This window comes from Holophagales bacterium, from assembly GCA_016719485.1.
Classification (GTDB): domain Bacteria; phylum Acidobacteriota; class Thermoanaerobaculia; order UBA5066; family UBA5066; genus UBA5066.
The window spans coordinates 1-56,593 of sequence record JADJZB010000008.1; the positions used below are offsets into that span (position 1 = coordinate 1).

General features: G+C 70.2%; 52 protein-coding genes (1 of these 52 cut by a window edge). 21 read left to right on the top strand and 31 right to left on the bottom strand.

Translation table 11 applies throughout. The features are described from left to right. The first annotated feature begins 684 nt into the window (after window positions 1-684). The 3 genes from IPN03_06415 to IPN03_06425 all read left to right on the top strand — a co-directional run bounded on the left by IPN03_06415 (window position 685) and on the right by IPN03_06425 (window position 7,001). On the top strand, window positions 685-2,526 hold the full coding sequence (locus IPN03_06415) for a hypothetical protein (protein MBK9373358.1): 1,842 nt from the start codon (window positions 685-687) through the stop codon (window positions 2,524-2,526). Window positions 2,527-2,647: 121 nt separating this feature from the next. Further along, window positions 2,648-6,355 (top strand): RHS repeat-associated core domain-containing protein, encoded by a 3,708-nt coding sequence (locus IPN03_06420; protein MBK9373359.1) that lies wholly within the window; start codon window positions 2,648-2,650, stop codon window positions 6,353-6,355. 268 nt (window positions 6,356-6,623) lie between these two features. Next, window positions 6,624-7,001 (top strand): hypothetical protein, encoded by a 378-nt coding sequence (locus IPN03_06425; protein ID MBK9373360.1) that lies wholly within the window; start codon window positions 6,624-6,626, stop codon window positions 6,999-7,001. A 598-nt stretch (window positions 7,002-7,599) separates the two neighbouring features. On the opposite strand, the gene IPN03_06430 is transcribed toward IPN03_06425, so the two are convergent. The 12 genes from IPN03_06430 to IPN03_06485 form a co-directional block, all read right to left on the bottom strand. Then, complete coding sequence (locus IPN03_06430; protein ID MBK9373361.1) at window positions 7,600-7,950, bottom strand: DUF86 domain-containing protein; 351 nt, start codon at window positions 7,948-7,950, stop codon at window positions 7,600-7,602. Continuing rightward, complete coding sequence (locus tag IPN03_06435; protein ID MBK9373362.1) at window positions 7,947-8,243, bottom strand: nucleotidyltransferase family protein; 297 nt, start codon at window positions 8,241-8,243, stop codon at window positions 7,947-7,949. The genes IPN03_06430 and IPN03_06435 overlap by 4 nt, the downstream gene beginning before the upstream one ends. A gap of 96 nt (window positions 8,244-8,339) precedes the next feature. Beyond that, window positions 8,340-9,227, bottom strand: a complete 888-nt coding sequence (locus IPN03_06440; GenBank protein ID MBK9373363.1) for a hypothetical protein — start codon at window positions 9,225-9,227, stop codon at window positions 8,340-8,342. 10 nt (window positions 9,228-9,237) lie between these two features. Then, entirely contained in the window at window positions 9,238-9,885 is a 648-nt protein-coding gene (locus IPN03_06445; GenBank protein ID MBK9373364.1) for an NADPH-dependent F420 reductase, read from the bottom strand. Between the two features lie 62 nt (window positions 9,886-9,947). Then, entirely contained in the window at window positions 9,948-10,238 is a 291-nt protein-coding gene (locus tag IPN03_06450; GenBank protein ID MBK9373365.1) for a hypothetical protein, read from the bottom strand. A gap of 56 nt (window positions 10,239-10,294) precedes the next feature. Next, window positions 10,295-12,430, bottom strand: coding sequence for a tetratricopeptide repeat protein (locus tag IPN03_06455; GenBank protein MBK9373366.1), 2,136 nt, complete (start codon window positions 12,428-12,430; stop codon window positions 10,295-10,297). A gap of 353 nt (window positions 12,431-12,783) precedes the next feature. Then, a complete protein-coding gene (locus IPN03_06460; protein ID MBK9373367.1) occupies window positions 12,784-13,041 on the bottom strand; it encodes a hypothetical protein in 258 nt (85 codons plus the stop codon). A 24-nt stretch (window positions 13,042-13,065) separates the two neighbouring features. Continuing rightward, window positions 13,066-13,320 carry a MoaD/ThiS family protein gene (locus tag IPN03_06465; protein MBK9373368.1) on the bottom strand — a complete coding sequence of 85 codons (255 nt, stop codon included), beginning with the start codon at window positions 13,318-13,320 and terminating at the stop codon, window positions 13,066-13,068. Then, window positions 13,317-14,570 (bottom strand): NAD(P)/FAD-dependent oxidoreductase, encoded by a 1,254-nt coding sequence (locus tag IPN03_06470; protein MBK9373369.1) that lies wholly within the window; start codon window positions 14,568-14,570, stop codon window positions 13,317-13,319. The genes IPN03_06465 and IPN03_06470 overlap by 4 nt, the downstream gene beginning before the upstream one ends. A gap of 17 nt (window positions 14,571-14,587) precedes the next feature. After that, window positions 14,588-16,438 (bottom strand): aldehyde ferredoxin oxidoreductase family protein, encoded by a 1,851-nt coding sequence (locus tag IPN03_06475; protein ID MBK9373370.1) that lies wholly within the window; start codon window positions 16,436-16,438, stop codon window positions 14,588-14,590. A 12-nt stretch (window positions 16,439-16,450) separates the two neighbouring features. Then, on the bottom strand, window positions 16,451-16,927 hold the full coding sequence (locus IPN03_06480) for a 4Fe-4S dicluster domain-containing protein (GenBank protein MBK9373371.1): 477 nt from the start codon (window positions 16,925-16,927) through the stop codon (window positions 16,451-16,453). Between the two features lie 115 nt (window positions 16,928-17,042). Continuing rightward, on the bottom strand, window positions 17,043-17,882 hold the full coding sequence (locus tag IPN03_06485; protein ID MBK9373372.1) for a hypothetical protein: 840 nt from the start codon (window positions 17,880-17,882) through the stop codon (window positions 17,043-17,045). Between the two features lie 109 nt (window positions 17,883-17,991). On the opposite strand from IPN03_06485, the gene IPN03_06490 reads away from it, so the two are divergent. After that, window positions 17,992-18,837, top strand: coding sequence for a lysophospholipid acyltransferase family protein (locus IPN03_06490; GenBank protein MBK9373373.1), 846 nt, complete (start codon window positions 17,992-17,994; stop codon window positions 18,835-18,837). A gap of 5 nt (window positions 18,838-18,842) precedes the next feature. Then, window positions 18,843-19,460, top strand: a complete 618-nt coding sequence (locus IPN03_06495) for a carbonic anhydrase (GenBank protein MBK9373374.1) — start codon at window positions 18,843-18,845, stop codon at window positions 19,458-19,460. Between the two features lie 5 nt (window positions 19,461-19,465). Here IPN03_06495 and IPN03_06500 read toward each other — a convergent pair whose 3' ends face one another. Both IPN03_06500 and IPN03_06505 read right to left on the bottom strand, forming a co-directional pair. After that, window positions 19,466-19,852, bottom strand: coding sequence for a cupin domain-containing protein (locus IPN03_06500; protein ID MBK9373375.1), 387 nt, complete (start codon window positions 19,850-19,852; stop codon window positions 19,466-19,468). A 92-nt stretch (window positions 19,853-19,944) separates the two neighbouring features. Beyond that, window positions 19,945-21,090: an acyl-CoA/acyl-ACP dehydrogenase gene (locus tag IPN03_06505; GenBank protein MBK9373376.1), complete on the bottom strand. Its 1,146-nt coding sequence runs from the start codon at window positions 21,088-21,090 to the stop codon at window positions 19,945-19,947. A gap of 198 nt (window positions 21,091-21,288) precedes the next feature. Between IPN03_06505 and IPN03_06510 the strand changes: the two genes are divergently transcribed. Beyond that, the gene (locus IPN03_06510) at window positions 21,289-21,894 is read left to right on the top strand and encodes a winged helix-turn-helix transcriptional regulator (protein MBK9373377.1); all 606 of its coding nucleotides are present in this window, start codon (window positions 21,289-21,291) and stop codon (window positions 21,892-21,894) included. Between the two features lie 59 nt (window positions 21,895-21,953). Here the strand turns inward: IPN03_06510 and IPN03_06515 are convergent, their stop codons facing one another. Beyond that, window positions 21,954-25,058 (bottom strand): serine/threonine protein kinase, encoded by a 3,105-nt coding sequence (locus tag IPN03_06515; GenBank protein ID MBK9373378.1) that lies wholly within the window; start codon window positions 25,056-25,058, stop codon window positions 21,954-21,956. Window positions 25,059-25,202: 144 nt separating this feature from the next. Between IPN03_06515 and IPN03_06520 the strand changes: the two genes are divergently transcribed. After that, window positions 25,203-26,582 carry an ankyrin repeat domain-containing protein gene (locus IPN03_06520; protein ID MBK9373379.1) on the top strand — a complete coding sequence of 460 codons (1,380 nt, stop codon included), beginning with the start codon at window positions 25,203-25,205 and terminating at the stop codon, window positions 26,580-26,582. A 50-nt stretch (window positions 26,583-26,632) separates the two neighbouring features. Here the strand turns inward: IPN03_06520 and IPN03_06525 are convergent, their stop codons facing one another. Continuing rightward, window positions 26,633-27,382 carry a TetR/AcrR family transcriptional regulator gene (locus tag IPN03_06525; GenBank protein ID MBK9373380.1) on the bottom strand — a complete coding sequence of 250 codons (750 nt, stop codon included), beginning with the start codon at window positions 27,380-27,382 and terminating at the stop codon, window positions 26,633-26,635. Between the two features lie 57 nt (window positions 27,383-27,439). On the opposite strand from IPN03_06525, the gene IPN03_06530 reads away from it, so the two are divergent. Further along, on the top strand, window positions 27,440-28,042 hold the full coding sequence (locus IPN03_06530; protein ID MBK9373381.1) for a methyltransferase domain-containing protein: 603 nt from the start codon (window positions 27,440-27,442) through the stop codon (window positions 28,040-28,042). Window positions 28,043-28,116: 74 nt separating this feature from the next. Then, window positions 28,117-29,091, top strand: a complete 975-nt coding sequence (locus IPN03_06535) for a DUF1028 domain-containing protein (protein ID MBK9373382.1) — start codon at window positions 28,117-28,119, stop codon at window positions 29,089-29,091. Window positions 29,092-29,100: 9 nt separating this feature from the next. On the opposite strand, the gene IPN03_06540 is transcribed toward IPN03_06535, so the two are convergent. From IPN03_06540 to IPN03_06560, 5 genes are read right to left on the bottom strand one after another with little or no spacing between them, the layout of a single operon-like run. Beyond that, a complete protein-coding gene (locus IPN03_06540) occupies window positions 29,101-31,299 on the bottom strand; it encodes a dienelactone hydrolase family protein (GenBank protein ID MBK9373383.1) in 2,199 nt (732 codons plus the stop codon). Window positions 31,300-31,313: 14 nt separating this feature from the next. Then, window positions 31,314-31,865 (bottom strand): hypothetical protein, encoded by a 552-nt coding sequence (locus tag IPN03_06545; protein MBK9373384.1) that lies wholly within the window; start codon window positions 31,863-31,865, stop codon window positions 31,314-31,316. Beyond that, window positions 31,765-32,478 carry a hypothetical protein gene (locus tag IPN03_06550; GenBank protein MBK9373385.1) on the bottom strand — a complete coding sequence of 238 codons (714 nt, stop codon included), beginning with the start codon at window positions 32,476-32,478 and terminating at the stop codon, window positions 31,765-31,767. Before IPN03_06550 ends, IPN03_06545 begins: the two co-directional genes overlap by 101 nt. 60 nt (window positions 32,479-32,538) lie before the next feature. Beyond that, window positions 32,539-33,681 (bottom strand): PAS domain-containing sensor histidine kinase, encoded by a 1,143-nt coding sequence (locus IPN03_06555; protein MBK9373386.1) that lies wholly within the window; start codon window positions 33,679-33,681, stop codon window positions 32,539-32,541. 55 nt (window positions 33,682-33,736) lie between these two features. Next, on the bottom strand, window positions 33,737-34,489 hold the full coding sequence (locus IPN03_06560; protein MBK9373387.1) for a serine/threonine protein phosphatase: 753 nt from the start codon (window positions 34,487-34,489) through the stop codon (window positions 33,737-33,739). Window positions 34,490-34,610: 121 nt separating this feature from the next. Between IPN03_06560 and IPN03_06565 the strand changes: the two genes are divergently transcribed. The 5 genes from IPN03_06565 to IPN03_06585 all read left to right on the top strand — a co-directional run bounded on the left by IPN03_06565 (window position 34,611) and on the right by IPN03_06585 (window position 38,732). Further along, entirely contained in the window at window positions 34,611-35,642 is a 1,032-nt protein-coding gene (locus tag IPN03_06565) for a S9 family peptidase (GenBank protein MBK9373388.1), read from the top strand. Window positions 35,643-35,706: 64 nt separating this feature from the next. Further along, window positions 35,707-36,102: a hypothetical protein gene (locus tag IPN03_06570; protein MBK9373389.1), complete on the top strand. Its 396-nt coding sequence runs from the start codon at window positions 35,707-35,709 to the stop codon at window positions 36,100-36,102. Between the two features lie 4 nt (window positions 36,103-36,106). Next, window positions 36,107-37,024: an ROK family protein gene (locus tag IPN03_06575; GenBank protein MBK9373390.1), complete on the top strand. Its 918-nt coding sequence runs from the start codon at window positions 36,107-36,109 to the stop codon at window positions 37,022-37,024. Beyond that, window positions 37,021-38,046, top strand: coding sequence for an SIS domain-containing protein (locus tag IPN03_06580; GenBank protein ID MBK9373391.1), 1,026 nt, complete (start codon window positions 37,021-37,023; stop codon window positions 38,044-38,046). Before IPN03_06575 ends, IPN03_06580 begins: the two co-directional genes overlap by 4 nt. Window positions 38,047-38,114: 68 nt before the next feature. Next, a complete protein-coding gene (locus IPN03_06585; protein ID MBK9373392.1) occupies window positions 38,115-38,732 on the top strand; it encodes a hypothetical protein in 618 nt (205 codons plus the stop codon). 770 nt (window positions 38,733-39,502) lie between these two features. Here IPN03_06585 and IPN03_06590 read toward each other — a convergent pair. The 4 genes from IPN03_06590 to pxpB form a co-directional block, all read right to left on the bottom strand. Further along, the gene (locus tag IPN03_06590; GenBank protein MBK9373393.1) at window positions 39,503-40,243 is read right to left on the bottom strand and encodes a LamB/YcsF family protein; all 741 of its coding nucleotides are present in this window, start codon (window positions 40,241-40,243) and stop codon (window positions 39,503-39,505) included. A gap of 5 nt (window positions 40,244-40,248) precedes the next feature. Beyond that, window positions 40,249-41,403, bottom strand: a complete 1,155-nt coding sequence (locus tag IPN03_06595; GenBank protein ID MBK9373394.1) for an MFS transporter — start codon at window positions 41,401-41,403, stop codon at window positions 40,249-40,251. 68 nt (window positions 41,404-41,471) lie between these two features. Continuing rightward, window positions 41,472-42,404, bottom strand: a complete 933-nt coding sequence (locus tag IPN03_06600) for a biotin-dependent carboxyltransferase family protein (protein MBK9373395.1) — start codon at window positions 42,402-42,404, stop codon at window positions 41,472-41,474. Then, complete coding sequence (gene pxpB, locus IPN03_06605; GenBank protein MBK9373396.1) at window positions 42,401-43,201, bottom strand: 5-oxoprolinase subunit PxpB; 801 nt, start codon at window positions 43,199-43,201, stop codon at window positions 42,401-42,403. The genes IPN03_06600 and pxpB overlap by 4 nt, the downstream gene beginning before the upstream one ends. Here pxpB and IPN03_06610 point away from each other — a divergent pair. After that, window positions 43,200-43,763, top strand: coding sequence for a hypothetical protein (locus IPN03_06610; GenBank protein ID MBK9373397.1), 564 nt, complete (start codon window positions 43,200-43,202; stop codon window positions 43,761-43,763). The two genes, pxpB and IPN03_06610, sit on opposite strands and share 2 nt — an antisense overlap. Beyond that, on the top strand, window positions 43,760-45,223 hold the full coding sequence (locus tag IPN03_06615) for an acyl-CoA dehydrogenase family protein (protein MBK9373398.1): 1,464 nt from the start codon (window positions 43,760-43,762) through the stop codon (window positions 45,221-45,223). Before IPN03_06610 ends, IPN03_06615 begins: the two co-directional genes overlap by 4 nt. Window positions 45,224-45,267: 44 nt before the next feature. Here the strand turns inward: IPN03_06615 and IPN03_06620 are convergent, their stop codons facing one another. The 4 genes from IPN03_06620 to IPN03_06635 form a co-directional block, all read right to left on the bottom strand. Then, window positions 45,268-45,759 carry a hypothetical protein gene (locus IPN03_06620; protein ID MBK9373399.1) on the bottom strand — a complete coding sequence of 164 codons (492 nt, stop codon included), beginning with the start codon at window positions 45,757-45,759 and terminating at the stop codon, window positions 45,268-45,270. Then, on the bottom strand, window positions 45,756-45,962 hold the full coding sequence (locus IPN03_06625; GenBank protein MBK9373400.1) for a hypothetical protein: 207 nt from the start codon (window positions 45,960-45,962) through the stop codon (window positions 45,756-45,758). Before IPN03_06625 ends, IPN03_06620 begins: the two co-directional genes overlap by 4 nt. Before the next feature lie 86 nt (window positions 45,963-46,048). Next, window positions 46,049-47,467 (bottom strand): aldehyde dehydrogenase family protein, encoded by a 1,419-nt coding sequence (locus tag IPN03_06630; GenBank protein ID MBK9373401.1) that lies wholly within the window; start codon window positions 47,465-47,467, stop codon window positions 46,049-46,051. Next, window positions 47,464-49,023 carry a mechanosensitive ion channel gene (locus IPN03_06635; GenBank protein MBK9373402.1) on the bottom strand — a complete coding sequence of 520 codons (1,560 nt, stop codon included), beginning with the start codon at window positions 49,021-49,023 and terminating at the stop codon, window positions 47,464-47,466. Before IPN03_06635 ends, IPN03_06630 begins: the two co-directional genes overlap by 4 nt. A gap of 152 nt (window positions 49,024-49,175) precedes the next feature. On the opposite strand from IPN03_06635, the gene rocD reads away from it, so the two are divergent. From rocD to IPN03_06660, 5 genes are read left to right on the top strand one after another with little or no spacing between them, the layout of a single operon-like run. After that, entirely contained in the window at window positions 49,176-50,402 is a 1,227-nt protein-coding gene (gene rocD / locus IPN03_06640) for an ornithine--oxo-acid transaminase (GenBank protein ID MBK9373403.1), read from the top strand. A gap of 37 nt (window positions 50,403-50,439) precedes the next feature. Then, window positions 50,440-52,578 (top strand): carbohydrate binding family 9 domain-containing protein, encoded by a 2,139-nt coding sequence (locus IPN03_06645; GenBank protein ID MBK9373404.1) that lies wholly within the window; start codon window positions 50,440-50,442, stop codon window positions 52,576-52,578. Window positions 52,579-52,621: 43 nt separating this feature from the next. Continuing rightward, the gene (locus IPN03_06650; GenBank protein MBK9373405.1) at window positions 52,622-53,707 is read left to right on the top strand and encodes a calcium/sodium antiporter; all 1,086 of its coding nucleotides are present in this window, start codon (window positions 52,622-52,624) and stop codon (window positions 53,705-53,707) included. Beyond that, on the top strand, window positions 53,704-54,408 hold the full coding sequence (locus tag IPN03_06655; protein MBK9373406.1) for a uracil-DNA glycosylase: 705 nt from the start codon (window positions 53,704-53,706) through the stop codon (window positions 54,406-54,408). The genes IPN03_06650 and IPN03_06655 overlap by 4 nt, the downstream gene beginning before the upstream one ends. 36 nt (window positions 54,409-54,444) lie before the next feature. Further along, a complete protein-coding gene (locus IPN03_06660; protein MBK9373407.1) occupies window positions 54,445-55,341 on the top strand; it encodes a DUF2785 domain-containing protein in 897 nt (298 codons plus the stop codon). A gap of 28 nt (window positions 55,342-55,369) precedes the next feature. Here IPN03_06660 and IPN03_06665 read toward each other — a convergent pair whose 3' ends face one another. Beyond that, complete coding sequence (locus IPN03_06665) at window positions 55,370-56,527, bottom strand: site-2 protease family protein (protein ID MBK9373408.1); 1,158 nt, start codon at window positions 56,525-56,527, stop codon at window positions 55,370-55,372. A gap of 39 nt (window positions 56,528-56,566) precedes the next feature. Beyond that, window positions 56,567-56,593: the 3' portion of a hypothetical protein gene (locus tag IPN03_06670; protein ID MBK9373409.1), read on the bottom strand. 1,281 nt of this gene lie beyond the right edge of the window; only the last 27 of its 1,308 coding nucleotides appear in the window; the start codon falls outside the window, past its right edge; the stop codon is at window positions 56,567-56,569.

The following is a 56,593-nucleotide window of genomic DNA, read 5'->3' on the forward strand; positions in this document are numbered from 1 at the left end:
CCTCGCGGACGTTCGCCGTCAGCCCCCCCTGAGGAGGATGAACGAGATCACGCGGTAGGCGCCGCTCGCGCCGAGCAGCTCGGCGACAGGGGGACCTCCCCGGTCCTCTGTCGAGCGCCACATGCGGCCTTCACCCTCTGCTGCGTTCCCCGGTAGTGCCTTCCGTAAGAAAGTTGCCGGGGGCTGTTGTAAAAGCCCGGGTCTCGCGGAGCTTACCTATGGCGGATGACTGTTGAGTCGCGCCGTCCTTCCCTGTCGGAAGACCTGGGAGGCCGTGAGGAGTGTGTTAACTGCGTTCTCGTTCTTCCCCGGCATCCTGTCTGGTCTCCCTTGCTTCGCGCCTCCGCAAGGGACCATCCTCGGCGGTACAGATTCAGCTCACGACCCGACGTTCGCGGCCTTCGCTCTCCCTTCTCGTCTACGCAAGTCCTGCGATCCACGAGTCGATGCCTCTGCCTCCCGAACGAAGGTTGCGTCGTCGATCTCTGCGGAGCAGAGCCTCGGGCCCCATCTCTCCCTCTCGCCGCCCACCCGGCTGTCTGCTCTTTCCCTCCGGACCCTACTTGCCCTGTTTCTCGACGTCAGATTGGCACTCGTTTCTTCCGAGTTCACGTTGTTCCGTCAGCCGATAGCGACTTCTTCTGGCGTAAAGTGCTTGCTCGCCAATTCATGAAAGGAGCTTTCTTGAAGCACCGTTTTCTCGTCGTCGGTCTGCTCGTCTCGGCCAGCATGGCCCCTTTCGCCTTCAGCCAGGAGGAACACCCCAACCGTGCGACAGGGATTCGAGGGGAGACTCTCTATTCGAGCGCTGGAGCAGATGACATCAATCTCTTCAACGGGAACCTCCACTATCGCATCCCCATCGGTGGGGCCGTCCCTGTTGGCCCCCAGCTCTCAATAGCGCCCGCCCTGGTCTATAACAGTCACTCGGAACGAATGTGGAGAGTCTGCAAAGACAATCTCGAGTTCCCGACGGGCGACCGTGCCATCGGCACTGGCTGGAGATTGCACTTCGGTCGCCTCACGCGCGTCGAGACTACGATCCGCGCTGGCAGCTTCGACTGCGAGCGCCTGGCGGCCCCGGAGGAAGCCACGACTGATTCGCCCGTTGACGGCAAGATCAGGACGGGATGGGCCTACGAGGATCCCGACGGGGGAGTTCACGAGTTCTACGACCGGTTCCAGGAAGGCACCTGCGACGTTGACGATCCTGCTTGCGAGGCCACTCATCCGCCGAAGTGCTTCGACCCGGCAACGCACGGCTCGGGTCACTGCTTCGCTTACAGCCACGATGCGAGCTATCTCCGGCTCGACCCAATTGACCCCGAACATGGTGGCAAGCCGACTGTCTACCTCCCGGACGGCACATTCCGCGTGATGGGCTTTCGCGGCGGCAGATACCCGATCCTCGGCACGTCGCCGCGCACCGATCTGGATTTCGCCGACACGGAACCCTCCCATCACGCCACCGTTGTCGGCGACCTGTTCGGAAACCAGTACACCATTCAGTATTACGGCGACGGATCACCCGGCACCCCGCTCCATCCCCTTGAAGCCTTTGGGGTGCCGACAAATCAGTGGGACGCCATCCCCTATCGCGCCTTCCAGTCTGCTCCGGGTGCGCCCCACTCTCCTCTCTTCGCGTCTGTCGTCTTTCGATTCGAGGTCGAGACGGTTCTGTACCTGCCCGATTCGGGCTCTCCGCCGGTTCGGGCACCACGGCTCGCGCGCATCCTCACTCCCACCGCAGCGTCTGACGGATATGGCGGGTGGCAGGCAGCGACGTGGACCCTGGCACACGAGCATGTGGGACTTCTCGCCCCGCGCTTCACCAGCCTGACGTTGCCTACGCTCCCGACGCAGGAGGGTATGAGCTACGCCTTCTCGTATGGTGCCGGCGGACTCTCCGCCGTTCAAGTGCCTTCCGGAGGGACCGTCCGGTATGAGTACGGACAGATACTCCATTGGACGCGGCAAATGTCGCGTTACTCCTACACGGGCGAGCCGATTGATGACGGCTTCAAGAAGGACTTCAGTTACGGCATCGTCGCTCGTCAATCTGAGCGACAGATTCGAACTGCCGCTGGCGGTGCCCTGACGACCGAGGTCAGTCGCACGTCCTATTCCCGAAGCTACGCGGTTGAAGACGCCTGTTCTGAGTCCTCGAAGCAGAACTGCCGCCTTCGAGTCGACGTCTGGTCACCTTGCGAGAGCGCATGGATGAACTTCAGGGTCAGTCGAACTGTTTTCGCCGAGTCCGATCAGATACGCAACACCGCTCTTTACGCACGACCGCTCTCGACCTCCGACTACTTCGTCCGGGCCGATGGCCCTGATCCCGAGACGCTCGATAATTCGACTCCCTTCCGGACGATCTCCTATTCCTACGAGTTCGATGGCCCCCGCGACTCGTCAGTTCCTCCTATCGGCACCGGAGCCGGCTTTGATCACAATACCCGCGAGGCCACTCGTGTGACGGCCTGGGGCGCCAGGTCCGCAACCGCACTCCGGGTCAGGAAACGTTGAGCTCCGGCGCGAGGAGTCCACCTATCGCAACCTGATCTCCGACAGCGCCACTGGCACGCGCTGGGTGCTTGGCTCCACTCTCACTCAAACAACCTCTCGTACACGGAATACCCAGCTTGACTTGACGATGAACCTCTCGACTACCGAGACCTTCGAGTACGACCCGACGACAGGCTTCCGGACGGCACACCAGATCGTCTCCTCTGACGTCGTAAGCGGCATCACCAAGACCCGAACGCTGCGCCGCGTGATTGAGAAGGGGGTGGATGCCAGCGGCCGGTGCCTCGCGACCGGCAGTCTCTCTACGGCATGTTCGAATCTCGGCTTCGCCAAGACCGTGACAGAGACCCTAACCGGCGCTCTCGACGCGACGCCTCTCACCTCCACCTACAAGCGTTGGTTCTACTACGGGTACGGGACGCTTAAGGCAGCGCGCGACACCACCGGCTTCTACGCTGTCGACAGGGATATAGCCCCCGTCGGGAAGGTCATCGGAGAGAGAGGAACCGACGGGCGCCTCTCGTATGCGGACGTCTCCCCGCAGCTCACGACGACGACGACGTACGACCTCCTGGGAAGGGTCGTCGTGGTTCAGCCGCCCGGAGAGGGACCCGAGACGGTTTCGTTCGGCAGGCAGAACGTTGTCCGGCTCAAGTTCGATACTACGAACACCGAGATGAGCCGTCAGGAGTCGTTCTTCGATGAGCTCGCGCGCCCGACTGCGGAGCGGAAGCTCATGCCGGATGGGGGCTGGTCTTGCCGCGTCTCCGTATGGGACGCGGCGGGACACGCGGTCGGGCAGACGGCGTGGTGGAGAAATGGCGATCCCGGTGTTGGAAACCTGTGTGACGACCCTCTCAACGTTCAGTTCACCATATCCGGCGGTCCCGGCGCGGTCTCTACTCCGCGCGGGAGTTCTATCCTCGGTTTCGACGCTCTTGATCGGGCCACGCTGAGCCGACTCGCCGACGGCTCTGAGGAGACGAACACCTACTGGGGCTGGTGGACTCAGGAATCGACACGGACGCTTGTACCGGAGAACCCGCCGACCGACGCCATCACCACGACTACCGTGATCGAACGGGATTTCATGGGCCGGATAGTCGCTCTGACGGAGCCTGCCGCGACCAAGGCCGATCGCGCGTCAGCCATGAACCCCGCCGAAACGACGACGTATCGCTATGATCATGTGGGACGGTTGGTCGTCATTCGGAAGCCCGGGTCCGATTCAAACGCGACGCCGGGCTCGAGCATCACCCAGGTCCGCACTCGCCTGTATGACGACTTCGGCTGGCTGGTCTCCAGTACCGATCCAGAGCTTCCCTCCACGAGTTTCACCGTCTACGCGCGGGATGCTCGCGGCAACCCGCTGCGCACGAATGAAGGAGGCGTTTCAATCTCGAGGGTCTATGACGTAGCCGGGCGCCATAGAAGTTCCGCCTGGGCGAGCGAACCCTCCTCCTGGCTGTATAACGGCAACCCCACGACTGCGTACGAGATCTTCGAGTACGACGCAAGGTACGGATACGACCTGGGTCGGAGCAACGGTAAGCTCATCTTTGCAATCCGCGCGAATCATCTGCTCACGAACGAAGGGACCGTTGATCTCGGTTGGTACGGCTTCACGGACTTCCTTCACTACGGCGGTCCCGGAGGACGGATTAGCTTCCGCCAACATGGCGACAACTGGCTGGGCTTCTCGTCGACGACAGTCCCGCCGAATGCGATTCAGGCGCTCGATTCCGCGACCAAGAGGAAGACACCGACCCAGATCGCCTTCGAGCGATACTTCGAGAGCCAGGGCAGGAAGGTCGAGGACGGCATGGATACCGTTCGACAGATGGTTGCGTCGGAGAGCGCTGCCGCTACCCGCCTCTTGAGCGATCCGTGGAACCCCTCCGGCATGGCCCGCTGGCAGTACCGTTACGACGGAGCCGGTCGTCTGTCGCAGATCGTCTATCCCCGTCGCGACGAGGGCTTCCCGACCGAGGTCACTTACGGTTACAACCGGGGCTTCCTAACCGGGATTACTGCCGCGATTCGCAACCCTTTGGCACGAACGACTGTCGAGAACGTCACCGGCACACTCAGCTACAACGCGGATGGGTCCGTCGCTTCGACAGTGATCTCCTCGAACGGTGGGGCCGCCCGCGTGTTCTCACTCGCCACCCCGCGGGATGAGTCAGGGATGTCTCGCTTGCAGACGTGGGATCTCCGAGGGCCTGTCGCTACCAACCCGGCAGTGGAGACCCGAAACTACGCCTTTGACCCCGTGGGGAACATCGTCTCAATTAGCTCCGGTCTCGCGACCGACCTTTTTGTCTACGACTCGCGTGGTCGTCTGATCCGGGATGTGATCTCGGCCAGGGCAGGGCAGAACGACACGCAGGATCGCGATTACGACGGGTTCGGCAACCTCACCAGGGTCACGAACACCGGCGACCCGGTAGATCGGCCCGTCAGCCGGAGCACGAACCGGCTCGCTTCGGCGGGAATGATCTCGAACAGCCGCGGGGATCTCATCTTTGATACGTTCGCGGGCCGGAATGTCGCCCGCGACTATTACCCCGACGGACTAACCAAGGCGGAGAATGTGCATCCGCCCGGAGCCTATTCGGGAAACCCGCCCGCTATCTCCGCATGGGCTCCCGATTTCCGCGGCGCGACCTCGCTGACCTTCTACGGCGATGGCCTCTACTGCAATACGGAAGTCTTTCTGGGTCATCTTCGGGACGAGAGCGGTCAGATGCTCACGGACTACAAGGCGGACCCGACTCAGACCTGCGACTGCACTTCGTACGACTGCGAGTGGGCCGATCGCTTCCGCAAGGACTACATTCGCATTGGCCCGTGGGCGATGGTCACGTATGACCGCACAGACTCGCAGGGGACTGCGTTCTGGGCCCTCGACCATCTCGGCTCGACGCGGACCCGCTTCTCCCGTACTGGCCAGGTGCTCTTCCATTCCCGCCTCGATTCGTTCGGCAACGAGATCTCTGGAAGCGGCGGCGAGCGCTATCGGTTCGCGGGGCACGAGCGGCAGCACGTCACCGGAATCGACGGAGCGCAGTTCCCTGTCTCGGACAACATGGGCGCTCGGACGTACGTTCCGATGCTGGGGAGGTTCACGAGACCCGATCCGGCCAACAGCTTCTCGCTGTTCAACCCGCAGAGCCTCAACAGGTACGCCTATGGCTTGAACAACCCGGTCAAGTACATTGACCCCGACGGCAAGACCGCCCTCGTCGCGGCCGGCGTCGGTGCTCGGATCGTGCAGATTTCCAAGTCTGCGCTCCTCGGCGCGGCCGTCGGTGCTGGAGTCCGGGTTATACTCAACGGTCTCATAAGGTTTGACCATCCCAACTACAGCATCTGGACCGGTGTCACCGGCTCCGCTGTGACCGGTGCCATCACCGGTGGCGTGAGCGCTCAAACTACACTTGCCAAATTCGGAGCGAACGTCGTTGGAGTTGCCGCCGGAGCGCTAGTCAACGGGATCAAGGCTGGCCAGTTGGCCGACCAGCTTACGGTAAGTGCGGTCAGCGGCGTCGCGGCGGGAGCGCTCACTGGCGTAGGCGATGTTGCGCTTTCGGCGGGGGCGGAGAAGATGGCAGGCTCATTGCCGGCAGCCATGGGGACCATGGAAGGACTCGAGAAGTTCCTTGGTGTTGCAGTTTCAGGTACAGGATCACTCTTTCAGGAGGTCTTGGTCGAAGGGATGGGCGCATTAGGCCTCATTGCGGACACTCCTCCACCGAACAGCGTCGCCTGCGACGGGCAGGAAGTTGACTGCGGGGCGAATCGGAAGATCAGCGGGGGGGGGAAGTGAGGCGTCTGCTGTTCTGGGCGGAGTCCTTATTGAGCGTAGCGGGCTTATCGGTCTGCGGCTCCCGCCCGGTCTCAAGGGCATGGGGAGCGATGATCCTCTCGCAGTCCGAACCGGGGGGCGACCACGTGGCCATGCCCTTCGCGTATAGACATGTCCCGTTCGGCTTCGGGCTTCTCAATCCGCCCGTCGCGATTGGCACGAGTCGTGTCGTGGCAGGGAGGCTCTCGGCCGACTCCGGACGGCACGAAGGCGGATGAAAGGAGTGGGAATGTTGCGTTTGGGCTCAACGCGGCTACCGTCGACGAATGCATGGCTTGTCTTTAATACATTCATCTTGCTGATATTTGGAGTCTTTTCCTTAGGGATCGGAGTTCTCGCGATCCTCGACAAGAAGCGACTCGGTATTGCATCAGCAGCGATGCTCCTCGCTAGCCTTGCGGGCTGTCTTCATTACTTCGCGTTCCACAAGCGGAAGCTGCGACGCGTTCTTGGTGTCCTGGCGAATTCGCTGTATGCGATGCTATTGAGCTACGTTGCGGTCGATGTCATCCGGGACGGCGACATTGTCGGCGGGCTGGCGATTACAGCCACCGCCATTGGGTTCTTCATTCTTCCTGGGCTGGCGGCGCTTCGTCGATCGGGCTGAAACGCCGCCGCCGCACGGGATGAGGTCTTGAGTCCTTGATCTCGGAACGACGGGGCGCGCTTTCGGGTGCGCCCCGGTGTTCTTCCGGGCGTTCCTCGTCGTCTCCCCACGCGGGAGGATGGCTCTCCATCTCCCCGATAGAAGAGGACGGGCCGAGGACCGGGTCGGGTCCGGGGCTCGCGAAGCGAGCCGCGCAGCGGCCGCCGAACTCTGGTTTAGCCAGGCCCGCAGGTCGCGGCCCGTACTATCGTCTTCGATCAGGCAGCCGGTCGGCCATTCGCCAGGCGAGGTCCGATTATTTCCCCAAGAGGTCGCCCAGGAGCGCAACCAAAAGAATGGAAAGCACTTCAGGACGGAGAACGAATTGAATCTCGGCCTCCGCCTCTGAGAGAACGGTTCATCCAGCCGCTCTGCTGCGTAACCATCGTACTTTCCCCGCTAGCTCGATCCCGGCAAGCGGTTAACGACGAGCGCCGGCAGCCCTGCCGGCGTTTCCCGTTGAGAGGCCACTGTTTGCGGGGTCTTCGCGCTCGGCCGTCCGGTCTCAGCTGTCGTGCGCCTGACCGATCGCGGAGCCATCGACCCTTCCGCAGTCAATTCAGGTCTGCGTCCGCTCCCTCTCGGCTTCGAGGATCGTCTCGACAGCCGAACGGAGAGCTCCGAGGTCGTTCTCGACCACCGCCCAGACAGCGTCCCAGTCGACGTCGAAGTAGCCGTGGACCAGCGTGTTCCTCATTCCGATGATCCCCCGCCAGGGGACGGTGGCGTAACGGGAGCGAAGGTCCTCGGAGAGCCGCGATACGGCCTCCCCGATGATCTCGACGTGCTTCAGGCACCAGATCCGGACGAGCTCATCCCGTTCGAACCGCTCCCGGCCCTCAGCGGTGTGGCGCTCGATAGCCTCAATCGCCTCCAGGATGTCGCGGAGACGGTCGAGGTCCCTTCTCACAGGGCGACGGCGTCCTGGAGCACCCGGTCCCGGAAGCGCGGCCGGAGGCCCCGCGCGCTCACGACATCGACCCGGCATCCAAGGAGATCCTGCACGTCCGCCACGAAGCCACCGAGGTCAAAGAGGCTGCGCCCCTGCTCCAGGTCGACGAGAAAGTCGACGTCGCTGGCCGGGGTGGCGTCGCCTCGCGAGACCGACCCGAAGACACGGATCATCCGGACGCCGTGCTGCCGGCCGATCTCCAGGATCTCGTCGCGCCGTTCCCTCAGGGTCGCCAGCGTCCAACGCGTCATCGCACAGGAATCGTACCAGCCCGATCTCCGACGCTCCGGAAGGAATGCGACCGGTGCGTCGTCGACGATCGACCCGTCGATGACGCTCCCGACCCCTCAGCGCCGGCCCAGCGCGCCTGTTTCGAGATACCTGCGCAGCTGCTCCTCTGCGGCGACGACGTCGTCGTGGGCGAGCGGCGACGCGATGAAGACGAGGCGGTTCTTCCTGAGGAGCTCGGCGGTCACGGCGCTCTCCGGGACCTCTGCGAAGGGAACTCCCCAGGCCCGCAGGTCGTCCATGAAATCGAGCGTCTGTGCTCGCGTCCCGCCCCCGGGGGTGTGGATCACGACCAGCCTTCCCCGTGTGTGGTCGACCCACCACGCGAACTTCTCCACCTGCCCGTACAGGGCGTCGAAGAGGTAGACCTCGCGGACGTTCGCCGTCAGGCCCCCCCTGAGGAGGATGAACGAGATCACGCGGAAGGCGCCGCTGTGCCCCGTCAGGACGATCGAGCCGGGGCGGGGCTTCTCGATCACGCCCCTGTCCTTCAGCGTGGCGAGGACGTCGGCCACGAGGCCCGAAAAGACGCCCTCCTCCTCCAGCCTTCCGCCGAACGAGTCGGGTGCGTCCTTCGGCCCCTCGGCGAGGACGAGGACGGCGTTGACGCCGCTCGCGCCGAGCTGCTCGGCGATCCGGAACGTCGCGAGCGTCCGGTCCACGTTATTCCACCACCCGTGGAAGTAGAAGACGATGTCGGTCGTCTCGCCGGGACGGAAGCCCTTCGGGACGAAGATCACGACGGTCCGATCGCTGTAGTGCCGGTCCGCCGGGTAGGTCTTCCCCTCGTACACGTACCCGTTCGCGCGCTTCGGGTGCGGGAACATCGTGTGATCGGACGTGGTCACGATGGTCGTTCCCAGCGCGGCGGTGCGCTCGGCGAGAGGCTGGCCGGAGAGGAGGGACGGGCTCAGGGCGAGGAGCAGGGCCAGCGTGGCGGGCCGCATGAGGCTCGCGTCAGAGGTCCCGATAGCGTTTCGCCGCCGCGAGGTCCTTCCGCAGCTCCTCGGCGTTGCGCCGCGGTCCGTAGCCGGGCGTGTCCCGCTGGATCCGCCAACCCTCCTTCAGCGGGCCCGCGTCGACCGTGTCGAAGCCGAACGCGTCGAGCATCCGGGTGACGGTGGCCTTCGCGGACGGGTCGTCGCCCGCGATGACCAGGGCGCGGCGGTTCGGCGTGCCCGCCGGCTGCCCGTGCGTCGTGAGCTCCGCGGCATAGATGTGGTTGAAGGCCTTGACCACCTTCGATGTCGGAAGGTGCGCCTGCAGGAGCTCCGACGTCGTCGTCGACTCGTCGTCGAGCGCGGGGATCTGCCCGTCGCGCTCGGGGTAGTAGTTGTTCGTGTCGATGACGACCTTGCCGGCGAGGGGCTCCACGGGCACGCTGCCGATGCTCTTGAGAGGAATCGTCACGACGACGATGTCTCCCTCGCTTGCCGCCTCGACCGTCGTGCCGGCGCGGGCATGGGGGCCGAGCTCCCGCACGAGCGCCGCGAGCGTCTCGGGGCCGCGCGAGTTGCTGATCAGCACGCCGTAGCCGTGCGCCACCGCGAGGCGCGCGACCTGGCTTCCGATGTGTCCCGCTCCGATGAGTCCGATCGTCTTCATGAGCAAGATCGTGTCACAGGTGCACGTCTCCGGTCCCGCTGACCCGGAACCGGATGTGGTCCTCAGGACCCGACGTCGATCGTCCCGTTCTTCGTCCCCTTCGCCTTATCGGGGGTGACGTACGAGTAGGAGTACTCGCCGCTCGCGCCCTTGTTGACGGTGTACTTCTGCGTCGGCTTTCCGCTGTCGATCGGCGCGGGACTCTTCTGCGGGGAGACACAGGTGGGAAGTGTGAAACCGGTGATGGTCTTGCCGGTGTTGTTCGTCCAGACGATCTTGTCGCCCGGCTTGCACCCCGTCAGACGAGCGGGGTTGGGGCCTCCGGGGTCCAGGGAAATGTTCTTCGTCGCCATGTCGTTCTCCTTCCGTTGCCAACCGCTTTGCCGGCTTACGGGAATCGGCGTGCGGCTCAGCTCGGCGTCTTCATGCGCGGGTCTTCGAGAAGCCGTGAAAGCTCGGGGTTGCGCAGGAGCTGCTGCCGCTGGAAGCCGAGATCCAGCGACCTGCGGAGGGCGGCGACCGCCTTCTCCCGCATCCCGAAGAGCTCGTAGACCTCCGCCGCGTCGGCCTGGATCTGTCCAGTGCCGGGGGAGAGGGTGAGCGCGGTGGAGAGCCGCTGGAGCGACAGCCGGCGATCTCCGGTCTTGGCGTAGTAGAGGGCCAGCTGGCTGTGGAGCGATGCGTCCCGCGGGCTCTCCTTCCGCTCGGCCTCGGCGAGCCGGATCGCGCGCTCGAACGCCTCGACCGCCGCCGCGTCCATCCCTTTCATCCAGGAGGAGACGTAGGCGAGGTTGCCCCACGCCAGCCAGTCCTCGCCGTCGAGCTCGAGCGCCTTTCGATAGGCGGCCGCGGCCTCCGGGTAGCGCTCTGCCCGCGAGTAGGCCGTGCCGAGGTTGGAGTAGGCCATGGTGCTCGGCTTCAGCGAGACGGCCCGCTCGTACAGGGTGATCGCCTCGGCGAACCGGCCGGTCTCGCTGAGGGCCGAACCGAGGTTGACGAGCGCGGCCGCGTTGTCGGGGGCGAGGCGGATGACCGCCCGCCACTCGCGCACGGCCTCCTCGAAACGCCCCTGCCGGAAGAGGAAGTTCGCGAACGCGTCGAGGATGGAGAGGTTCTCCGGGTCGAGAGAGAGAGCCTTTCGATAGGAGGCCTCGGCGTCCTCGAGCCGTCCGAGGCGCTCGTACTGGCGGGCGATCGCCTGGTTGGCCTCCGGGTCGTTGGCGTCGATCGCGAGCGCGCGCTCGAACGCGGCGAAGGCGAGGTCGTTGCTGCCCCGCATCCCGTGGATGCGCCCGAGGGCCACCTGCACCGGCGCGAGGCCGGGATTCAGCCGGACGGCCTCGTCGGCGCTCCTGCCCGCCGCGTCGAGCCAGGTCCTGTCGCGCGTCAACGCGTACTTGATCCGCTCGGCGTCGGCGAGACGCGCGAAAGCCAGGGCGAAGGCGGGGTCCTCTGCGGCGGCCTCGCGGAAGAGGCGGATCGCGTCGTCGAGGTTGGTTCCCTTGTCCCAGCGCTTCACCAGCTCGAGGCCCTCGAGGTAGCGGTCGTACGCGTTGCCGGGTGCGGAGGCCGCCGCCGTCCGGACCTCGGGGCTCGAAGGGAGCCGCGCCCTCCAGGCGAGGCCCACGACGACGACGCATCCGATGAGGACGGCGGCGGCGGCGGCGACGGCCCACGCCAGGCCCCGGCGCCCGGTCCGCGAGCGGAGGGGAGCGCCGGTGAGGGCTGCCAGCACCTCGCCTCCGTCCGCGAGGCGCTGCGCGGGGTCTTTTCTCAGCATCGCGTCCAGGACGTCCGTCACGTGGCGGCCCAGGCCGGGCCGCAGGCGGACGGCCGGCTCGGGCACGCGGTGGACGATCTCGTAGAGGACGGCGGCCGCCGAGCTGCCTCCGAACGGAGCCTTCCCCGTGAGCATCTCGTAGAGGACGATGCCGAGCGAGAAGACGTCGGTGCGGGCGTCCACGGGCTTCCCTTCGACCTGCTCCGGCGACATGTATCCCGGGGTCCCCACGACCGTGCCGAACTCGGTGAGGCGCTCCTTCGTGGGGCCGATGGAGTCCACCACTCCGGACTCGACGCAGGCGAGGCCGAAGTCGAGGACTTTCAGCTGCCCTCCCGGCGTGACCATCAGGTTCTGGGGCTTGAGGTCGCGGTGAACGATGCCCGCCGCGTGCGCGACGGCGAGCGCCGCCGCGGCCTGCCTCGCGTAGCCGAGCGCCTCGTCCACCGGCAGGGGCCCGGCGTCGAGGATCTGGCGCAGCGTCCGGCCCTCGACCCTCTCCATGACGATGAAGTCGACGCCCTGCTCGCGGCCGACGTCGTGGACCGTGACGATGCCGGGGTGGTTCAGCGCCGAGGCCGCCTGCGCCTCGCGCAGGAAGCGCTCGCGCCTCACCGGGGAGCCGGCGTCCCGGGTCAGGACCTTCACCGCGACCTCCCGCCCCAGCCGGGAGTCGGTGGCCCGGTAGACCTCTCCCATCCCTCCCGTACCGAGCGGGGCGAGGATCACGTAGGGTCCGAGCTGCGTGCCGGCGGGAAGGCTCATCGGGTGTCGAGCGCGATTATGTCCCGCCGGTGCGCCAGGGTAAGGAAGCCGGAGCGGGAAGGGCTCCTATCCGAGCTTCTTCTTCGGCTGCTTGTCCTTCTTCGCCTTGTCCTGCTGCTGATGCTTGGCGTCGCTCTGTTTCTGGCCTTTTTCCTTGTCCTTCTTGCCGCCCTTGTCTCCCATCGTGTCCCTCCGGTTCGCGCCGTCTCACACCGTTCCACGGTACCGGTGCGGCAGCAGGTTGTGGACCCATCTTCGCACCCTCCCGCCAGCGGAGGACCGCCGGGTGGAGCGGATTCGGTGTCTGAAGGTGCGAGGGGCAAACGGCCCTTCTTGCCGTCGGGATGGGCCCGCTACCCGCCCCCGCGCAGGAACGCGCGAAGGAACCGGGCCATGAAGGTCTCCCCTTCCTCTTCTTCGAACTCCTCGAGGGCGATCTCGACACGGTGACGCGGAACGACGACGCTGCCCAGTCGTCGATCCTCGATCTGAATCAGCCGGATCGTCCCGCCACGGCCCCTCTCGGACCACCGGACCGTGTCGCCGTCCACCTCCCAGGACGGCACCGCCGCCGGCAGGAGCCGGAAGAACTCCTCCCTGAGGAGGCTCATCTCCAGGCTTCTGCGGAAGACCACTCAGCCGCCGGCGACGGGAGGCCAGATGGCGAGGGCCTGGTCTTCCGACAGGACGCGCGCCGCGCGATCCTGCGGGGCGACCCACGCGCCGTCGACGAGGACGAGAAAGCACTGCGCCTCGGGGATCCCCTGACGCCGGATCACGTCGAGGACCGTGGCGCCCTCCTCGACCTCCAGCTCGACGCGGTGGCGGGCGCGCGACTCGGGTGGGAGGCGCTCGGTGAGCGACGCGAAGAGCTTGAGGGCAATCCTCATCCCGCCCCGCAGGCCGGCACGGCCGTCTCCACGTACGCCTGCATGACCTGCGCGGGGTCGTTCATCAGCCTTTTCTTCCAGGCCCCGAGCCGGCGGCGCCCCTCGATGAGCCCCCGAAAGGCGCCGACGTGATCGCCGAAGCCGACGCAGTTGGCGCCGACGAGACGGTCGCCGTCGAGCTGAAGGTTCAGGTAGCGGTACCGGGACTCGTCCAGCACCTCCGCCGACTCCCCGCCCGGCACGCCTTGCCACTCGCCGAAGGAGGACGCGGCGAGGCCGAGCGTCGTGAGGACGTTGAAGACGAAGCTCCCCTTGAAGCGGGTGGAATGCCCGGCCATGTTCAGTGCCGCGGTCCGGCCCTGCTCGGTCGCGTTGGGCTGGATGGCGTTGAGCTGCCGCTTCCCGGTGACGACGTCCGGGGTTTCCGCGACGTCGCCGGCCGCGTAGACGCCGGGGACGCTGCTCTGGAGGTTTGCGTCGACGACGACGCCCTGCCCGATCTCGACGCCGCTGCCCGCGAGGAACTCCCGGTTCGGGTCGACGCCGACGACGCTCAGGTAGATGTCCGCGTCGAGGGTGCGCCCCTCGCCCAGGTCCACCTTCAGGGCGGCTCCGCTCGCGGCGAGGCCCTTCGGCTGGGTCCGGGTCAGGATCTTCACGCCCTTCGACTCGCACCAGCGCCGGATGAGCCCGCTCGCGGTGGGGTTCATCATCCGCCGCACCATGTAGCTGCTGCGGACGAGGATGGTGAGGTCCGCGCCGCGCGCGAGGAGCCCCTCCATGATGATGCAGCCGACGAACCCCGCTCCCATCTGCACGACGCGGGTGCCGGGCCGGATGCCGGCGAGGAGGGCCCGGGCGTCCTCGAGGGTCCAGCAGGTGCGTACGCCCGGGAGGTCGATGCCGGGGATCTTCTCGCGGCTCGGCCTCGAGCCCGTCGCGACGAGGAGGCGGTCCCAGGGAAGGCCGCGCCCGTTGCCGACGTCGACGACCCGGGCGGCCGTGTCCACGGCCCGGGCGCGGGCCGGAACGAGGTCGATCCGCATCCGCCCGTAGTGGTCCCGGTCCTTGCGGATGAAGGTCCCCGCCTCGTCGATGTCCCCCTTCAGGAGGTACGGGATCGCCATCCGCGCGTACGGCGGCTCCCCCTCGCCGCAGAGGAGGGTGATCTCGGCGGAAGGATCGGCCTTGCGCAGGGTCTCCGCCGCGATCACGCCGGCGGGACCGCTTCCGATGATGACGTGCCTCACGCGAGACCCCGTCCCGATCAGACGCCGAGGCGCTTGCGCGTCCCGGGAGTCGGTATGCCCTCCGCCGTCCAGCCCCGGACCTCGTAGTACTCCGGCAGCATCACGTCGAGCTTCGAGACGGCCCCCTTCTGCGGGCCGGTCTTCGCAGCCTCCTTCATCAGGCGCGGCGGGAGGCAGTCGTCCTTCTTCGTGAGCCCCGCCGCGAGGTTGAACTCGCGCTCCATGTTCCAGATCCGCTCGCCGACGAGGAGGAGCCGCTCGGCGGACCAGTCGCCCTCGCAGGCGGCCTGGATCTGCGGCTGGATGTCGGCGAGCCCCCACGCGAAGGTGGTGAAGAGACAGATGCCCGCGGAATCCACCACGGCGGTGAGGTCCTGGAAGGCCTTCAGCATGGCGGCCTTCCCCTCGGTGGCCTGCGGCTCCATCTTCACCGGGATGCCGAGCACCTCGGGCGACACCATGTAGCCGCGCAGGTGGCAGGCCCCCCGGTTGCTGGTGGCGTAGGCGAGGCCCATTCCCTGCAGGCCCCGGCCGTCGTACGCCGGGAACTCCTGCCCCTTGACGGTCATCGAGAGGTCGGGGCGGCCGTACTTGGCGCAGAGGCGCCTGCTCCCCATCCCGATTTCCTTGCCGAAGCCCTCGCCCCGGGCCGTCAGCTCCGCGAGCTTCACCATCGCCTCGGTGGAGCCGAAGGGGAGCTCGAAGCCGACTTCGTCCTTCGTCAGGATGCCGAGGTCGTAGAGCTCCATCGCGGCACCGACCGTCGCCCCGAACGAGATCGGGTCGAAGCCGTGCTCGTTGCAGAGGAAGTTCGCGTACGTGAGGGCCTCGAGGTCGTTCACGCCGTTCGCGGCGCCGAGCGCCCACGCGGCCTCGTACTCCACGCCGCCGGAGGCGCCCTGGTACTGCGGCTTGTCCTTGACGGTGAAGTGGCCGGGGTCCATCCGGGAGATGCGGCCGCAGGCGATGGTGCAGCCGAAGCAGGCGCCGTTCGTCACGAGGTTCGCCTTGCCGTCGGTGGAGCGCTTCCGGTGCATCGCCTCGCCCGAGATGTCATTCGCCCCTTCGAACTGGATGTCGCGGTGGTTGCGGGTCGGGAGCGCCCCCAGCTCGTTGATGACGTTCATCAGGACCTGGGTGCCGTAGGTGGGGAGCCCCTGGCCCGTCACGCCGTTCGCCGCGAGGACCTTCTTCGCCGCCTCCGTGGCCGCGAGGAACGCCTTCGGGTTCGCGAGGGGGTAGGAGTCGGTGCGGGTGCCGCGGACGGCGACGGCCTTGAGGTTCTTCGACCCCATGACCGCGCCGACGCCGGACCGCCCGGCGGCCCGGTGGAGGTCGTTCACGATGCCGGCGTAGAGGACGCCGATCTCGCCCGCCCGGCCGATGGCCGCGACGCGGATCTGCGGGTCCTGGTGGGCCTTCTTGATCCCCTCCTCGGTCTCCCAGACGGTCTTCCCCCAGAAGGGAGCGGCGTCCACGAGCTCGGCCTTCCCGTCGGTGAGGAGGAGGTAGACCGGCTTCGGCGAGGCGCCCTCGAAGATGAGCATGTCCCAGCCCGCGAACTTCAGCTCGGCGCCGAAGTAGCCGCCGGAGTTGGAGCAGGCGATGGCGCCCGTAAGGGGGCCCTTCGTCACGACGGAGTAGCGGCCCCCGGTGGAGGCCATCGTCCCCGTGAGCGGCCCGGTCACGAAGATGAGCTCGTTCTCGGGGGCGAACGGGTCGACCTTCGGGTCGACCTCGCTGACGAAGTACTTCGTGGCGAGGCCCCGCTGGCCGAGGTAGTCGTGGGCCCAGGCCATGTTCAGGGGCTCGGGGGTGCAGGTTCCGGCAGTGAGGTTCACGCGGAGGACGTTTCGGGTCCAGGCCATGTCCGTCTCTCCTTACGCCGTCGCCGCGGTCGTGTCGGTCTTCCCGGCCCAGGCGCGCATCTTCCCGAGGCCGGTCCAGTCCGCGTCCACGTAGGTGATGGCGCCCGTCGGGCAGGCCTTCGCGCAGGCCGGGTCGCCGTCGCAGAGGTCGCACTTCTGCACCTTGCCCGTCGAGGCGACGTAGTTAATCGTCCCGAAAGGGCAGGCGATCGTGCAGACCTTGCAGCCGACGCAGGTGGGCTCCAGAACGATCTTCGCGCCGGTGACGGGGTCGAGCTTGATCGCGTCCACCGGGCAGGCGATCAGGCACCAGGCCTCGTCGCACTGCGTGCAGGTGTACGGGACGAAGCGCCCCTCGTGGTGGAACGTGAAGACCTTGATGCGGGACTTCGCGATGGTGAAGCTCCCGTACTTCTCCCACGCGCAGGCCATCTCGCACTGAAGGCATCCCGTGCACTTGTTGGGGTCGATGTGGAGGGATTTCTGCATCGAGAGCACCTCCGGTCGAGTCCGTGCCGGACCGACGACTGGAAATCATAGTTCCAGCGACGGCGGAAGGGCCCTCTTTTCCTCTCCGAGGGTTCGGCAGACGTCGCGGCCCGCGTCAGCCCGGCTGGCGGCGGAGGGCGCGGGCCTGCAGGAGCAGGAACGACACGGTCGTCACGACGCCCGCGAGCATCACGAAGAGCTCGATCCCGGGCCCCTTGGTGCCGCGGGAAGAGAAGACGAGGGCGACGACGAGGGGCGCGACGAACTGGTTCGCGAAGAGCCCCGCGAAGACGAGCCGGTTCGTCCGGTTCTCGGCGAGGAAGCCCCACAGGAAGAGCCGCGGGTTGGAGACGACGGCGACGACCGCGTAAAGCGCCATGAAGCCCATCTCGAGGGGCGAGATGCCGACCCGCGGGTCGCCGTGGACGCTGAGGTAGGTGGGGTTGGCGAGGAGGTACCCGAGGAGGCTCAGCCCGCCGGGGACGAGCGCGAGGTGGAGCAGCAGGTCGTCCAGCAGGAATGGCGACTGCGGCGTCTCCCTCGTCACGATCACGAGGTCGTAGAGGCAGAAGAGGACCAGGCCGAGAGACGTCATCGCCGACGTCAGGACGACCCCCGAGAAGCTCACCCAGACGTTCGACGGCATGAGCGCGATCATGGCCATCGACGCGACGTTCCCTCCGAGGACGAGGCCCGTCATCGCGAAGTTCAGCGCCACCGGCCAGTCCCTGTCGTGCAGTCGGCCCTGCCGCACGAGGACGAGGACGAGGAGCGAGAACGCGGTGAACGGCGACATCACCGGCGACGACGGGGAGTAGAGGACGGGCCGCCCGAGGATCCAGGCGAGGATGACGACCGTCGTCGCGACGGCGAGGATCGCGTCGACGGCGATCGTGACACGCCTCTCGAGAGGGGCGAGCGAGGTGATGTCCCTTCGATCGTCTGCAAGCGTCATCGGCGGACCTCCTCGTCTGACCCGGTTCGGATTGCGCGGACTATACCCGGGGAGGTCCATCCCTCCGGCGCGCTTCCGCCTGTTTGGGGCCACTTATGATGCGGGCGTCATGTCCTTCGCCGTCTGGCTGATTGCCCGGACACCGCTCCCGCTCGCAGCAGCGCTCTCGTGGCTCTCGTCGTGGCTCTGGTGGACCGCGATTCCGGTGCGCCGGAGCCTCGCGGTGGCGAACTTCCGGGCGGCCCTTCCGGGGCTCGTCCCCGGGCCGCCGCTGCGACAGATGCTGCGCGGGATCATCCTCGGGTACTTCGAGCTCTTCCGCGAGCTCCACCGGCCGGGGACCGTGACCCTGGCGATCGACGGCGTCGAGAAGATCGTGGAACGCTCCCGGAGAGGAAGGCCGACTCTCGTCCTCGCGACGCACCTCGGCTCCTACGACCTGATCGGGGGGCTTCTCGTGAGGCGGACCGGGGTCCCCTCGACGGTCGTCGTCAAGGTTCCGCGCGCCCCTGCCCTCGCGGCGCTCCTCGAGAAGGTGCGCACCGGCTACGGCCTCGAGATCCTGCCGAACAAGCGGGGCTCGATGGCGACGATCTACGAGCTCGCCGCCCGGGGCCAGCTGATCGGCTTCTTCCTCGACCAGCGTCTCACGCGCGGGATCCCCGTCCCGTTCTTCGGAAGGCCGGCACTGACCGCCCCGTCTCTCGCCGTCGCCGCGGCGAAGACCGGTGAGGACGTCACCTTCCTCGAGTACTGGCGGGAAGGGGTTGGGCGGCACGGCTGCCGGTTCCACGACCCTCTCTCCGTGACCGGCAACGTCGAGGAGGACACGGCCGCGTTTACGCGTCTCATCGAGGAGGCGATCCGGCGGCGGCCCCACAGCTGGCTCTGGCTGCACGACCGGTGGAAAGGGGCGCCCGAGGGGCGCGCGGCCGGCGACGAAACTCGAGGGTGAAGGGCATGAGTCACGACACGGGTCCCCGTTACACGGCCGAAGAGGCGCTCGCGCGCCTCGCCGACGGCAACGCGCGCTTCGTCCGCGGAGACGCGCGCTTCCCCACCGTGCAGAAGGAAGTCCTCGCGGCGCTCGCGAAGGGACAGCAACCCTACGCGACGATCCTGGGCTGCAGCGACTCGCGCGTCCCCCCCGAGCTCGTTTTCGACGCCGGCTTCGGCGAACTCTTCATCGTCCGCCTCGCGGGAAACGTCCTCTCGCCCGAGGTGGCCGGCACGATGCAGTACGCCGGGACGCACCTGAAGACGCCGCTCTTCGTCGTCCTCGGCCACGAGGGTTGCGGCGCCGTCCACGCCGCCCTGCAGGTGAAGTTCCACGGCGCGCGCGATCGCAGCCGGATCGAGGAGCTCCTGCAGAACATCCTGCCGGCGCTGGACGGCATCGACCCCGAGGCCCCGCTGGACGAGCGGATGCACGCCGCCGTGGAAGCGAACGTCCGGTGGACCCTGCGCCGGATCCGCGCGACGCCCGAAGCGCAGGCACGGGAGGCCGAAGGGATCATGAAGCTCGTCGGCGCGGTCCTGAGCCTCTCGACCGGCGTGGTCCGGTTTCTCGAGGAGTAGCAGCCTCAGCCGGCCATCTTCTTCAGCATGTGGTCGATGACCTCGCTGTGCTCGCGCTGCGGGCTGAACAGGATGACTTCGGCGTCCGCGCCCACCTTCACGGTGTGTCCGGGCGGCCAGTAGAAGAGGTCGCCGTCCACGGGGGATTCCTGCGTGCCGTCGGCGAAGGTGACGGTGAGCTGGCCCCGCAGGACGTAGCCCCAGTGGGGAGCGTGGCACAGGTCGCCTTCGAGCCCCTGGAGGAGCGGTGCGATGTCCGTGCCGGCGCCGAGCGAGAAGTACTCGCCGCTGATCGCGCCGTACCCCGTGGCGTCGCCGAAGTCCGTCTTCTGCCTGGCGACGGCGCCCGGGACGTCGATGCGCACCGGTATGTCTCGCTTGGCGATTCGCATGGTGTCGTTCTCCTTCTTCGTCGTGATCGGCTCGCCGGGAGCGCCTGCGTTCCCGGCACCGGGGGCGAGCGAGACCCTCGCGGACGGGGCTCTCACTCCACCGGGCTGAGGCCCAGCGCCACCCTCCCGGTGAAGGTGGTCTGTCGCGCGCGCGGGAGCGGGTGGAAGAGGCAGCCGTGGACGTCGCGATAGAGCCGCTCGAGGTCGGAGCTGCGGGTGTAGCCGACGCCGCCCGCGACCTCGATCGCGAGACGCACCGTCTCGATCAGCGCGCCGGTGGCCACCGTCTTGCGGGCGAGCGTGCGGCTCGCGAGATCGTCGGTGCCGGCAAACCTGAGGTCGTCGGCGTCCAGGTACGCCGCCGCGACGACGTCGGCCGCGGTCGTGTGGGCGTTGACCATCTCGCCGAGCAGCTGGAACGTGTGGGGCGCGGGACGCCCCGCGACGGCGTCCCGCGCCAGCTCGACCGCGGCATCGGCGATCCCGAGGTAGGCCGACAGGATGAGGGGCATCGCCGCGCCGATCACGACGTTCCAGACGGGGTGCCACTGGTCGGCAGGGCGAATCAGCGACACCGCGGCATCGGGGACGAAGACCTCGTCGAGCACCACGGTGTGGGAGCCGGTGGCGCGAAGACCGAGCGTGTCCCACGTCCGCTCGATGCGGACGCCCTCGGCGCCGAACGGCACCGCGCAGTGCAGCACCTTCGGACCGTCAGGGGCGTCGCCCCAGCGGATGCTCGTCACGAGGACGTGCCCGGCCTCGCACCCGCTCGCCGGAGACTTCCGGGCGTTCACCCGGTAGCCGCCTTCGACCCGCCGGGCGCTGCCGCTGGAGGCGACCCAGTCCGAGGCTCCCGTGCTGATCAGGACGGCACGGTCGGCGACGACCTTGCGAAACAGCGCGGAGGCGTCCACCCCGTGGCGGTGCCGCCAGACCTGCGCGGCGACGAGGTGGCAGTGCATCGAGAACGCGACGGCCGTCGAGGGGTCGCGCCGTCCGAGCTCGCGCAGGAGCCCGCCGACCTCGGCGTGCGACGCGCCGCCGCCGCCGAACTCGACCGGCACGAGGGCGCTCGTCGCTCCCGTCTTTCGAAGGCTCTCGAACGCCTCGAGTGAGATCTCGCCGCTGCGGTCGCGATCGGCGGCAGAGGGCCCGAACGTGTCTCCGATCTCACGGGCGAGCCGGGCCCAGTCGGTTCCCGTCTTCGTTGCGGTGGGGCTGGCGGTCATCGTCATGGAGCAAAGATTGGGACCGGCAGCCGCGTGAAAACAGTCCAAAAACAGGACCTCGCCGGTCCAGAATGAGGACCAACAGAACCCGCTCCACGAGGTGCCGACGTGACGGAACGAAAGGCCAGCTACGGTCAGTACTGCCCGATCTCGCGGGCGCTCGACCTTCTCGGCGAGCGGTGGACGCTGCTGATCGTGCGCGACATGCTCGTCGGCACGACCCGGTTCAACGAGCTCGCGCGCGGGCTGCCCGGCCTCTCGCGAAGTCTCCTGACGCGGAGGCTCCGACAGCTCGAACGGGCAGGCCTCGTCGAACGCGTCCGGAACGAGTACCTACTGACCGGGTCCGGGCGCGAGCTCGAGCCGATCGTGTTCGGGATCGGCGCGTGGGGCGCGCGCTGGACCTTCGGTGATCCCGAGACCGCCGAGCTCGATGCCGAGCTCCTCGTATGGTGGATGCACACCCGGCTCGACACCTCCGAGCTCCCCGGCAGGCGGCAGGTCTTCAGCGTGCGGTTCACCGACGACAGCAGGCGGTTCTGGATCGTGATCGAGTCGGGCTCTCCCTCGGTGTGCACGACCGATCCCGGCTTCGAGGTCGACGTCACCATCCGCACCGACGTCGGGACGCTCTACCAGGTCTGGCTGGGGCGCGTGCCCCTTCAGGACGCACTCCGTTCGGGACTCGTCGCGTTCGAAGGGGCCGCAGCACTCACCCGCCGGATGCCGGTGATCCTCCGGTTGAGCCCCGTCGCCGCCATCGTGAGCGCGGCCCGGGAAGCCCCGCCCTCCCGGTCGCATACGACCTGAGTTCCAACGCTCGAAGACAGTCCGTCTGCGACGCAGGGCGCCTCCGGGCGCCCCGCTCCCTACTTTCGGCCTCGGCCCGCCGCTGCCGCCTCCCGGGCGGCGGCGAGGTCGGCAATCGCCTGGAGGCACTCCCGCGTCTCCTTGTGTTTCTCGCCGCGGCTCGAGACGAAGAGCGGACGGGCCTCGAGGAGGTCCTTCTCGGCGGCGTCGAAGCGGCCGAGGGACGTGAAGGCCTTGCCCCGTCGCGTCAGGAGCTTGGCGACCCAGCGGGCATTCGCACCTTTGAATGCGTTGCGGGCCGCGGGCTCGACGCCGTCGAGGACCTTCACGGCCTCGGCGTTCCTGCCCTGGGCCTGCAGCACGCCGCCCGTGTTGATCGTCGTGATGAACGTGTTGGGATGCCCTTCGCCGAGGACGCGCCGGCACTTCTCCATCGCGTCCCGGTAGTACGTCTCCGCCTCCGCCAGGCGCCCCATGGCTTCGAGGACGACCCCGTAGTTGTTGATCGACGTGAGGGTGTCGGGGTGATCGACGCCGCGGACGCGGCGTTTCTTCTCGAGGGTCTCGCTGAGGACGGGCTCCGCCTCGGCGAGCCGGTCCACGGCCTGCAAAAATCGGCCGAGGTTCCCGAGGCAGGCGATGGTGTCGGGGTGCTCCTCGCCGAGCACGCGCCGCCGCGCCGCGAGCGTCTCGCGCAGGAGCGCCTCGGCCTCGGCGTACTTGTTCAGGTCCTGCAGCAGGAGGGCGAGGTTGTTCATCGCCGCGAGCGTGTTCGGGTGGTCCGCGCCGACCGCTCTTCGGTTCTTCTCGACCGCCTCGCGCTCGTAAGGCTCCGCCTCCGCCAGCTTCCCCTGGTATTGCAGGACGTAACCCATGTTGTTGATCGCCACGATCGTGTCCGGGTGCTCCTCGCCGAGCACCCGGCGGAACTTCTCCAGCGCCTCGCGCAGGAGCGGCTCGGCTTCGACGAAGCGCCCCTGGACAAGCAGCAGGAAACCGAGGTTGTTGACGGCGGTGACGGTCTCGGGAGCCTCCTCGCCGAGCGCGCGGCGGTGCCGCCCGAGGGAGTCGCGATGGACCGCCTCGGCCTCCTCCAGCCGGCCGAGCGACTGCAGGACGAGGGCCAGGTTGCCCTGCGTCGCCAGCGCCTCCCGGTGGTCTTCGCCCAGGACACGGCGCATCTTCTCGAGCGCTTCGCGGCAGAGCGGCTCGGCCTCGGCATGCCGGCCCTGCAGATGGAGCGCGTAGCCGAGGTTGTTCATCGACACGAGGGTGAACGGGTGCTCGACGCCCAGGACGCGACGGCTCCGCTCCATCGCGTCGCGCAGGAACGGCTCGGCCTCGGCCAGCTTTCCCTGCGCGCGGAGGAGGTCGCCCTTGGCGCCGAGCGAACGGAGAGTCTCCTCGCGCCCCTCGCCCAGGACGCGCCTCCGGGTCTCGAGCGCCCGGTCCTGGAGCGGCTGCGCGGCCTCGTAGAGTCCGAGGGTCTTGTAGAGGTCGGCCAGCACCTGGCGGAGCTGCGCGTCGACGGCCGGCTGGTCCGCGAACCGCGTGTCGATCGCCCTGACCGCCGGCTTCAGGATCGTGAGGTCGATGAGGTTGCGGGCCGCGTCGGTAGCGTTGACGCGGCTCCACTGCCCGGAAAAGCCCGCCACCTGCGCCGCGCGGGCCCGTTCGGGCACGCCGGCCTGCGCGAGCGCCCTCTCGAACCCGGCCGTGACCTCCTTCGTGAGCATCCGCCCCGCCGTCGCCGGGTCGACCTGGGCGAGCATCGCCGCCTGGAAGTCGGAGACCTTCCGGAGCTCCCCGGCCCTCATCTGAGCCTGGGCTTCCGCGGCCACGGCGCGGTCGCGCTGGCCGCGCGCGACCTTTGCCTGCCAGGCGAAGGCGACGACGCCGACGACGAGAGCTACGGCCACGGCGGATGCCGCCAGGACGCCGCCCCGATGGCGTCTCACGAACTTGCCCACGCGATACGCCGCGCCCGGTGGCGCCGCGACCACCGGCTCGCCGCCCAGGTAGCGCTGCACGTCCATCCCCAGGGCGTTGGCCGTCGGGTAGCGCCTCTGCCGGTCCTTCTCGAGCGCCCTCATGACGATCCAGTCGAGCTCACCACGGACGATTGCCGACAGGCGTTTCGGGGCCGTCTGCCGCTTCGCGGCGGCGGTCGCCAGCGTGTCGGCGGAGTGGCCGAGGCGCGTGGAGGGCTTCGGCGGGTCGACCTCGCGGATGATCCGCCGCACCTCGGCCAGCCCGGCGGCCTGCAGCTCGCGCGTGCTGAACGGCGTGGACCCGGTCAGCAGCTCGTAGAGGAGGACGCCGAGGGAATAGACGTCGGTGCGCGTGTCGATGTCGAGCGAGCCCTCGGCCTGCTCCGGGCTCATGTACTCGGGCGTGCCGATCATCGCCCCGTCCACGGTGAAGAGCGTCTCTCCGGCAGGCCTGTCCGCCATCGCCTTGGCGATGCCGAAGTCGATGACCTTGGCGTGGGGCTTTCCGTCGTGGGTCGAGACGAGGACGTTCGACGGCTTGATGTCGCGGTGGATGATCCCCTTCGTGTGGGCGTGCTGGACGGCGTTGCAGACCTGGGCGAAGAGCTCGAGCCGCGCCTCGACCGACAGCCCGTTGCGGTCGCAGTACTCCGAGATCGGAGCGCCGACGACGAGATCCATGACGAAGAAGGGGCGCCCCATCGGCGTCGCCCCCGCGTCGATGACGCGCGCGATGTTGGGGTGATCCATCATCGCGAGGGCCTGGCGCTCCAGCTCGAAGCGCGTCACGACCTTCTGCGTGTCCATCCCGGGCTTGAGGATCTTCACCGCGACGCGCCGGACGATCGGCTCCTCCTGCTCCGCGAGGAAGACCGTGCCGAAGCCGCCTTCCCCGAGCCTCTCCAGGAGCCGGTAGGGCCCGAGCTGCGTGCCCGGCCCCTCGAGGTGAGGCACGGCTCGCGCGCCGCCGGTCGCCGCGAGCGTCTCGGCGGACGAGATCGGGCCCGGTGCCCAGGTGTGGTCGACGGTCGGTTCGTCCGCCTGGAGGCTCGCTTCGACGCGGGCTCTCAGCGCCTCGTCGCCCCCGCAGGCCTCGTCGAGATAGTCCTTGCGGGCTGCCGGGTCGGCCAGCGCTCGCACGGCCCGCACGATGGAATCGATCTTCTGCGACACCGTTCCCCCCGTCGTTCGGCCGGGAGGATACCGTCGCACCGGCCTGGTGCAGAGGTCGGGCTGTTTCGCTGGACGGGAACGGTTCGGCGACCTGAATTGCCTGCCTCCGAACCGCCCGACACTTCCGGCCTAGAATTGATCGCCGTGCGCCGCATCGCCCTCTCCGCGGCAGCGCTCTTCTGTCTCGCCGTGGCGGCGTGCGGGTGGGTCGAGGAGAGCCGCGAGGCGGCGAAGCACGACGCGACGGGGATGGAGGCCCTTCTGGCCGCGGAGCGCGGGGACCTCGAAACGCTGAGGGCGGTTCTCGCGAAGGATCCGAAGGCCGCGAACGGGAAGCGCTGGACCTCGGGGACGCGAAAAGGCTCGATGCGCGCGCTGACCGACACCGCCCTGACCGCCGCCGTGAGGGCCCGGAACCTCGAGGCGGTCGACCTCCTCCTCGGGGCCGGGGCCGACGCGAACTTCCTCCTCGATTCGGGAGAGGCCCCGCTCGACGTCCTCGCCGCGGCCCAGCCGCGCGACGCCACGGCGCTTTCCCTCGCGAAGGCGCTCGTCGCCCGGGGCGCGCGGCTCGCGCCGAGGACCTGGGAGCGGACCGGCGAGACGACGTCGCCCCTCCACACCCTCGTCGCCGCGGGGGCGGTGAGGGACGGGGAGGACGGGCTCCTGCGCCTCTTCGCCTCCGAGCGTTCCGCCCTCTCCGCCACGAACGGCCGCGGCCTCACGCCCCTCCACATCGCGGCGATGGGCTGCCAGGACAGGACCGTCGAGGTGCTCCTCGAGGCCGGAGCGGACCCGATCGCCCGCACCGTCTCCTCCCGCGACGCCTGGCCTTCGCAGCGCACGGGCGATACGCCCCTTCACTCCGCCGCGGACTGCGGCCGGATCGACGTCGTCTTCGCGCTCTGCGCCGGCGGCGCGAACCCGCGCCTGACGAACGGGGCCGGAGAGACGCCCCTGGCGGCCTACCGGCGGGTTGCGGGCGCCGACCCGGGCCGTTCCGCGACCGCCGCGGACCCCCGGAAGTACGAGAGCGTCGTCGCAGCTCTCGCGCCCGGCGGTCCGTGCGACGCCTGGTACGGGAGGTTCCTGCGCGAGGGCCGGCCGGCCCGCTGGGAGGCGGTCCGCGTCGCGCGGTACGAGCTCGGGTGCTCGTTCGACTCGCGCTCCGACTGCGGCGACGCCGGTTGGGCCTTCGAGAAGGGAGAGGGGGTCGCCGTCGACCTCGGCAAGGCGATGGCCGCCTACCGGAAGGGGTGCGAGCTGAAGGGAGCCTGGGCCTGCGGGATGGTCGGGACCCTCCACGAGAACGGAGCGGGCGTTCCCGAAGACCCGGCCGACGCGGCCCGGTGGTACGCGACGGGCTGCGACGGCGACGATGGCCAGAGCTGCTATCGGCTCGGCGCGCTCGCCCGCGACGGCCGGGGCGTGACGCAGGATCGGGCACGAGCCCTCGCCCTTTTCGACAAGGCCTGCGAGCGGAAGTACGAGAAGGGGTGCGCGGGGGCCAGCGCCCTGCGTTGACCGGGGCGCGACCGTCGCCCCGGAGGACGGCCGGCTCCCTCTCTACACGCTCATCTCGCCCGCCGCTCGACGTAGCGGCTGAGCGCCTCGACGGCCTCGTCGAGCATCTCGTCCCGGCCGAAGCGGTCCGGCGCCGCGTGAACGAGGACGACGCTGACGGTTTCGGTGACCGCGGCGAGGAGAAAGGCCATCAGCGCGCGATTGCCCGGGCGGACGTCGGGCCGGGCCGACAGGATCTCCGCCAGCGTGGCGACGTGGCTCTGCTTGTAGCCGGCCAGCCCCTCGGGGACCACCGGCATCTGGCCGACCTGCTGCTCGATGGCGCGAGAGAGGCGGGGATCGGCCTCGTGCACTTCGCGCAGCCGCTCGAGGAGGAGCCGGATCCCGTGCCGGAGGGGAACGGCGGGATCCCGGAGCAGGGGAATGCAGGCGCGGATCGCCGATTCCACCGCGGCGAGGTGGCGCGCCAGGAGCGCCGTCAGGACCGCGTCCTTGTTCGGGAAATACTGGTAGAGCGACCCGACCGACACGCCCGCCCGCCGGGCGATGTGGTTCGTGCTCGTCCGCGCGTACCCCCGCGAGGAGAAGAGATCGATCGCCGCCTCGAGGATCGCCCCCACCGTCTCGCGGGCCCGGTCCTGGGTCGGGCTCTTGCGCGGGGCGAGCCTCCGGGGAAGCCGGACGCGGGGCGCATCCTCCACGCGAATGCGAGCACCCGTGGAGGCGGTCCGTCGGCGGGCGGCGCCGGAGGGCTTCCGGCCCGCGCGAGATCCCGGCCGGGGCGGGGTCGGGTCGGTCACGAGGGCTCCTCTCGAAAGCGAGTCGACGAAGCGAGCGATCGCTCGTATCTTGAAGACATGATACCGAACGAAAGCTCACATACGCAGCCCGCCCCCTCGGGCGGAGTCCACGTCTGCCCCGCCTGGGCCGGGCCGCTCCTCTGCTGCCCCCTGCGTCGTCTCTTCGAACGGCCGGAGACGCTCCTCGGCGATCACGTGAAGCCCGGGATGACCGTCCTCGAGCCGGGCTGCGGGATGGGCTACTTCACGCTGCCGATCGCGCGGATGACGGGTCCGGCGGGCCGGGTGGTCGCCGTCGATCTCCAGTCGAAGATGATCGAAGGCCTGACCCGGCGCGCCCGTCGCGCGGGGCTCCTGGACCGGATCGAGGCCGTCGCCTGCGCCGACGGGGACCTCGGTCTGGCGGCCCGGCCGGGAGTCGTCGACCTCGCCGTCGCAATTCACGTCCTCCACGAGGTCCGCGACCGCCAGCGGTTTCTCGGACAGCTTTACGCCGCCCTCCGTCCGGGAGGCCGGCTGCTCCTCCTCGAGCCGAAGGGGCACGTCTCCCGCGAGGCGCTCGATGCGGAGCTGGCCCTCTCGGAGCGGGCGGGCTTTCGCCCGGCCGGAGAGCCTCTCCACCGGCGCAGCCACGGAGCCCTGCTCGAGAAGCCCCGATAGGGCGCGGCGACAGCGGCGAGGGCGGAGGGGAGGAACGCGAGCCCGACGGCTAGACTCGCCGCGCGAGGTTCCCGATGAGCTCAGCACGACGTGCGTCCGCGATCCTTCTCTCGCTTGCCGCCCTCACGAGCCGGACGCTTCCCGCCGCGCCGCCCGATCCGGCCACCTTCTCGATCGCCGCAGCCGATCCGGCGACCGGCGAGGTCGGGGTTGCGGTGGCGAGCCGCTTCTTCGCCGTCGGGACGGTCGTCCCGTGGGCGAAGGCGGGGGTCGGCGCCGTGGCGACGCAGGCTTCGGCGAACACCTCGTTCGGGCCGAACGGCCTCGACCTGATGGCCCGCGGCGTCACGGCGGAGGAGGCGTTGAAGGTCCTGCTTCGCGCGGATGACGGGCGCGACCGCCGACAGGTGGGCCTCGTGACCTCCTCGGGCGACTCGGCGACCTATTCCGGCTCGGGGTGCAATTCGTGGGCGGGAGGCCGGCGCGGACCGAACTACGCGGTGCAGGGGAACATCCTGACGGGCGAGGCCGTCGTCGTCGCGATGGAGAAGTCCTTCCTCGGAAGCGCCGGAAGACCGCTCGCAGAGAGGCTGCTGGCGGCTCTCGCCGCGGGCGACGCGGCCGGAGGGGACAGCCGCGGGCGGCAGTCGGCGGCGCTCCTCGTCTGCCGCGCGAAGGGGGGCTACAACGGCTTCACCGACCGGGCGGTCGACGTCCGGGTGGACGATCACGCCGACCCCTTCCGCGAGCTGTCGCGCCTCGTCGGGATGGGCGTCGTGAACGATCTCTGGAACCGGGGCTGGACGGCGTTCATGGAGAAGCGGTTCGCCGAGGCGCTGAAGTGGCAGGAGCAGGCGACGGCCCGCGCGGAGGGGCAGCCGGCCATGCTCCCCGAAGTGGTCTACGACCTCGCCGTCATCCGGCTCGCCGCCGGCGACAGGCCCGGAGCGCTCTCCGCGGCGCACCGGGCGCTGAAGCTGAACCCGAAGCTCGCCGCGCAGGCGGCATCCGACCCCGACCTGGCGGCGATCCGGCCGGAGCTGCCGTAGGCTCGAGAGTCAGCTGCCCGGAAACAGCCGGAGGTAGCGCACCGTCACGAGGGCGTCGGCGAGAAGCAGGAGCGCCGCCAGGAGGAAGGCGAGCCACGTCGCTCGCCCGATACGGCGGATGCCGGCTACGGCGGCGACGCCGAGGCACGGAAGGAGCGGCAGGTAGTAGCGGGCGTGCATGCCGCCGAGGCGGCCCGTCTCGACGTAGCCCGCGTGGGCGTAGACGAGGTTGACGGCCAGCGTCACCGCGAAGGCGACGGACCCGATCCGGGCGAGGGTGCGGCCGGTCCGGTCGTTCCCCGCCGGGTCCCGGTCGGATGCGGCGAGGCCGACCGCGGCGAGGACCAGCAGGAGCGCCGGACCGCCGAGCGTCCAGGCCGGTCCCACCGGTAGCCAGACGTGACCGGTGATGGAGAGCCAGGTCGAGGCGAGCGCTTTGGCCATGCCCACGCCCCACGCCGTCAGCGGCATCCGTGCTCCCTCCCGCGCGACGACGAACGCCGACCGGGCAAAGGCCTCCGGGTTCGTCACGTCGAGCGACGGGATGGGCGTGCCGTACCGGACGAGGACCGGAACGAAGTGGAGCACGGGAAGGACGAGCCAGGGGAGAACGGCGAACAGGAACCGCCCGCGCGTTCCCCGGGGCGCGAGCCTCCAGGTCTCGACGAGAGTGGCGAAGACCGCGACGGAGACGAGGAGGCCGGCCGTCGCCTTCGACAGGAGTGCGACCGCGAGGCCGGCTCCGAGAAGCGTCGCGGTGAGGAGATCGGAGCGTCCCTCCAGCCTGCGGGAGATGCCGAGGAGGGCGATCCCGCCCGACAGGAAGGCGAGAACGTCGTTGTTGACGGCGGCGCCGACGAACGCGAAGGCCGGGACCGTCGAGACCGCCGCCGCATAGACCACGTGCCCCGGGAGGGACCAGGGCCGTCTCCACCCGAGGACGAGCAGGAGCGCCGCGGCCGCCACGAAAAGGGGTGCGGACGCGTGGCGAAGGCGCCTCGTGAGGTCGTCGAGGGACGGGGTCCCGGGCGCGCCGAAAGCCCGACCGACGACGCCGATCACGGCGTAGTAGGGCGATGGGTGCGCCAGATAGTTCGAGAGCTCGCCGAAACGGCCACTCTCGTCGAGAAGGCGCATCTCCTCGTAGCGCGGCACGAATCGGCCCGCGCTTCCCACGTACGCGGCGTAGGAGACGTGCGCCGGCTCGTCGGGCGGAACGCCGGGCGGGACGTTCTCGGAGAACAACACGGCCTTCGCCATGAGATAGACGAAGGCAATGATGTAGACGAGACCCGTCGGCAGGGAGGCCCGGGGAGCCACGTTCGGCGGCCTGCGGGACGTCGGCTCGCCGCCCCCGTCAGGCGGAGAGCGCGGCCCCGGCGCGGTTCGCAGGTGGTCGAGGGTCGCCGACATCGCGGCCTCGAGGTGGGGCGTCGGCCCGGCGAAGGGATGAACGGCGCCGAAGGTGTGGCCGGCTCCGTCGATCGCGGCGAGCCGCGCGTGCGCGGTACTGGCCGTGGCGAGCTCTTCGGCCTCCGTGAACGGCACCGTCTCGTCCGCGGTGCCGTGGACGACGAGCCACGCGGAGCGGAGGCGCCGCGCCGCGGAGAGCAGGTCGAGGCGGGCGCGGTTCCCGAGGACGTCGTCGAGGAAGTCGACCCCCATCGGGAGGACCTGCCCCGTCCGCGCGTTCACGACCTCGTAGACGCCGGTTCGCCGCCACCCGGCGAGCGTCGCCTCGTCGGCGATCCGGTCGAAGTGCGAGACGGCCGCCCAGGTGACGAGCGCCTTCACCTCCGGCCGCTCGGCCGCGCCGAGGAGGGCGATGCCGCCGCCGCGGCTGTGGCCCATCAGGCCGAGGCGGGACGGGTCGAGCGTGGGGCCGAGCCGTCCCGCGAGGATGGCGTCGAGGACCGTGTCGAGGTCCTCGCGCTCGATGGAGAGCGTGTTCTTCCGGAAAGCGTCGAGGTCCTCGATGTCGCCGTCCGGGTCGCGGACGCCGTTGCGGGAGAAGTTGAAGTGGACGGCCGCCAGCCCCGCGGCCGCGAGGCGCGCACCGAGCCAGGGGTGGAAGCCCCAGTCCTTGAAGCCCTTGAAGCCGTGGCAGACGACCACGACGGGGTGCGGGCCCTCTCCTTCGGGCAGGCGGAGGTCCCCGTGGATCGGCTGGCCCAGGAAGCTCTGGAGCGTGAAGCGGCTGTGGATCACGAGCCGATTCTGTCTCACGCGATCGGCAAGAAGACGCGAAGGTCGATTCCCCCGGCGTCCGCCGGAAGGGCAACGGCCCCCCGGACGCCCGGCGTCAGGATGTCGAAGGCCACGGGCGGGCCGGCGTCGAAGGCGACGTCGGGGACCGGGAGGCGCGAGAGGTTCGTCAGGAGGAGCCCCTGCCGCGGGTGGACGACGTGGCACTCCTCCATCGCCTCGAGCCCCTCCGCGCGACGAAGCCTCTCGAGGGCGACGAGCGAGAGCTGCGCCGCCTCCGCGTCGATCCCGTCGACGGCGCGGCGCACGCGCGTCGCGAGGTCGCCGATCGGCGCACCACCGAGCTCCCCGCGCGGGATCGACGCCTTCGCGAGGGCGACCGCGTTGCCGAAGTAGGTTGGCCCGACGGCCGGGTGGATCCTCCGGAAATCGACCGGGCAGCTGACGTAGGTGTCGAGGGAGGGGTCCTCACCGGCCCACTCCACGAGGTACTTCTTCCAGAGCCACGCCGCCGCCGTGTCGTTGTGCGAGAGGCGGACCGGGTTCCCCTCCTGGGCCTCCCGGTGCATCGCGACGAGCTCCGCCCGGGAGAGGACGTGGCGGTGCGGGCGGATGTGGTCCCGATCCACCTCGGTGCGGCGTCCGGCCCGGAACAGCCCTCCCGCGGCGAGGGGGGTCGGTCACCGTGCCGCTCCCGTCGACCGCCGGCACGAGCGCCTCCCGCGCGTGCGACGGCGGCGGGAACGGCTCGCCCCGGAAGAGGCGCGCCCAGCTCGTCAGGAAATGGAAGTAGCTGTAGCCGTCGGCGACGGCGTGGGAGAGGCTGAAGCCGAGGACGCAGCCGTTCGGCGTCCGGGTCAGGAGGACCCGCGCGAGCGGCTCTCCTTCGCGGCCGTCGACGGGATCGAGGAAGACGGTCCGGCGCTCGGTCTCCGCAAAGCCGGTCGCCGACTCCGCCACGCGGAAGGCGCAGCCCCCCTCGTACGGCTCGAAGGCCAGGGCGTTGCCCGCAACCCGGACGAAGCGGCTCGAGACGGGCGGGAACGCTTCGAGCGCGCGGTGCAGGCTCTGCTCGAGCCGGCCCGCGTCCATCGCACCCGCGTAGGCGAAGGCGAACTCGATGGGGTAGGCGCCGCGGCCGGTGAAGACGTGGTCGATCGGCGAGAGAGGGATGAGCGTCATCGCGACGATGATCGCCCGTCGCCGCGGGAACCGCCACGGCTGCCGGGGCCCCGCGCCGAGCTAAGCGCGCGGGAGGGTGAAGCTGAACGTGCAGCCGGCGCCGGTCGCCCCGCCGCTCTCCACGGCCACCTCGCCGCCCATCCTCTCCACGAGCCGGCGGACGATCGACAGGCCGAGACCGTGCCCGTCGGCGTCCCCCCGCCAGAGCCGGGTGAACGGCGCGAACGTCTTCGCCCGCTCTTCAGGGGTCAGCCCCCGACCGTTGTCGCGCACCCAGACGCGGACACGGCGGTCGTCCAGGACCGTCGCCCCGAGCTCGACCCGCGGGGGCCGGCCTCCGTACTTCAGCGCGTTGCTCACGTAGTTCGTGAGGACCTGCTCGACCCACGGGGCATAGCCCGCCGCCGCGGGCCACGAGCCCGGCAGGAGGACCTCGGCCCGCAGGCGCTTCACCTCGTGCGCGAGACCGGCCAGGCTCTCGCCCGCGATGGGACCCAGGTCGAGGGGCGCCATCGGGACGTCCGACCGGCGGGTCTCTCCGATGAGGAGGAGCGCGTCGATGATCGTCTGCATCTTCCGCGCGCTCCGGGTGATCGCGTCGAGCGATTCCCGCCGTTCGGACTCCGGCAGGGTGTCGGCGCCCTGCTCGAGGTGCTCGGCGAACCCCAGGATGGCCGACACGGGGTTCTTCAGGTCGTGGGCGACGGTGTGGGCGTACGCGTCGAGCTCCTCGTTTCGAGCCACGAGCGCCGCGTGCGACGCGCCGAGAGCCGCCTCCATCTCCCTGGCCACCGTGACGTCCTCGAAGACCGTGGCGAACTCGCCCCGGGCCGGGGAGAACACGAGGATCCGGAAGTGGCGCCGGAGCGGCGCGAAGTAGGCCTCCATCCGCGCCGGCTCGCCGGTGATCGCGACGCGCCCGAAGACGTCGAGGTACGGGGCTCCGCCGGCGCCGTAGAGGTTCGAGGCCAGGCGCCCGACGGCGTCCTCCTTGCGGATTCCGGTGTGGGCCTCGTACGCCGGGTTGGCGTCGGTGAGGACGTAGTCGGCCGGCTCGCCCCGCTCGTCGAGCAGGAGACGGTGCAACGCGACTCCCTCGGTCATCGTCTCGAAGAGCGCCCGGAACCGCGCCTCTCCATCGCCGGCCGCCCCGGCAGCGATCTCTTCGGCCCGCGAATCCTTCGACCAGCTCGCGTCGTCCATGGGGCGCCTCCGCGGTGCAGCGGCATTCTCTCCGAAAGCCGCGACAGGCGCGTGCTCAGCGCGAGTCGTAGATCCTGCAGCCGGGCAGCTCGATCGCCGAGAGGAAGCCCCCCATCCCGGCGCCGGTGTCGATGCCGGCGAGGCCACCCGTGAGGAAGACGTCGAGCGGGTCATTGGGGGTGAAGGTCGAGTTCTCCTGCGGCAGCCGCTTCACCGGCGTGTGGCCGAAGACGACGCGCTTGCCGGCGTAGCTCTGGTAGAAGGTCCGGCTCCTCTGCCAGAGGAGCGGCCTCGGGTCCTTCACTTCCGACGGGTGGAGCCAGCGTTCCCCTTCGAACGGCAGGCCCGCGTGGACGTAGATGGCGTGCTCGTCCTCGTGGAAGTAGGCCAGGGTCTTCATCCACTCCACGACGTCGGCCGGAAAGAAGGTGCCCATCGCCATCGCGCGCATCTCGTCGGCCGTCGGGTCCTCCTCCCGCTCGGGAGGAAGGCCTCCGGTGAACGAGCGGTAGGTCATGTAGCAGCCGTTCCCGCGGGGAAGGACGAACTCGGGCGCGCCCTCGCGGCACGCCTTCAGCCAGGCGTCCTCGTGGTTTCCGCGAAGGAGGACGACGCGGGCCGCGGTTTCCTTCTGCAGCGCGCGCACCCGGCGGACGACCCCGGCCGGGTCCGGGCCCCGATCGACGTAGTCGCCGACGAACAGGAGCGTGTCGCCCGCGCCGAGGACCGGCAGGCGCGACAGCAGCGTCTCGAGGCCCTTCAGGTCCCCGTGCACGTCTCCGATCGCAATCGTTCTTCCGGCCGCCATCGTCGCTCCCTGGCGCGGACGATACCGGAGGATGGGAACAGGAGCACGCGGGGTCCCGGCGGCCTGATAACCTGACCTGTCGGGCTGGCCCGCCGGGGGCCCACCACATTCGGAGGCGACGATGCGCGTTCGGGCCGGAGTCCTGCTTCTTCTCCTGACCCTTCTCCCCTCCCTCTCGCGCGCCGCCGAGGCGCCGGGCGCCGAAGAACGGCTGAAGGCCCTCGAGGCGAAGCTGACGGACCTGGAGTTCCAGCTGGACCAGGTTCGGAAGTCCAGCGACGACGCCCTCTTCTGGCTTCGTCTCTCCGACGTGGCCGAGGTCGACAAGGTCTCGATCGCCGGCCCGCCGAACCCGCGCGGGACGGCGCGCTACGGCATCGCGAACGAGCGCCACCCGATGCGCTTCGCCCAGTACGTCTTCGCGCCGAAGAAGCGCGAGGCCGGCCGCAAGTACCCCGTCGTCGTCCTGCCCCACGGGGGGGTTCACGGCGACTTCGGCACGTACCACGTCCACATCGTGAAGGAGATGCTCGCGAAGGGGTGGGTCGTCCTCGCCCCCGAGTACCGCGGATCGACCGGGTACGGGAAGGGCTTCTACGACGCGATCGACTACGGCGGCCTCGAGGTGGACGACGTCGTGGCCGGCCTGGATTGGGCCGTCGCCGACCTGCCCTACGTCGACGGTTCCCGCGCGGCGATCGCCGGCTGGAGCCACGGCGGCCTGATCGCCCTGCTTGCCGTGATGCACCACCCGGAGAAGTTCCGGGCGGCCTACGCTGGCGTGCCGGTCACCGACCTCGTGACGCGCCTCGGCTACCACGAGCAGTCGTACGAGGACCTCTTCGCGGCGAAGGGCCACGTCGGCAAGAAGGTCGTCGAGGACGTCGACGAGTACCGCAGGCGAAGCCCCGTCTTCTGGGCCTCAAAGCTGAAGACGCCGCTCCTGATCCACGCCACGACGAACGACCGCGACGTGAACGTGCTCGAGACGGAGAACCTGGTCAACGCCCTGAAGGCGGAAGGGAAGAAGTTCGAGGTCCGGATCTACAAGGACGCCCCGGCCGGGCACTCCTTCAACCGGATCGACACGCCGTTCGCGAAGGAGTCGCGCAGGGAGATCTGGGACTTCCTCGAGAAGCACCTCGGGAATTGAAGCCCCTCCGCTAGACTGAGCGACGGAATTCCCAAGCGGGGAGGTTGCGTTGGCCGGAACAGGAATCTCGGTCGGAGGGTTTCTCGCACGTCTCCTCGCCGCGGGCGTGCTCGTCTTCGCGACCTACAACCCGACGGGGTACTCCTTCGCCCACTGGGTCCGCCAGACCGGCGGCGGACCGCTCCCGCTGAAGGTCCTCGCCGGGATCTTTCTCGCGGCGGGCTGGCTCTTCTGCGTGAGATCGACGCTCCGGTCGCTCGGGCACGTCGGCACCGCGCTCGCCGCGGGCTTCTTCGGCGTCCTCATCTGGCTTTTCGTCGACCTGCAGGGCACCGACGTGAAGGGATCGGCGATCGCCTGGTTCGTCCTCTCGTGCCTCGCCGCAACGCTCGCCGTCGGCCTCTCGTTCTCCCTGGTGAAGCGCCGCGTCACCGGCCAGATCGACGACACCGAGGAGTGATCGGCTGAGGATCGGCATCGACCTCGGAGGGACGAAGACCGAGGCGCTGGCCCTGGGCGAGGCTGGCCGCGAGCTCCTTCGTCTGCGGCGCCCGACCCCGCCCGACTACGACGGCACGCTCGCCGCAATCGCCGGCCTCGTCGCCGAGGTCGAGACGACGCTCGGAGCGCGCGGAACGGTCGGCGTCGGGATGCCCGGAACGATCTCCCCCGCAACCGGCCTCGTGAAGAACGCGAACTCCACCTGGCTCCTCGGCCGCCCGCTCGGCACCGATCTCGCCCGCCTCCTCGGGCGCGACGTCCGCCTCGCCAACGACGCGAACTGCTTCGCCCTCTCCGAGGCGAGCGACGGCGCGGCCGCCGGAGCCGCGTGCGTCTTCGGCGTCATCGTCGGGACGGGCACGGGCGGCGGAATCGTCGTGAACGGCCAGGTCCGCACCGGCCCGAACGCGGTCGCCGGCGAGTGGGGTCACAACCCGCTCCCGTGGGCCCGGGAGGACGAGCAGCCCGGCCCCGCCTGCTGGTGCGGAAAGTACGGCTGCATCGAGACCTTCCTCTCCGGGCCGGGCCTGTCGCGCGATCATCTTGCGGCGACGGGCGAGGCGCGGAGCGCGGCCGAGCTCGCCGTCGCGGCCGCCACGGGTGACGCCGGCGCGACGGCCACTCTCACACGCCATACCCACCGGATGGCCCGCGCCCTCGCGAGCGTCATCAACGTCCTCGACCCCGACGTGATCGTCCTCGGCGGAGGACTCTCGAACCTTGCCTCGCTCTACGACGAGGTTCCCCGCCTCTGGGGACGATGGGTATTCTCGGACCGCGTCGACACGCCGCTCCTCCCGCCCCGCTGGGGCGACTCCTCGGGCGTTCGCGGCGCCGCCTGGCTCTTCTGCGACGACGAAGCTCCGGAGGTGCCGCGATGAAACGCTCGCGTCTTCGCGCCGAGATCGGCGAACAGCCCGACGTCCTGACGCGCCTCCTCGTCCGCGAGGGCGCGAATGTCCGGCGGATCGCACGCGGCCTCTCGCGCCACGACCTGCGCTTCGTCCTGATCGCCGCGCGCGGCACGTCCGACAACGCCGCCCGCTACGCGCAGTACGCCCTCGGCCTGACCTGCCGTCTGCCGGTCGCGCTTGCCGGTCCGTCTCTCGTCACGCTGTACGACAGTCCCCCGAAACTCAAGGGCGCGCTCGTCGTCGGCATCTCGCAGTCGGGCCGCTCACCCGACGTCGTCGAGACGATCGCCGCCGCCCGCTCAGCGGGATCCCCGACCCTCGCCATCGTGAACGACCCCGAGAGTCCGCTCGCCCGAGCGGCGGCCGAGGTGATCCCGCTCCACGCCGGCGAGGAGAAGAGCATCGCGGCGACGAAGACCTACACCGCCCAGCTCCTGGCCGTCGCGCTCCTGGCCTCCGCCCTGTCGTCCTCGCGGCGCTTCGCCGAAGGGCTCGGGGCCCTCCCCGACGCCGTCGCGGACACCCTCGGCGTCGAGGCCGCCGCCCGGCGCGCCGCCGCCCGGCTGGCGCACGCGTCGCGCCTCGTCGTCCTGTCGCGCGGCCTGAACTACCCGACGGCCCACGAGATCGCCCTCAAGCTGAAGGAGCTCGCGCTCCTCGACGCGGAAGCCCTCTCGGGCGCCGACTTCATGCACGGCCCAATCGCCCTCGCCGGTCCGAAACTCCCTACGATCGTCGTCTCGCCTCCCGGCACGGCAACCGAGGCCGATCTCGCCGCGCTGGCCGCCGAGCTGAGGCGGCGCGGGAGCCCGGTCCTCCTCATCGGCCCCGCCGGGCGCGGGTCTCTGCCGGTCCCACGCCTCCCCGAGCTCCTTTCGCCCATCGTCGCCGTCGTTCCCGGGCAGCTTCTCGCCTTCCACGCGGCCCGCGCGCGCGGCCTCGATCCCGACGCTCCGCGCGGCCTTTCGAAGGTGACGGAGACCCGTTGACGGCGTCGAGGAGTAAGCTTTCCAGTCCGAGCTGGTTCGCGGAAACGAACGCTCGAAGGAGACATGGAATGAAGAAGACCTTCGCCCTGCTCGCATGCGTGCTGCTGGTGGCCGGCCTCGCCGCCTGCAACACCGACAAGGCCCCCGCCGACCTCGCCATCAAGGCCGCCGACGACGCGATCACCGCGGTGGCGCCCGAGGCCGAGAAGTACGTCCCGGATCAGCTCACCGCTGCCAAGGACGCGCTCGCCGCCGCCAAGGACAAGTTCGCCAAGGGCCAGTACAAGGAAGCCCTCGCGGCCGGCACCGAGCTCGCCAACACGGCCAAGGACCTCGTGGCCGCCACCGCCGCGAAGAAGGACGAGCTGACGAAGGCCTGGAACGACCTCGCCGCCTCCCTCCCGCAGACCGTCGCGTCGATCCAGGCGAAGATCGAAGAGTTCGGCAAGGCCAAGAAGCTCCCCAAGGGGATGGACAAGGCGAAGCTGGCCCAGGCCCAGGAAGGCCTCGCCGGAATCACGAAGGCGTGGGACGAGGCGTCCGCCGCCTTCACTGCCGGCAACCTCGGCGAAGCGCTCGGCAGGGCGAGCACCCTGAAGGACAAGGGCGCCGAAGTGATGGCGCTCCTCGGCATGGCCCCGGCCGCCGCTCCGGCGGAAGCCCCGGCCGCCGCCCCCGCAAAGTAACAAGCCCTTCCGTCAACGCGCCACGTGCGGCGCTCCACGGCCCCGGATCTTCCGGGGCCGTGGCATTTCTGAACCCGGAACGGGGAGGGGACCGTAGAGACCGGGGGGGGCCGGGGGGGTCGGGGGAACCGAGAGCCGCGCCAAGCCATCTCATCTTGCCGCTCGAGTCGCGGATGGGAGGGGTGTCCCACGGCGGCGCTCGCCGGGGGGCCTGAGCTTCGCGCGGCCCCCCGGGCCCCCCACCGTTATTCCGATCACTTTTCTCGCGCAGGCATCGTTCTCGTTGCACGCGCGCTCGCCTGATCCGGCGGCCTGCTCGCGGTGCCGTGCGGGGCCCCGCGCGTGCTCGGACGCCGCTCGCGGGACACCCCTCCCACCCGCTCAGATCCCCGGCAAATCAGCACCTCGAGCGAGTCCGCTCTTGAACGACAGACTCCGTAGAGTGTAGAGCGTAGACCAGACCCCAGGGTTATTTTCGATCTCTGAAGCTCGCCGGCCGCGGGAGGGGCGGTGCGTCTCGCGAGCCGACCTCGAGCACGACCGGGGACCCGCTCGAATTCGCGAGGACCGGGCGGGGATCAAGCCCGCGCGCGTGTTTGACGAGCGAAGCGAGGAGTTCGCGCGGGCGCCCCGCCCGGCCGCAGCGGATTCGGAAGCGGGTCGGGCGCGCGCAGCGGCGGCCGTGAGACGTACCGCACCGCACGCGGCCCCTTGCCGAAGCGACGAGACGTTGAAGTTGGATGTCTCCCGGTCCCGGTCCCAGTCCCGTCTCAGAGGGCGCGGATCTCGACCCCCGCTTCACGGAGCCGCGCGGCGATGGCCCTCGCGAAGTCGACCGCGCCCGGGGTGTCGGAGTGGAGACAGAGCGTCCTCGCGTCGACGGCGACGATCTCGCCGCTCGACGCGACGACCTCGCCGCGGGCGGCGATCGAGACCGCCTGCCCGGCCGCTTCTTCTGCCGTCGCCTTCAGCGCGCCGGGCCTCCCGCGCGGCGTCAGGGTTCCGTCGGGCTCGTAGCCGCGGTCGGCGAAAGCCTCGCCCGCGAAAGGGAACCCTTCTTCGGAAAAGCCCTGGAGCATCACCGAGCCGGCGAGGCCGACGAGGACGACGCCCGGGGCGACGCGCGCGACGCCTTCGGCGATCGCCCGCGCGAGGGCCTCGTCCTTCGCCGCTGCGTTGTAGAGGGCTCCGTGCGGCTTGACGTGCGCGAGCCGCGCTCCGCAGCGCTGCGCCACGACGAGGAACGCCGCCACCTGGCCGGCGACGGCGGCGGAGACCTCTTCCAGGGAGATCCTCATCGTCCGCCGGCCGAATCCCTCGCGGTCGGGGTAGGACGGGTGCGCCCCGACGGCGACGCCACGGGCGAGAGCCGCGCGGACGACCCGTTCCATCGACGCGGCATCTCCCGCGTGGCCGCCGCAGGCGACGTTGACGGACGTGACGACGTCGAGGAGGGCGTCCTCGACCTCGACCAGCTCCGGGCTCTCTCCGACGTCGGCGTTCAGGTCGATCGTCCTCACGCGAGCTCCTGCCCCTTCGTCTCCGGAAGGAATCGCATGAGGAAGGCCCCGGCGACGTAGAAGGCCGCCGTCAGGGCGAGGGCGCTCCCGATGCCGTGCCGGTCGGCGAGGGCCCCGATCGTGAACGGCGCCAGGGCGCTCACCGCGCGCCCCGCGTTGTAGCAGAAGCCCTGCGCGGCGCCTCGCACCGCCGACGGGAACAGCTCGGCCAGGAGCGCGCCGAAGACCGAGAAGTAGCCGTGCCCGAGGTAGCCGACGAGCGGGGCGAGAAGGAGGATCGCCGCTTCCGAGCGCGCGAAGAGGCCGAAGGCGGGGACGACGACCGCCGCGCCGAGAACGAAGGCGAGGAAGACGGGCCGCCGGCCGAACCGGTCGGCGAGGAATCCGAACGTCGTGTAGCCGAGGAAGGCCCCCGCCTGCATCGCGACGATGAAGCCGGTCGACCGGACGAGGCCGAGCCCCGCGCCGCCGGCCGCCGCGGGCGCGGCGAGGAAGCTCGGGATCCAGGTGAAGAGCCCCCAGTAGGCGAAGAGAAGCGCCGTGGAGAGCGACGTCGCGGCGACGACGCGGCCGAGGAGCGGAGGACGCAGGAGGATGGAGAGGCCGGGCCCGCCTCTCGTGCGGACGCCGCGCTCTCTCCAGATCGCCGGCTCCGGCACGCGCCACCTCACCCAGACCGCGAGCAGGCCGGGAAGGACTCCGAGGACGAAGAGCGGCCGCCAGCCGAAGCTCGGGATGACGACGGCGGCGAGGACCGCCGCCAGGATGTAGCCGATGGCCCATCCCGACTGCATCAGGCCGATCGCCTTTCCCCGGTGCGCGGCGGGCCAGGTCTCGGCGACGAGGACCGAGCCCGCCGACCACTCCGCCCCGAGGCCGAGGCCGACGAGGGCGCGCCAGAGCGCCAGCTCGGCGACGGTGCGGGCGGTCGCCGTCGCGCCGGTGAAGAGGGCGTAGGCGAGGATGGAGAGGACGAGGATGCGCGCCCGGCCGAACCGGTCGGCGAGGATCCCCGCGCCGATTCCGCCGACCGCGGAGGCGATGAGCGTGACCGACGCGAGAAGGCCCGCCTGCGCGCCGTCGAGGCCGAACTCCGCCCGGATCGCCGTCAGGGCGAACGCGTAGAGCATCACGTCCATCGCGTCGAGCATCCAGCCCGACGTCGCGGCGAGGAGGGCGCGCCGGGCCTCGGGCGAGGCCTCGCGAAGCCAGGCGAACCTCACGGCAGGAAGACTCCGGGTCGGTTGATCCGTGCCTCGCGCTCGAGGATCCACCGGCGCGCCTCATCGAACGAGACCCGCGCGAAGCGGACCTCGTCGCCGGGACGGAGCTGGGCGAGGGCGGAGAGATCGGCGGAGATCACGCTCGCAATCTTCGGATATCCGCCCGTCGAAGGGTGCTCGACGAGAAGGACGATCGGCAGCCCCCCTGCCGGGACCTGGACCGCCCCCGCGACGACCCCCTCCGTGACGAGCGACCGGGTGGGCGCCTCGAGCGGCTCACCCTCGAGCCGGACGCCGGTCCGGCTGGAGGAGGCAGAAACCCGGAAGGAGCAGGAGAAGAAGGTCGCGAGCGCTTTCGGTGAGAACCAGTGCTGTTGGGGTCCCGGCGTGACGCGCAGGAGGCGGCGCGGCCCGTTCCAGCGCGCGGCCGCGGCGTCGACGCTCAGGCCCCGCGGCGGGGCAAGGGGCGGTCCGATCGGGAGGAGGTCTCCGGCCGCCAGCGCACGCCCCAGGAGTCCCCCGAAACCCGTCGCGACGTCGGTCGACCGGCTGCCGAGGACGTGCGGGACGTCGATTCCGCCGCGGACGCAGAGGTACCCGCGGGCGCCGGACACCGCACGCCCGAGGGTGAGTCGGCTGCCGGCGCGCACGCGGATCGCGCTCCACGCCGCGAGCTCTTCCCCGTCGAGCATCGCCGCGAACGGGGCCCCGGCCAGCACGACGAGCCCCTCGTCCTCGAAGACGAGCTCCGGACCTGCGAGCGTCGCCTCCAGGGCCGCCGCCCCTTCGTCGTTGCCGAGGAGGAGGTTCCCGAGGCGGAGCGCGTGCGCGTCGGCGGCCCCGCCCGGCGGAACGCCGAACGCACCGAGACCGGGGCGCCCGAGATCCTGGACGGTCGTCAGGAGCCCCGGCGAGAGGACGCGGATCATCGCGGTCCCTTTGAGAAGAGGTCGAAGTCGTGCCGTGAGACGGGGACGAACCGGACCGCGTCGCCGGGCAGGAGAAGCGACGCGCCCTCGCGGCCCGGGTCGAAGAGTGGAACCGGCGTCCGCCCTACGAGTCTCCAGCCGCCCGGCGTCGCGCGCGGGTAGAGCCCCGTCTGGCCTCCCGCGATCCCGACGCTTCCGGCCGGCACCCGCAGGCGCGGCGCGGGAAGCCGCGGGGTCGCGAGGCCCGGCGGGAGACCGAGGAGATAGGCGAAGCCGGGTGAGAAGCCGAGGAATGCGACGCGGTAGGACGCTCCCGCGTGGAGTGCGGCCGCCTCCTCGGGCGCGAGCCCCGCCCCACGGGCGACGTCCGCAAGGTCCGGCGCGCACTCCCCCTCGTAGCAGACCGGGATCTCGACCGTCCGCTCCGCGGGCGCGAGGGCGAGCCCCGGGGGAGGCAGGAGCGGCATGACGATGCGTTCGATCTCTTCGTGTGTCGTCGTCCGCGGGTCGAAGACGACGAGGAGCGACGTGTAGGCCGGCCGCAGGTCGACGAGGCCGGGTGGCGGGCTCGCCGCGAGCGCTGCGCGCAGGGCGAGGACCGCGGCCGTGGCGCTCTCGGACGGTTCGGCGGCCAGGACGGCGAGGAGCGCAGCGTCGCTCGAAGGGACGAGACGGGGAATCGGGGGGGCGTCGTCGCCGCTCACTCTCCCCGCACGATACGCGGGAAGCGCTTTCCCTCGACGCCGGGCCGGCCCGGGATTACCGTGGGCCAAAATCGCGCGGAGGGAACGCTTCATGGCTCTCGACGTTTTCCACCAGGTCCTGAAGAGGCTCTACGAGCTCGCGGGCGGCAACCCACGCCAGATGGTCTCCACCTTCGACGTCCTGAAGCAGGAGAAGCTCTTCGGAAGCGCCGAGATGATCCTCAACAAGCTCCACGCCGAAGGCTGGGTCACCGACGCCCCCACGCGGGACCACGTCTACGTGACGACGTGGGGAATCGAGGAGGTCCTGCGCGTGGGCGCGCCTGCTCCCTCTCCGGCCGCCAGCGTGCCCGCAGCCACCACGCCCGCCGCGCCGAAGCCGGCCGAGCCGAAGAACGCCAGCGCCCTGCGCGAGGCGGCCGCGAAAGCCCGCGAGCTGGCCACGACGCTCGACGAGCTTGCCTCGGGCGCCGGAGGCACCGGCGCGCAGCGCAAGGCCAAAGCGAAGAAGGCTCTCGCCGCCGTCGCTGCGGCCGTGGAGGGAGCCTTCGAGTGGCGGCGGGGGGGGGGGGGGGGGGGGGGGGGGGGGGGGGGGGGGGGTGGGGGAGCCCAGCCCCCGGGGGGGGGGGGGGGGGGGGGGGGGGGAACGCCATGAGCCCAACGCTGGACGCGCTCCTCCCCTCCCCGGCCCGGTTCCTGGAAGGGCGCCTCGGTCCCCTGCGCAATCCAAGGGTCCTCGCCGGCTACGAGGCGTATTTCGAAGGGCGCGGAAAGGGGATCTCCGAGGCGGTCGACCGGGCCGGAACGCCCCCTCTCCGGATGTTCGACCGCTTCGGAGCGCGCATCGACGAGGTCGTCTTCCCGCCCGAGTACCGCGAGCTCCTGACGAAGGGGTACGAGGCCGGCGTCGTCTTCAAGGCCGTCGAGGAGGGGGACCTCCTCGCGTCGTACCAGGTCGGCTACGTGACGTCCTTCTACGATGCGGGGCTCTACTGCCCTCACACGGTGTCGCTCTCGACGGCGATCCCGCTCGCCAAGTACGGCTCGGCGGATCTCAGGGCGAAGTACCTCCCGAAGCTCCTGAAGCGGGACGACTCCGTCTGGCAGGGGGCGACCTGGATGACCGAGGCGAAGGGGGGCTCGGACCTCGGCTCGTTCGTGGAGACCGTCGCCCGTCCCGACGGCGACCGCTGGCTCCTGACGGGCGAGAAGTACTTCACGAGCAACGTCGGCGCCGAGCTGGCGATCGCAGCGGCCCGCCCGGAAGGCGCACCGGCCGGCGTCCGCGGCCTCGAGCTCTTCCTCGTGCCGCAGCGGCGCGACGACGGCACGCTCAACTTCCGGGTCCGCAGGCTCAAGGACAAGATCGGCACGCGCTCCGTCCCGACCGGCGAGGTCGAGCTGGACGGCAGCGTCGGGTTCCTCCTCGGCGAGCGCGGCCAGGGGACCTACCTCGTCCTCGAGGCGCTCAACGTCTCACGTGTCTGCAACAGCGTCGGAGCGGTCGCGCTGACGCAGCGGGCGCTCCACGAGGCCTGGAGCTTCGCGAAGGGACGCGTCGCGTTCGGAAAGCCGGTCGCCGAGCAGCCCCTCTTCGCGCGCCAGGCGCGGGAGCGGCACGAGACGCTCCTCGACGCGTTCGCCCTCGCCTGGGAGGCGGTGACGCTTCTTTCGGAGGTCTGGCGCGAGACGCCGCGCTACTCCGACCGCTACCACCTCTTCCGGCTGGTGGCCCACCTCTCGAAGTACTGGACGGCCGAGGTCGCCGTGCAGACGGCGAAGTGGGCGATGGAGGCGCACGGCGGCGCCGGCATCCTCACCGACTACCCCGTCGAGAGGCTCCTGCGCGAGGCGATGATCCTGGGGATCTGGGAAGGGACGCCGCACCGGCAGATCCTCGACGGCATGGAGGTCGTCGAGAAGAAGAGAGTCCACGTCCCGCTCCTCGACGGGATCGCCGCGCGGGGGGGGAACCCCGTCGCCCTCGCAATGTCCCGGTCGGAGGTCGACGAGTGGCTCGCCCTTCCCGCGGAGCGCAAGGAGGCCGAGTCGGAGCGCGTCTTCGCCCGGCTCGCCGGGACGGTGGCCCGAGAGCTGCGCCGCGCGACGACCTGATGGCGGAACGGAGAGGACGCGGGCCGGGCGATGCCCGGAGGGGCTCAGGCGTCCCGAGTCCTCTCGAGCTCCACGAGCGTCGCCCGAAGCGTCGGGAGCACGGCGACGTCCTTCGGCCGGCCGGTGGCCGCCTTCAGCTCGACCAGGCGACGCAGGGAAAGCACTCGGGCCGACAGGTCGGGCCCGACCCGCATCTCCTCGCTGTCCGGGAGCAGGTCGTCGTAGGAAAGGCCGTCGTCGATCGCCCCGAGCGCGTCGAGCGGACCGCAGGTCGTCTGCAGAAGGTTGTGGCCCGGCCCGAGCAGATGTTGCGCCTCGGGGACGAGCCCCCGCGGATCGTGCCGATACCGGGCATCGATCGACCGGAGCGCGACAAGCAGGCGACGGACGTTGTCCGGGGTACGCCGGTGCACGATGTCGAGGTCGAGGGTCACGACGGGCGCCCCGCGCAGGATGGCCGAGATCCCTCCGACGACGATGAACTCCACCTCGTGCGCCGCGAGCACCGTCAGCGCGCGCCGGAAGTCGAACGTCATCGGGACGCGGGGATCTGGAGCGCCCGCAGCTCCTCGATCCCGTTGGCGGACGAGCTCGCCTCGTCGAGCCGTTCGGCCGGGGTCAGCCGCAGGAACATTCGGATGAGCGTCAGGTCGACACCCTCCTCGTTGTAGGCGCCCGCCGCAAGCCCGTCCGCGACGAAGGGCGCCTCCTCTCTCCTCGGCTCGACCTCGTCCGACATGACCTTCATCATAGCCAACGTCACAGCCCGTCTGCCGGCGTCCACGGCGCCGAGCGCTCCGTGCCGTCCGGGACGCGGGCGCCGGCTCAGCGCAGGACGAGCATCCGTTCCTCGGTCATCTCGAGGAACGCCGAGGCGGGCCCTTCGCGCCCCGTTCCCGAAGCCTTGACGCCGCCGTAGGGCATCGGGTCGCTGCGCCAGGTCGGGACGTCCCCCTGGATGACCGCCCCGACCTCGAGCGTCTCCCACGCGCGGCGCACCTTCGCGACGTCGTGGCTGAAGACGCCCGCCTGGAGCCCGTAGCGCGAGGCGTTCACGCGGGCGAGCGCTTCTTCGAAGGAGTCGTACGTCGAGAGGACCGCGCCGGGGCCGAAGAGCTCGCCGGCCACGATCGGCTCCTCGTCCGGGACGCCGTCGAGAAGCGCCGGGGAAACCATCGCGCCCTCCGCCGTCCCTCCCGCCAGGAGCGTCCCTCCCGCGGCTTTCGCCGATGCGATCCACTCCAGCACGCGGTCGCGGTTGGCGGCGTCGATCATCGGCCCGCAGAGGGTCGAAGGCAGGGACGGGTCCCCCTTCGGAAAGGCCTCGGTCGCCTCGACGAGGAGGGCCCTCAGGCGCGCGGCCACGTCGCGATGCACGAGGACCCGCTGCACGCTGATGCACGACTGCCCCGCCCAGGCGTACGCCGCGGCCGCGATCCGGCGCGCCACGTCGGGAAGGTCGTCCCAGTCGGGCTCGACGATGACCGCGGCGTTTCCTCCGAGCTCGAGGGCGACGCGCCGGTCCCAGGCCTTCTTCCGGAGCGCAAGGCCGACCTCGGCCGAGCCGGTGAACGTGAGGAGAGCGAAGCGGGGATCGGAGACGAGCGCCTCGGCGTCGGCTGCCCGCGCGGGTACGACGGAGAGCGCCCCGTCGGGGAGCCCGGCGCGCTGGAGCGCGGCGGCGAGAAGGAGAGCCGCCGTTGGTGTCTGGCTCGCGGGCTTGAGGACGACCGGGCAGCTTGCCGCGACCGCGGGGGCGAGCTTGTGCGCGACGAGGTTGAGGGGAAAGTTGAACGGCGTGATCGCGAGGACCGGCCCGATCGGCACCCGTTTCGTCAGGGCGATCCGCCCGGCGCCGCTCGCGAAGCCGGAGAGATCGCGCGCGACGAGCTCGGGGAATCGGGCCACGTGCGCCGCCGCCAGGAGGGTGTCCCCCGCGCGTTCCACCTCTCCCCGGGCGAGGGCGATGGGCTTGCCCGCCTCTTCGACGATCGCACGGGCGACCTCTTCCTTCCGGCCGAGGAGGTCGGCGCGCGCCGCCTCGAGAATCGCCCCGCGTTTCTCGGCGGCGAGAGCCGCCATCGCCCGGGCCGCCCCCAGAGCGGCCTCCGCCGCGCGGTCGAGGGTCGACGGCCCTGCCCGCGCCACGCGCGAGACCGGCGATCCGTCCCACGGCGAACGGACGACGGTCGCGTCGTCACCCTCTTCCCACACGCCGCCGAGGAAGAGCTTCGTCTCTCTCATTTCCCGTCCCTCTCGGAGCCCCGGGCCTGCGGGCCGAGGCCGAAGAAGCGTTCGATCTTCGTCACGAGGGAGACGTGCGCCGCCTCGATGCGGTGGCGGCGGGATTCCTCGGAGAGTCCCTCGGTCGCCGTCGCGAGCTCCACCTGGCGCGCCGCGAGGATCCTCGACACCGCTTCGGCGATGGCGGGACGCTCGTGGAGGATCTCCCTGAACATTTCCTTGCCGAGACGCCAGCACTCCGTCTCGCCCACGGCGATCACCGTCGCGCGCCGCGGTTCGCCGGTCAGCATCCCCATTTCGCCGAAGATGCCGGGGGCCGTGATCCGGCTGACGAGGCGCGGAGGGGCGTCGGGGACCTCGATGCGAACGTCTCCCGCGCCGCGCGTGAGGATGTAGAGGTCGTGCACCTGCCGTCCCTGGACGACCATCGCCTCACCGGGGGCGAACGGGGCGCGGACGAGTCCGGGCGCGAGTCGCTCGCGTTCCTCGGCGGTCAGCGCAGCGAAGAGCGGCACGCTCTCCAGGGCCGCGAGCCGTGCCTCGTCGTCTCGCTTCGCCTGGCGCGTGCGGTGCCCCTCCTCCTCCACCGTGACGAAGTTCGCCGTGGCCGGTCTCGACAGGGCAATCCCGGCACGTCGGAGGGCGTAGAGGACGCGCGTTCTCACGATCGAGTCCGTCGGATCGTCCAGGAGGAGGTCGGTCAGCCAGTAGCGGACCGCGTACGAGGCCCAGCTCTCACGGAAGTCCATCAGGACGACGCTCGGTGCCGGCTCGGCCGCGACGTTCGGGATCGGCTCGCGCGTCAGCGCCTCGCGCACCGTCTCGAGGACGGTGACCGGCGAGGTCCGGTAATCGACCCCGAAGGTGACCCACCGCCTCTCGAGCGGCGGCCGGCGTCCTCCGGCCTTCCCGAGAAGGAGGAGCGGCGTCTTCACGAGGACGCTGTTGGGGATGAGGAGGGTGTCGCCGTTGCGGGTCTCCACCGCCGTGTGCCGCCAGGCCGTCTCGCGGACCCGGCCGGACGTGTCGCCGAACTTCACCCAGTCTCCCGGCTCGACGGCCCCTTCGAGCTGGAGGGCGATGCCTCCCATGACGTTCGCGAGGGTGTCCTGCAGCGAGAACCCGATGACGGCCGTGACGACCGCCGACGTCGCGACGATCCCGGTGACGTCGACCTGGTGGACCGAGAAGAGCCAGATCAGGAGGGCCACGAACGAGAGCCCGACCGCGAGGTCCCGCGCGATGCGCGGGACCCGCACCCGGGCCCGGGGGAGGAGCAGGTCGAAGAGGACGACCGCGGCCAGGCCGAGGAAGGCGATCCCCTGCAGGAGAAGGGCGATGAAGAGGATGGTGGGCGCCGCGCTCGGGAGCTCGAGAAAGGCGAGAGCTCCGATTCCACGGAGGAGGACGGAGACGCCGAAAACCAGGGCCAGCCGAACGATGCGGCCCCTCGCTTCGCGCACGGCGACGAAGAGGAGCGCCGACCCCAGCAGGAAGGCGACCCCGAGCCGGATCGATTCCGGCGAGAAGACGGGTAAGGCGCCGGGTCCGGGCATGGGAGCGGAGGACGAAACTAACACGGAGAGGGACGGGGGGTGCCCCGGTTCGGTAGGATCGGGAGAGAAACGGTCCCGACGGTTGGCAGCGACCGTGCGGACGACGAAAGACGTCGCGGGCCTCGACGGGCACCGCGCTCGGGGAGAAGGCGATGACAGAGAACGCGACGCTCGAGACGACCCGTGGAACCGAGACTCTCATCGACCTCGAGAGCCGGTACGGCGCCCACAACTACCACCCTCTCGACGTCGTCTGCACGAAGGGGGAGGGGATCTGGCTCACGGACGTGGAGGGGAAGAGGTACATGGACTTCCTCGCCGCCTACTCCGCCGTGAACCAGGGGCACAACCACCCGCGGATCGCCGAGGCGATGATCCGCCAGGTCCGCCGCCTCGCCCTCACGAGCCGGGCGTTCCGCAACGACCAGTTTCCCCCGCTTCTCGAGAAGCTCTGCCGCCTCAGCGGCTTCGACAAGGCCCTCCTGATGAACAGCGGCGCCGAGGCCGTCGAGACGGCGATCAAGGCGATGCGCAAGTGGGCCTACGACGTGAAGGGGGTCCCGTACCCGAAGGCCGAGATCATCGTGGCGGAGGGGAACTTCCACGGCCGGACCACGACGATCGTCGGCTTCTCGACCGACCCCGACTCGACGAGCCGCTTCGGCCCCTTCACGCCCGGATTCCGGATCGTCGCGTACGGCTCGGTCGCCGCCGTCGAGGCCGCGATCACGCCCGAGACGGCCGCCATCTTCGTCGAGCCGATCCAGGGCGAGGGGGGCGTCGTCATCCCGCCGGACGGCTACCTCCGCGGCCTGCGCGAGCTCGCCGACCGGCACAACTGCCTCCTGATCCTCGACGAGATCCAGTCGGGCCTCGGCCGCACGGGCAAGCTCTTCGCGTTCGAGCACGAGGGGATCCGCCCCGACGGCGTCACGATCGGCAAGGCCCTCTCGGGCGGCTTCTACCCCGTCAGCGCCTTCCTCTCCTCGAACGCGGTCATGGACGTCTTCACCCCCGGCATCCACGGCTCGACGTATGGCGGAAACCCCCTCGCGTGCGCCGTCGCCTCCGAGGCGCTCGACGTCCTCGTCGACGAGCGGCTCGTCGAGCGGGCCGCCGAGCTCGGGCTCCACCTCGAGGCGCGGCTGCGCGGGATGAAGACCGGCAAGATCGAGGAGATCCGCGTCCGCGGCCTCTGGGCCGGAGTGCAGCTGAAGGTCTCGGCGGGACTCGCGCGCCCCTACTGCTACGCGCTGAAGGAGCGAGGGATGCTCTGCAAGGACACGCACGAGCAGACGATCCGCCTCGCGCCGCCGCTCGTCATCGCGCGCGAGGAGATCGACTGGGCGGTGGACCAGCTCGACGCGGTCCTGGCCTGACGCGCAGAGGGCCCCAGTCCCGGTAAACTGAGGGGCTTTGCGCCGACTTCGCGCGGCCCTTCGGGCCATCCTCTCCCTCCTCGCGCTCTCCTCCTCCGGTCTCGCCCAGAGGCCGGAGGAACCTCTCGTCGCCCTCGTCGCGACGCGCGAGGTCGTCCTGGACGGGCGGCTCGGAGACCCCCTGTGGAAGGACGCCCCCGTCCTCGACCGCTTCACGCAGCAGGCCCCCGACGAGGGCCAGCCGGCGACGGAGCGGACGGAAATCCGCGTCGTCGTCACGCCGCGGGCGGTCGTCGTCGGCGTCGTCTGCGTCGACCGCGAGGCCAAGCCGGTCGCGGCGCGCAACTACGAACGGGACGGCGACTTCGACGCCGACGACTGGGTGATGATCGTCCTCGACACCTACCTCGACCGCCGGAACGCGGCGATCTTCGCCGTCAACCCGCTCGGCACCCAGTGGGACGCCCTCGTCACGAACGAGGGCGAGGAGGAGGACGAGTGGGACGCGATCTGGGAGTCGCGGACCTCGGTCGGCCCGGACGGCTGGCGCGCGGAAGTCGCGATCCCGCTCTCCGCCCTCCGCGCTCCCGCCGGCGCGACCTCTTTCGGCTTCAACGTCTTCCGGATGCTCCGGCGCCGCCAGGAGACCTCGGCCTGGGGCGGGTGGCGGCGCGAGGCGGGGCCGAACCGGATCTCGATGGCGGGGACGCTGACCGGTTTCCGGCTCGAGCGGCGTCTCCCGCTCGTCCTCAAGCCGTTCCTCCTGACCGGGTACGACCACGACGTCCGCGAGGCCGGGGGCTCGTACCGAAACGGCGCGCGCCTCGACGCCGGGCTCGACGCGAAGGTGGGCGTGACGCCGACGCTCGTCCTCGACGCGACGGTGAGGACCGACTTCGCGCAGGTCGAGTCGGACACGCAGCGCGTCAACCTCACCCGCTTCCCGCTCTTCTTCCCCGAGAAGCGCGAGTTCTTCCTCGAGCGGATCGGCTTCACGCGGTTCGGCCAGCAGCAGCTCGGCGAGATCTTCTACTCCCGGCGCATCGGCCTCTCTTCCGACGGGGAGCCGGTCCCCATCGTCGGCGGGGCGCGTCTGACGGGAAACGTCGGCCGGACCGAGGTCGGCGTCATCGCGGTCCGGCAGGACGAGTCCCTCGGACTCCCCGAGACGGACTTCTACGTCGCCCGCGTGCGGCACCCGCTCGGCGCGCGCTCCTCCGTCGGCGCGATCTTCACCGACCGGGAAGGAGGTCCCGCCGGGAAGGAATGGAACCGGGCCGCCGGTGTCGACCTCGACTGGAAGCCGACGGAAACGCTCGCGTTCACCGCCTTCTGGGCCACGACGCGCGACCCCGAGGGGCGACCGGACACCGACGGCTGGCGCGTCTCCGGCCAGTTCGACGACGGCAGCTGGCAGCTCTACTCGAGCCTGAAGCGCTACGACGAGGACTTCGATCCCGGGATCGGCTTCGTTCCCCGAACGGGCATCACGAACCTCTTCGGCCGCGCGGCCCGCCGCTTCTACCCCGCGGGCGGGTTCGTGAGGGAGTGGGGCGTCGGGGCCGAGGTCGATTACTTCGAGGACCCCGCCGGCGACCCCGTCGGGCGCGAGATCCAGCTGGAAATGTGGGCCGAGGGGCGCGACGCGAGCTACGCCAGGGCGGAGCCTTTCTCCAGCGAGTGGGACCGCCTCGACGAACCGTTCGAGATCAGCGCCGGCATCCACGTCCCCGAGGGCGCCTACTGGAACCGGCGGCACGCGGTCGAGGCCGGCACGAGCAAGGCCGTCGCGCTCTCGGCGAGCGGGAGCGTCGAGTGGGGGACGTTCTACGGCGGGCACCTCGAGACGTACGAAGGACAGCTCTCCTGGCGCCCGAACCCTCACCTCCTCTTGGCGCTGACCGAGGAGTACAACGACGTGAGGCTCCCCGGGGGCGCCTTCACGACCTCGCTCCTCGGTCTTCGCGGCACCTGGAACTTCTCGAGGTCCCTGCTCCTGACGGCCTTCACCCAGGTGAACTCGGAGGCGGACGTCGCGAGCCTCAACACGCGCCTGCGCTGGATGTGGCGACCCGGCTCGGACGTCTACCTCGTCTACAACCGGGCGACGGGAGAGGGGCTCGAGCGACGGGCGTGGCAGGTCGTCCTGAAGGCGACGTGGGCGATCCTGCCGTGAGAGGCGGAATAGTCCCGGTCCCGCAGGCGTTGTAGAGGCTCTCGTGAGCGCACTCTCCATCATCCTCTTCTTCCTCGGCATCGGCCTCCTCGTCCTCGGGGCCGACCTCCTCGTCCGCGGCGCCTCGCGCATCGCGCTCGCCGCTGGCATCTCGCCGCTCGTCGTCGGCCTGACCGTCGTCGCGTTCGGGACGAGCGCCCCCGAGATGGCCGTGAGCGTGAAGGCGGCCTTCACCGGGCAGACCGATATCGCCTACGGAAACGTCGTCGGCTCGAACATCTTCAACGTCCTCTTCATCCTCGGCCTCAGCGCACTCGTCGCGCCGCTCCTCGTCGACCGGCAGCTCATGCGCCGGGACGTCCCGATCATGATCGGGGCCTCCCTCCTGCTCCCGGTCCTCGCGCTCGACGGGCGGATAGGGCGACTGGACGGGGCGCTTCTCTTCGCCGGGGTCGTTGCTTACACCGCCTTCTCGGTGCTCCAGAGCCGGAAGGAGAGCGCCGCCAGGCGCGCGGAGACGGCAGCGGAGATGCCGGGAGGACCGACCGGCTCCTGGTGGGCGAACCTCCTCCTCGTCCTCGCCGGCCTCGGGCTGCTCGTTCTCGGCGCTCGCTGGCTCGTGGGCGGCGCCGTGGCGTTCGCCCGTTCGTTCGGCGTCTCCGAGCTCGTCATCGGCCTGACGATCGTCGCCGCGGGAACGTCGCTCCCCGAGGTCGCGACGTCGGTCCTCGCCTCGTATCGCGGCCACCGCGAGATCGCCGTCGGAAACGTCGTCGGCTCGAACATCTTCAACATCCTCGCCGTCCTCGGCCTGACGGGCCTCGTTGCACCGACCGGTGTCCCGGTCGCCGCACAGGCCCTTGCCTTCGACACCCCGGTCATGATCGCGGTCGCCCTCGCGTGCCTCCCGATCTTCTTCACCGGGCACGTCATCGCGCGGTGGGAAGGGGCGCTCTTCCTCTTCTTCTACACGGCCTACGCCTCGTTCCTCGTCCTGAAGGCGGCACAGTCCGCGGCGCTGCCGGGCTTCCAGCACGCCATGACGTACTTCGTGCTGCCGCTGACTGTCGTGACGCTCCTGGTCCTTTCGGCCAAGGCCTTCCGGCGGCAGAAGTCGCCGGCCCGGTGAACCGGACGCTCGCCACGCTGACCCGGGAGATCGAGGCCTGCCGGGCCTGTCCGCGGCTCGTGGCGTGGCGGGAGGAGAGCGCGGCGAAGCCCCCGCGGCGCTTTGCGGGCGAGGATTACTGGGCGCGGCCCGTCCCCGGCTTCGGCGACCCGGCGGCAGGGCTTCTCATCGTCGGCCTCGCGCCGGCCGCCCACGGCGGCAACCGGACGGGCCGGGTCTTCACCGGCGACTCCTCGGGGGACTTTCTCTTTTCGGCGCTCCACCGCGCCGGCTTCGCGAACCAGCCGGAATCGACCCGGTGTGGCGACGGCCTCGCGCTGGCCGGCGCCTACGTTCTCGCGCCCGTCCGTTGCGCTCCGCCCGACAACCGTCCGACGCCCGACGAGTTCGACCGCTGCCGGCCGTTCTTCGCCCGGGAGCTGGCGCTGCTCCCGAACCTCCGCGTCTTCCTCGCCCTCGGCGGCCTCGCGTGGGCCTCGGCGCTCCGCGTCCTCGGCGACGCGGGTGTCGCGATTCCCCGCCCAGCGCCGACCTTCGGCCACGGCGCCGAGGCGGCGCTCGACCTCCCCGGCCGTGGCCGCCTCACGCTCCTCGGCTCGTACCACGTGAGCCGGCAGAACACGAACACGGGGAGGCTGACCCCCGCAATGTTCGATTCGGTCCTCGCGCGGGCCCGGGAAGCGCTCGGCCCCGGCCGCTGACCGGAACCCGGGGGTGCCGGCGCCCGTACACGGGGAATGCGCCTCGCCACCGGGGTCCTGTCCCTCCTGCTCGCCCTTCCCGCCACCGCCGAGCCGCCTGTTCACGATCGGAGCTTCTGGATCGCTCTCGCCGCGAAGGACTTCGCCGTTCCCGAGGGAGAGTCGGCCGCGGCCCTCGCCCTCGAGGCGGCGGATCTCCTCGCCTCGCCCGACCCGGCCCTGAGGGATGGGGTCGGCTACGAGGCGCTCGCGCGGTGGATCTACAAGGACGGCCTCGTCCCGCCGGCTGACCTGGAGCGCCTGCGCCTCCGGCTGCAGGCCGGGCTGAAGAAGGGGCTCGGGGAAAGCGCGACCGACGCGGCGTACGGGCGTTCGTTCTCGGCGATCGGCCTGGCGATCCTGGCCGCCGCCGACCTGAAGACGCCGTGGCTGACGCAGGAGGCGTTCGACGACCTTCTCGCGGCCTCGACCGCCTACCTCGGCACCGAGAGAGACCTGCGCGGCTTCGTCCCCGGCTCCGGCTGGGTCCACGCGACGGCGCACACGGCCGACGTCCTGAAGTTCCTCTCCCGCAACCCGAAGCTCGGCGCGGCCGGGCAGGCCCGGATCGTCGAGGCGGTCGCTGCGCGGCTCAGGACCGCCGGCGTCGTCTTCGCCTGGGGCGAGGACGAGCGCCTCGCGCTCGCGCTCCTCTCTCTGACGCGCCGCAAGGACTTCGACCCGAAGCCGCTCGAGGCCTGGCTCGCGGCGCTCGCCGCCGAGAACACCGCCCTCTGGAAGAACGGTGCCGCCATCGATCCGAAGGCGTTCGTCGCGGTGAGGGCGCAGAAGCAGGCGCTCGTTCACCTCGCCGCGCTCGTCGCCCGAGAGGAGGCGCCGCCGGAGCCGTTCTACAAGGCGCTGAACGGCGCGCTCGGCAAGCTCGCCGGCTGAGGGTCCGGCGTTCGCCGGACCCGGCCGCTCAGGCCTCCTCGGCCGCGGCGTCCGCCCGTCGCTTGTCCCGCAGCTGGACGAAGCTCGCGACGACGAGCGCCTCGCCGATGTCCTCGGCGCTGACGAGACCGAGGAACTCCTCGCCGCTGTTCACGGCGACGATCCGCTCCCCCTTCTCGCCCATGAGCCGCCGGACGTCGTCGAGACCCTGCGAGGCCTGCACCGTGAGGACGTCCCTCCGCATGATGCCGGCGACGTAGAGGTCGGTCACCTCGGTGGCGAGGGTCTTCAGGATGTCGTCGCGGGTCACCACGCCGAGGAAACCGTTCCCCTGCATGACGGCGAAGTCGGGCTGGTAGCTCGTCAGGATGTAGTCGACGACCTTGCTGACGTGGTCGCCCGGGTTGAGCGTCAGGGCGTGCTTGTTGTAGGCGTCGCCGACGCGCAGGGTCGTCAGGACGGTGCGCGCCTGCTCCTCGGCCCGTTCCTGCCCCGCCCCCATGAAGACGAAGAAGGCGACGACGACGAGGAGGATGTTCCCGCTGAGGACGCCGAAGAGGCCGAAGGCGAAGGCGATGGCCTGGCCGACGCCGGTGGCGATCCGCGTGGCGCGGGAGAAGCCCATCTTCAGGGCCAGGCCCGCGCGCAGGATCCGGCCCCCGTCCATCGGGAAGGCGGGAATGAGGTTGAAGAGGGCGAGCGCGACGTTCGCGGTGAAGAGCCATCCCCAGAGGGTGACGAGGGAAGGAGGGCCGTCGGTCGTCTGCAGGAGCGACCGCCCCTCCAGAGCGCCGAAGTTGACGGCGAGGCCGCCGGCGAAGAAGAGGAGGACGGCGATCGCCACGTTCACGAGCGGGCCCGCCGCCGCGATGAGGAGCTCGTGGAGCGGCTTCTCGGGGTTCTTCTCGAGTCGCGCGACGCCGCCGATCGGAAGGAGGACGATCTCCCGCACGGTGAGGCCGAACTTCTGCGCGACGAGGCTGTGCCCCAGCTCGTGCAGGACGACGCAGGTGAAGAGAAGGATCATCAGGCCCATCCCGAAGACGGCTCCCGGGAGGGAGGACTCCCCCTCGAAGCCCTTCGGGAAGCCCCAGCGGAACGCGCCGTAGGCGAGGATGAGCGCAAAGGTCGCGTGGACCTTGATGTCGATGCCCGAGATCCGGGCGATGGAATACGACCACTTCATGACGATCTCCCGGCGATACGGAACGGGCCCGGCCGCCGCTTAATTTCCGACGGCCGGCCCCGGCGG

What these genes read in the sequence shown, in the direction of transcription:
- IPN03_06610 (MBK9373397.1), top strand. Translation starts at nt 43,200, where the DNA reads ATGGCTCTCGACGTTTTCCACCAGGTCCTGAAGAGGCTCTACGAGCTC.
- IPN03_06580 (MBK9373391.1), top strand. Translation starts at nt 37,021, where the DNA reads ATGAAACGCTCGCGTCTTCGCGCCGAGATCGGCGAACAGCCCGACGTC.
- IPN03_06445 (MBK9373364.1), bottom strand. Translation starts at nt 9,885, where the DNA reads ATGAAGACGATCGGACTCATCGGAGCGGGACACATCGGAAGCCAGGTC.
- IPN03_06660 (MBK9373407.1), top strand. Translation starts at nt 54,445, where the DNA reads ATGCGCCTCGCCACCGGGGTCCTGTCCCTCCTGCTCGCCCTTCCCGCC.
- IPN03_06665 (MBK9373408.1), bottom strand. Translation starts at nt 56,527, where the DNA reads ATGAAGTGGTCGTATTCCATCGCCCGGATCTCGGGCATCGACATCAAG.
- IPN03_06455 (MBK9373366.1), bottom strand. Translation starts at nt 12,430, where the DNA reads ATGAGCCTTCCCGCCGGCACGCAGCTCGGACCCTACGTGATCCTCGCC.
- pxpB (MBK9373396.1), bottom strand. Translation starts at nt 43,201, where the DNA reads ATGAAGCGTTCCCTCCGCGCGATTTTGGCCCACGGTAATCCCGGGCCG.
- rocD (MBK9373403.1), top strand. Translation starts at nt 49,176, where the DNA reads ATGACAGAGAACGCGACGCTCGAGACGACCCGTGGAACCGAGACTCTC.
- IPN03_06585 (MBK9373392.1), top strand. Translation starts at nt 38,115, where the DNA reads ATGAAGAAGACCTTCGCCCTGCTCGCATGCGTGCTGCTGGTGGCCGGC.
- IPN03_06460 (MBK9373367.1), bottom strand. Translation starts at nt 13,041, where the DNA reads ATGAGCCTCCTCAGGGAGGAGTTCTTCCGGCTCCTGCCGGCGGCGGTG.
- IPN03_06485 (MBK9373372.1), bottom strand. Translation starts at nt 17,882, where the DNA reads ATGACGCTTGCAGACGATCGAAGGGACATCACCTCGCTCGCCCCTCTC.
- IPN03_06615 (MBK9373398.1), top strand. Translation starts at nt 43,760, where the DNA reads ATGAGCCCAACGCTGGACGCGCTCCTCCCCTCCCCGGCCCGGTTCCTG.
- IPN03_06505 (MBK9373376.1), bottom strand. Translation starts at nt 21,090, where the DNA reads ATGACGATGACCGCCAGCCCCACCGCAACGAAGACGGGAACCGACTGG.
- IPN03_06425 (MBK9373360.1), top strand. Translation starts at nt 6,624, where the DNA reads ATGTTGCGTTTGGGCTCAACGCGGCTACCGTCGACGAATGCATGGCTT.
- IPN03_06595 (MBK9373394.1), bottom strand. Translation starts at nt 41,403, where the DNA reads ATGCTCGACGCGATGGACGTGATGCTCTACGCGTTCGCCCTGACGGCG.
- IPN03_06465 (MBK9373368.1), bottom strand. Translation starts at nt 13,320, where the DNA reads ATGAGGATTGCCCTCAAGCTCTTCGCGTCGCTCACCGAGCGCCTCCCA.
- IPN03_06565 (MBK9373388.1), top strand. Translation starts at nt 34,611, where the DNA reads ATGCGCGTTCGGGCCGGAGTCCTGCTTCTTCTCCTGACCCTTCTCCCC.
- IPN03_06625 (MBK9373400.1), bottom strand. Translation starts at nt 45,962, where the DNA reads ATGTCGGACGAGGTCGAGCCGAGGAGAGAGGAGGCGCCCTTCGTCGCG.
- IPN03_06475 (MBK9373370.1), bottom strand. Translation starts at nt 16,438, where the DNA reads ATGGCCTGGACCCGAAACGTCCTCCGCGTGAACCTCACTGCCGGAACC.
- IPN03_06500 (MBK9373375.1), bottom strand. Translation starts at nt 19,852, where the DNA reads ATGCGAATCGCCAAGCGAGACATACCGGTGCGCATCGACGTCCCGGGC.
- IPN03_06535 (MBK9373382.1), top strand. Translation starts at nt 28,117, where the DNA reads ATGAGCTCAGCACGACGTGCGTCCGCGATCCTTCTCTCGCTTGCCGCC.
- IPN03_06635 (MBK9373402.1), bottom strand. Translation starts at nt 49,023, where the DNA reads ATGCCCGGACCCGGCGCCTTACCCGTCTTCTCGCCGGAATCGATCCGG.
- IPN03_06550 (MBK9373385.1), bottom strand. Translation starts at nt 32,478, where the DNA reads ATGACGCTCATCCCTCTCTCGCCGATCGACCACGTCTTCACCGGCCGC.
- IPN03_06600 (MBK9373395.1), bottom strand. Translation starts at nt 42,404, where the DNA reads ATGATCCGCGTCCTCTCGCCGGGGCTCCTGACGACCGTCCAGGATCTC.
- IPN03_06435 (MBK9373362.1), bottom strand. Translation starts at nt 8,243, where the DNA reads ATGACGCGTTGGACGCTGGCGACCCTGAGGGAACGGCGCGACGAGATC.
- IPN03_06530 (MBK9373381.1), top strand. Translation starts at nt 27,440, where the DNA reads ATGATACCGAACGAAAGCTCACATACGCAGCCCGCCCCCTCGGGCGGA.
- IPN03_06555 (MBK9373386.1), bottom strand. Translation starts at nt 33,681, where the DNA reads ATGGACGACGCGAGCTGGTCGAAGGATTCGCGGGCCGAAGAGATCGCT.
- IPN03_06490 (MBK9373373.1), top strand. Translation starts at nt 17,992, where the DNA reads ATGTCCTTCGCCGTCTGGCTGATTGCCCGGACACCGCTCCCGCTCGCA.
- IPN03_06510 (MBK9373377.1), top strand. Translation starts at nt 21,289, where the DNA reads ATGCTCGTCGGCACGACCCGGTTCAACGAGCTCGCGCGCGGGCTGCCC.
- IPN03_06620 (MBK9373399.1), bottom strand. Translation starts at nt 45,759, where the DNA reads ATGACGTTCGACTTCCGGCGCGCGCTGACGGTGCTCGCGGCGCACGAG.
- IPN03_06450 (MBK9373365.1), bottom strand. Translation starts at nt 10,238, where the DNA reads ATGGCGACGAAGAACATTTCCCTGGACCCCGGAGGCCCCAACCCCGCT.
- IPN03_06440 (MBK9373363.1), bottom strand. Translation starts at nt 9,227, where the DNA reads ATGCGGCCCGCCACGCTGGCCCTGCTCCTCGCCCTGAGCCCGTCCCTC.
- IPN03_06495 (MBK9373374.1), top strand. Translation starts at nt 18,843, where the DNA reads ATGAGTCACGACACGGGTCCCCGTTACACGGCCGAAGAGGCGCTCGCG.
- IPN03_06630 (MBK9373401.1), bottom strand. Translation starts at nt 47,467, where the DNA reads ATGAGAGAGACGAAGCTCTTCCTCGGCGGCGTGTGGGAAGAGGGTGAC.
- IPN03_06480 (MBK9373371.1), bottom strand. Translation starts at nt 16,927, where the DNA reads ATGCAGAAATCCCTCCACATCGACCCCAACAAGTGCACGGGATGCCTT.
- IPN03_06545 (MBK9373384.1), bottom strand. Translation starts at nt 31,865, where the DNA reads ATGCACCGGGAGGCCCAGGAGGGGAACCCGGTCCGCCTCTCGCACAAC.
- IPN03_06560 (MBK9373387.1), bottom strand. Translation starts at nt 34,489, where the DNA reads ATGGCGGCCGGAAGAACGATTGCGATCGGAGACGTGCACGGGGACCTG.